Source organism: Chlorogloeopsis fritschii PCC 6912 (assembly GCF_000317285.1).
In the GTDB taxonomy this organism is placed as follows: Bacteria; Cyanobacteriota; Cyanobacteriia; order Cyanobacteriales; family Nostocaceae; genus Chlorogloeopsis; species Chlorogloeopsis fritschii.
This window is the reverse complement of record NZ_AJLN01000081.1, coordinates 1-57671: the sequence shown is the minus strand read 5'-3', so window position 1 is coordinate 57671 and position 57671 is coordinate 1. Positions and strand designations below refer to the sequence as shown.

Below are 57671 nucleotides of genomic sequence, written 5' to 3'. Positions count from 1 at the left end.
GATTGCCCGCTATGATTTTTTAGCAAAAATGTGCTTTAATGAAGCAAATATAGCTTGCGTAAATAGATTTTTGCAAAATCCTAATCAACTAAAGTTTCCTAACTTAACAGGTTCAGATTTGTCTGGATTAGATTTGAATAATTCTAACTTCATCCGTGGTAATTTTACAAGTGCAAATTTAAGCGGAAGTAGTTTATTAAATGCAGACCTAATGTTTGCTAATTTTACAAGGGCAGACTTGAGAAATGCAAATTTAAGTGGTGCAACTCTGAATGAAACTATTTGGTTAGATGCTTTAGTAGATGGGTGTGAATTTGGTAAAGGAATTGGATTGTCTAAAGAGCAATACCAAAATTTAAAATCTCGCGGTGCTCAGTTTAATTTTAGATAAAATAGTTAAGTGAAATAATAAAACACATGAACGTCCGAGAGATAGGCGTAGGCATAAAAGTGTCTTTTCACAAGAGCAGCCTAACTTATGGTAAAGATAGCACAAAAAGTACACTAAAGGATTAAGAAAAAGTTTGAGTTAGGAAGAAAAAGATTAATGAATAATTCGATTCAGCTACCAAAAAAATTAATGTTACTAGGTTCAGGAGAACTTGGTAAAGAATTTGTAATCGCGGCTCAACGTCTTGGAAATTATATAATAGCCGTTGACCGTTACCCTTATGCTCCGGCAATGCAAGTTGCAGACTGCTCAGAAGTTATTTCCATGTTAAGTGCAGAAGACTTGGAAAGAATTGTAAGCAAGTATCAGCCAGATTTTATCATTCCAGAAATTGAAGCAATTAGAACAGAAAAGTTGTTGGAATTTGAACAACGAGGAATTACAGTTATCCCAACAGCGGCAGCAACTAACTATACAATGAATCGGGATAGAATTAGAGAGTTGGCACATCAAAAATTAGGCATTAGAACTGCTAAATATGGTTATGCCTCTACTCTAGAAGAGTTAATCGCTGTTTCTGATAAGATTGGGTTTCCTAATGTTGTCAAACCTGTAATGTCATCTTCTGGAAAAGGTCAATCTGTAGTTAAAGATAACACAGAAGTTAAGAGAGCTTGGGACTATGCTATAGCAGGTTCGCGAGGTGACAGTCAAAAAGTAATTGTTGAAGAATTTATAGATTTTGAAATTGAGATTACTTTACTGACTATTAAGCAGTGGAACGCACCGACTGTTTTCTGTTCTCCCATAGGACATCGTCAAGAAAGAGGAGATTATCAGGAATCTTGGCAGCCAGCAGCTATTTCGGAAGACATGATTTTACAAGCGCAAGCAATAGCTACAAAAGTTACGGATGCTTTAGGAGGAGCCGGAATTTTTGGAGTTGAGTTTTTTATTACTAAAGATGAAGTGATTTTTTCTGAACTTTCACCCCGTCCCCACGATACAGGAATGGTAACTTTAATCTCACAAAATTTGAACGAATTTGAATTACATTTAAGAGCTATTTTAGGTTTGCCTATTCCTCATATAGAACAATTGGGATTTTCAGCGAGTGCTGTAATACTCGCTTCGGAAAAATCAGATTCAATAGTTTATACAGGTGTGGCTGAGGCTTTATCAGAAAAAGATGTAGATATCAGGTTATTTGGTAAACCTAGTGCTCATCCTTATCGACGGATGGGAGTAGCTTTGGCTAAGGGAAGCAGTGTGAAAGAAGCGAGAGAAAAGGCTAAAAGAGCGGCCGATAAAATCAAATTGCTATAAAATATCTATTTGTTCACATCTTGCACTATTTGCTTAATTGCAATTTGTGTAGGGTGGGCACTGCTTAACTTTCCTCAAGCCCTTATTTTTAAGTTATGGAAAGTGCCCACCTTACGGTTTCAGTTATGGAAAGTAATTTTTGTAGGGTGGGCACTGCTTAACTTTCCTCAAGCCCTTATTTTTACGTTATGGAAAGTACCCACCTTACGGTTTCAGTTTGGCTATGATGTGTGCGATCGCCATTTTGTACTAAGAGTTAGCGATCGCGAAAACTAAATTTTTAAATATCCCTGAGGATAGAGTCGTTTGGTTGTGAGAACTGTTTCATGGTAACAGTGGAAAGCAAGAGTAATCGATTCATACAGCCACAAAGGTAACGATTAGGTTGCAAATGGTAGTGGAATATGCTTCCCTCACTTCAAGGAGGAAACTTTACATTGATGAACCACTCATTTTGGTTCTATTTGTTTGTCTTATTCGGGTTGATTGTTGCCCGATACTTTCTCATCGCTGGGGGAGCCTATTTGCTCTTCTATTCACTTCTGGGGAAGTCACTCGCCAAACGGAGCTTACGTCGAAAGCCTCCGATGATTCAGTCAATTCTCAAGGATATTGAATTATCGGTTTTATCGGCAGTGGTTTTTGCTGTTTGTGCAGCGCTGATCCTGTGTGAGTATGATTTGGGAGTAACGCTCTTGTACACTGACTGGCGTGAGTACGGGCTGTGGTATTTAGGAGTTAGTTTTATTTTGGTGCTCATCCTTCAGGATACGTACTTTTACTTTATCCATCGAATGTTTCACCACCCGTCACTTTTCAAATGGATGCATTATGGGCATCACCGTTCAGGAGACTCAACACCGTGGACATCCTTTGCTTTCGATTTCCCAGAGGCGATCATACAGGCACTCTTCTTTGTCGGTGTAGTCTTCATAGTTCCACTCCATTTCATCACCTTAGTTGCTGTACTGGTGACGATGACGGTATGGGCAGTGTTGAATCATCTTGGATTTGAGGTATTTTCCTCGTCATTTAAAAGCCACTGGTTTGGCAAGTGGTTGATTGGCCCGATGCATCACTCAATACATCATCGTAAGTATACCGTGCATTATGGATTGTACTTCACTTTTTGGGACAAGTTATTCGGTACGCAGATCCCTGACTATGAGGACATTGCTGAAAGTGTAATTACAAATACTACGGGGATTGAGAATGAAATTTTTTAACAATGGTTGTTGTAGCAGACAATGCTATAAATGCAAGCAATGCGATCGCCAGTTTTTAGAATCCTACAGACGGTAGCGCTAATCCAAAGCAATTTCCTACCGTCAAGAATCTATTAAATTAATTAAGTAATGGGCTTTTTATCAATCTGGCTTTAGCTTTATGCAGCAAGCATTTTTTGCTGATTTGTGAATGTGACTGTATGTTTTTGTAAGGGTTGATAAACTGGCATTTCTTGGTAACAGTGACTACAACGCCAGTAGATTCCTTTCAAGTCAATATGACGTAGCAAAGTATATGAGCAGCAAGGGCAAGTATGCTTGATTCTCATTAGATGCCAAGTATATATAGCTGTATTTTCTTCCCTTCTTCCAGTTAAAGAAGGAGTCAATGCTTGAAGAGATTTATTTAATAAAACTTGCATTATTTTACCTGGTTATTGTTAATATATTTAACTTAGATTGTTATGCTTAACTGTGGCAAGTTATAGTTGAATCTATAGTTATTATTTGTACTTCTCTCTATTCAAAGGATTAGGAATTTGCTTAAGAAAGAAATCTTTGTCTATAGAGGTCAAATTTTTGATTTCATACCTCTATTCATGAAAAGCTATACTAAATATGGAAGTTATCTAAAATTCCGACTTGATGTTGGAGAGCTTGTCATTATATATTGCCCATTTATGGCTGCAATATTGCAAAATAATTAGCAGTTGAAAATATCAACAATCAAGTTTTTCAGCTTCCAAGTAAGTACTATAAATGGCACGAGTAAACTTCTTCTAATTCAGTCCTAGCTCTATTCACTTTGAGGATACGACCCATCCACTTAGCGCCTCTGAGCATTTGTATTGCCGATATTTCTTCGGCAGATGTCTCCATTTCTACAACAGCAAATCCTTTGTTCTTACCAGTTTTCTTGCTCGTAGGTACTTGAACTTTCTTAACAGTTCCGTATTCTTCAAATATACGCTTGAGGTCGTCTTCTTCAACCTCATAAGATATATTACTTATATAAATTGACATATAGCACCTCTCGAACCAAATAGGTTGTAGAGATTTAGATCCGGGAAGGCGTCTATGACAATATTTTTATGGCGTAGTTACATAGCCGAAAATAATTCTCTTTAGTTTAACCCTAGCATGGAATAAGCGATCGCGCTTTCTTTCCGTGTAATTCTTAGTAGAACGTTACTCCTAACAATTGGTGATCAAGCTACTCACGCTGCATCACAAGTTGTTAACTAAATTACAATCCCAAATCCACTGCTATTCTATGAGCGCAGGCAAATCCCGAAAAAGCTACGGCATTCAATCCCTGCCCTGGAAATGTACTATCTCCCACACAGTACAATCCACTAATAGCAGTTCTATTAAACGGCATTGCTAGTAACCCCCGCAATTTGCGCCGAGGAATTGCTCCGTAAGTACCATCTTCGCGCCCTAAAAAGCGACGGTGACTGCGTGGCGTTCCTACTTCCAGATAATCCAGCCCTGCATCTAACCCCGGAAAAATTTTCTCTAGTCGCTCAATTATTCGCCAAGCAGCTTCTTCTTTCTTCGCTTCATAATCCTTCACAGAAAGTCCTTGCCAATCATCTATCCAATGTGGCGTAAACGTGTGAATGATATGCTGTCCAGCAGGTGCTAAATCCCGATCTAGCAGCGTGGGAATCGAGACGAAAATAGTACCTTCTGGATCTGCCATTTTTTTCCAGTCTTCTAACAAAATGTGATGACATTCCGTCTTTGCAGGTAATACAGAAGCTTTCACACCCATATGCAAGCTCAAAAAACTGGGTGATTTTTGATAATTTTTCTGCCATTTTTTCTCATTAAGAGGCATTTTCTTTAATGGCAGTAATTTACGGAAAGTATCCCATCGTGTAGCGTTTGATACTATACGTCTAGCATAAAAAGTTTGACCATTAGTTAGTTTAACACCGATCGCTCGCCCATTGTTTACGAGAATTTGCGTGACTTTTGCTCGGTACTTAATTTCACCTCCAGCCAGCACAAGTCCCTCTACAAGTTTTTGAGCTATTTGTCCTACGCCACCCTTGGGATAATTTACTCCACCATAGTGCCGATCTGAAAATACCATTCCAGCATTAATCATGGGTGTCATATCCGCTGGTACTACTGACCAGCAATAGCACTCCATATCAATAAATTGCAATAACAAAGGGTCTTTTATATATCGTCGTGCAACATCTCCAGCATTTTGCGGAAAATACTGTAGTAATCTCAGACAAGCTAAAGGATGCTCCCAAAACATCCGCATCAGATAGCCTGGTTCTTCCAGAGATAATAAGTCCATACTATTTAGGCAATTAAAGACTTTCCAGCATTCGCCATAAAATCGACGAATGCCTTTAGCTTCATGAGGAAAATATGCAATTAGATTTTGCAAAAACTTTTCATAATTCCGTTCAACCTTGAGATTTAGACCATTGGGCAAATGATAGTGAATCTGCACAGGATCGGGAATTACTTCTAAACTGACATTAACGGCATTCAAAGCACGGGTAAGTAAGTTGGTTGTACCACGTTGTCCAAACCCAAAAATCATTGACGCACCAACATCAAAGCGATAGCCTTGCCGTTCAAAGTAACCAGCACTACCACCAGGAATCAAATAGCTTTCCAAGACAAGTACCTTAGCACCTTTTGCTGCTAATTGAGTCGCTGTTACCAAACCACCAATTCCTGAACCAATGACGATCGCATCATAATAGGGATTGGGAATTGGGGATTGTGGGCTGGGGAAGGGGATCGGAGGCATGAAATCAGTCATTTCAAATGATTATGTTGTGATATTTTTAACGGTTATCTTATAAAATACACACATTTTTACTTCTCTAGCCTCTAGTCCCTAACCCCTAGCCCCTACCCCCTCCAAAAAAAAGAGGGACAAGCCTGCAAAGCTGGCTAATCCCGTCTGCCGATCCTTAAAGAGAGGAGAACACTGACTGTTAATATAACTTTGATTGAGAAAATCTGTCAACTATTAATGAAAAAGTTTTTCAATAATTTTTTAAAGAATGAATTTTGAGTTGATAGCCGGACAATCAGAAAGAGTATTATGATGTTTCAGTTGTGATCCGATATGTAAAACGCCTGTTTCTGGCTATGACGCTACAATTGCGTGTTTACGTTCCACCCCATCCCCTTATTAAACATTGGTTGGCAGTTGCTCGCGATGCTGCCACACCTTCAGTATTATTTCGTACTGCCATGACGGAATTGGGACGCTGGCTCACTTATGAAGCAGCTAGAGAGTGGTTGCCAACCCAAGAGACAACAGTAGACACTCCCTTAGCTTCTTGTCCGGCAACTTTGATCGATCCAAGCGTGCCAGTGGCTGTGGTGCCGATTCTGAGGGCAGGGCTAGGATTGTTAGAAGGAGCGCAAACACTGCTGCCCTTGGCTTCAATTTACCATTTGGGCTTGGAACGAAATGAAGAAACACTACAACCTTCTTGTTATTTAAACAAATTGCCAGAAAAATTTCCCCCCCAAACACGGGTATTGATTACCGATCCGATGTTAGCTACGGGAGGTTCTATGCTCAAAACACTAGAAGAATTGACACAGCGGGGTGTCGATCCAAGTCTAATCCGGATTGTATGTGTAGTAGCTGCTCATCCGGCTTTGCAAAAGTTAAATACAGCTTATCCTGGTCTAATAGTTTACACAGCTACTATAGATGGGGAGGTCAACAGCCAAGGATTTATTGTACCGGGTTTAGGAGATGCAGGCGATCGCACCTTTGGGACTTAAGCTAGTATGCAGCTAGAACAAAAAAGTAACTAAACAATCCAGACGTGCAGCGTTTCTTATTGGCGGTAAAAATATGAGTCAGCGTGATGGTTTTGCAAGTGGTTTTTTCCTCGGAGCGATTTTCGGTAGTGTAGTAGGTGGGATTGTAGGTGCGGTAGTTGCTTCTCGCACTGATAGCGAATTAGTAGCCGAAGAGGAGCGTCAAATCACTACCGAACCAGAAACTAAAAAAGCATCTTTGAGGCGACGTTCCATGAAAGCTTTAGAAACCGATAGCATGGAAATGGAAACAGCGCGGCGATCGCTAGAAGATAAAATTGCCCAATTGAATGCAACAATCGATGAAGTGCGGCAGCAACTAGGCAACGTGAATAGCAATTCTAGTCAGGGCAGCCACGAAAAGCCACTTACCAAAGATGCCTAAATCGAAGATTACAGGAGCAAAACAACTTCGTTGTGGGAAATAGCAGCGATAAACTGCATACACCACAGCGTCAGCTACCTTAAAATCAAAATATAAGACCGCTGTTTACACTTACGCTAGAAAGGAAACTGACCCATCCATGGATTTACTGATTGCCACACTGGCTACTTTTATCCAAATTTACAGCACATTACTGATTATCAGAGTGCTGTTGTCGTGGTTCCCCAATATCAACTGGTACAACCAACCATTTGCTGCTTTAAGCCAAATTACCGACCCTTATCTGAATATCTTCCGTAATATAATTCCCCCACTGGGTGGTATCGATTTTTCCCCCATCTTGGCATTTCTGCTACTTAACATAGTTGGCAATTTACTCTATTCTTTAAGAGGTTTGCCATTGCTTGGTTAGATTCAGAACAAAAAAATACGTAAAATTATGATTGTAGAGACGCCTATATGGAAAGTCTCTACAATTTATTTTTTTGTCTTTACAACTCAGGATGCAACCAATTAAATAGCCCTAAAGCAGCAGCTGTGCCAACGTAATGAGCAGTGATGCCCGTCATACTTGCCATTGCGACAAAGATATCCAACGAGCGAATAATCCGAGTCGGATCGTAAATTGCTACCCCTTGTGGTTGAGCAATAGATTTTGAGAGTAAAACACCCAAACCCGATCCTCCTCCTAAAATAGTCAACAGCATTCCAACAAAACCTGCAATTACAGCAATTCGCAGCACTTTCATGACATCTGCTTTCTTTGGATGCAAGCTCGAATCGGGATGACGGAGTCGTTTGGCAAAGCGAGTAATTCTAAAAGCTAAATAGCTAGTAAATAATAAGGCTATAATTCCACACACTCCCCAAAAGATACTAATGTTAACTCCAGGGATTGTTTCTTGATTGTAGTTCACACCTGGTACTACACCTGGTACTACACCTGGTGCTCCAGGAGTAGGTGTTACTGCTTGATTGAAGCTACGACCGGAAATTGCGAAGATCAACATTAAAACAGAAGCTGCTCCCAATCCAAGTTGTAACCACAAGCTCACCCAACTCACAAGGCGCAAAATGTTGGCGATTCTTTCCAGTTTAGGATTAACAGTGTGTACTTCCGATTGGGCTTGCATAGTCGTTAAATATAATGTGAGGATAATCTTTTTCGATCTCAACCATAGGTATTTCGGCAGGAAATTACGACCTTCTCTAGTAAGAATGTCTTGGGCTGAAACTAATACTTAAGTAGCGCTAGTTAACGGTTTATGTGGAGGTGGGCAGCTATCACACAGAAAAAGTGAATCTTTCCCTTGTGCCTACTGCCCTCTGCCTTTCCAGACAGATATCAGCTACCAAACCCTACAATTGTATTTGCTAGTCTAGTTATATAGTTATTCATGCTTTTCCAAGAAATGTCTAGCTAAAAAAGGTTTAATAAAATGGCTCATTTAAATCTGCGTCGCCCCGAAAATGTTAGCGGCGACTTTTATGTAGATACCACCTGTATAGACTGCGATACTTGCCGTTGGATGGCTCCCGAAGTTTTTACTGAAGCCGAGGGAATGTCAGCTGTTTATCACCAACCAGTTAATGAAAAGGAAAGATTGAAAGCACTGCAAGCACTGTTAGCTTGCCCAACCAGTTCTATTGGTACAGTTGAGAAGCCCGAAGATATCAAAACAGTTCAGCTAAGTTTTCCAATTCCTGTAGAAGATAACGTTTACGATTGTGGCTACCATTCAGAAAAATCTTATGGTGGGGCAGGATACTTTATTCAGCTACCAGAAGGTAATGTTTTGGTAGATTCCCCTCGCTTTACGCCGCCTTTAGTTAAGCGTTTAGAAGAGATGGGAGGAATACGCTATATGTTTCTGACTCACATGGATGATGTGGCAGATCATCAAAAGTATGCACAGCATTTTGGATGTCAGCGCATCCTCCACAAAGACGACATCACTGCCGATACTCGTAATGTAGAAATTCAGCTGGCAGGTGCGGAGCCGATTCAATTAGCTCCCGATTTATTAATTATTCCAGTTCCCGGTCACAGTAAAGGACATACTGTTTTGTTGTACAAAAACAAATTTCTCTTTGCTGGCGATCATCTGGCTTGGAGTGATGAACTTGGGCATTTATTTGCTTTTCGTCAATATTGCTTTTACTCTTGGACAGAATTAATTAAGTCAATGCGTAAATTGGCTAATTACACTTTTGAATGGGTTTTACCTGGTCATGGACGGAGGTATCATGCAGATGCAGAAACTATGAAAGAGCAAATGCAAAAGTGTATTCAGTGGATGGAAGCTAATTGAAAATAGGAGCTAGAATTCGTTGAGGAATCATCCAAACTTTGGGGAGGATATTTCTTGAGCGTGCCAGTCTTGGGCTTGTTGGCGGATGCTTTGTAATTCTTCTTGAGACATTTTATCTAAATTTTTCATAATAAAGCTCATCCGCCCTTGGAGATGGAGTTGCTCGCGGTGTCGATCTAAAAAATCCCAGTAGAAAAAGTTGAACGGACAAGCATTTTTGCCGACACGTTCTTTGTGGTTGTAAACACAACTTTTGCAATAGTCACTCATCCTATTTATGTAGTTAGCAGATGCGGCATAGGGTTTAGATGCCAAAACCCCTCCATCCGCAAATAAACCCATACCAATGACATTTGTTTGCATTACCCAGTCATAAGCATCAATAAACGTTGCATGAAACCAATTTTCTACTGATTGTGGCGAAATTCCGGCAATGAGAGCAAAATTACTCAACACCATCAATCGTTGGATATGATGAGCATAACCAGTGCGCTGTACTTGCGTGAGAATTTGGTGCAAACAATTCATTTTAGTTCTACCTGTCCAAAAAAATTCTGGTAGTGGTTGTGTGTGGTTAAACCAATTTTTTTCTGGATAGTCTGCATCTACATAGTGATAGATACCATGCATATATTCTCGCCAACCTAGCACCTGACGAATGAAACCTTCTACGCTATTTAAAGGTAGTTGGTGTTGCTCATATGCTTGTTGAACTGCTTGAATTATCTCCAAAGGTTGAAGCAAACCGATATTCATGTAAGGAGAAAGCAGCGCGTGCCACATTGTCTCTTCTCCCGTTACCATCGCATCTTGGTAGGAACCAAAATTTTTGAGACGATGTTGAATAAACCAATATAATACTTGAAGTGCTTGTTTGCGAGTTACTGCCCAGCGAAACGGCTCCACTTCTCCGTAGGTTGGCACAGAAAGAGAATTAACTTTGGCGATCGCCTCGCGAGTAATTTCATCTGGTTCAAACCAATGTGCAGGTGGTGTATTTAGCTTTCCTTTTGGTGGTTGGCGATTTTCTTGATCAAAATTCCACTTTCCCCCCACTGGTTTATCTTTCTCAATTAAAATTTGGAAACGTCGCCTTCCTTCCCGATAGAAATCTTCCATAACTAAGCGTTTTCTACCTCTTGCCCAATTGTTGAATTCTTCTGTACTCCACAAAAAATGATTGTTAGGAATCAAAAGCTGATGGCAAGAAAGTTTTAAACTTTGAATCATTTGGGAGAATGGGCGATCGCTCGGCATCATTACCCGTAATTGGGTAATTTGATTTGCCTCGATCCACTCTTGAAGTGGTGTTTCAAAATCTTCCGCGATTTTATATGTGACTGAGTATCCGAGTTGGCACAATTCTTCAGCAAAATGCCGCATTGCCGACCAAATCAAAACTAGCTTTTGTTTATGATAAGGTCTGACTCGGACATGATGCAGCGACTCAATCAAAATTACAGGCACATTCTCTTGATGAGAACAACTTTGCAAAGCTGCTTGTTTTTCCCAAAGCTGATCGCCTAAGATCCAAACCCCAATCGTCATTGTCAGTACCAAAACTACCCAGAACTACAGATAAACATAGCGCAGTTGGCGTTGCTGAATCGCGGTATGAATTTGATGTGTAGAGACGCGATATATCGCGTCTGGGCAGGGGTTTTGGCATTACGAAAAATTATTTTCATAGCCTAAATCAGCAACGCCGCGCAGTTAGTTTCCTCAACACGTCTGTTTTTACCAAGGTTACGGAGAAATAATGTCCATAACGCACGCTACTGGCTGCGGTTTTTTGATTCGATGGACTGTCAATAATTTTTATTACACTGTGAGCTACTTAGTAATAACTACTTTATTTTAAAGATTTAGAATAAAAGTCTTAATTGACAAGGGTTAAACATTACATAGCTTTCAAGGTATTATTAAAGTAAGCAAAAAAATATACATTAACAACCACCAGGAAATTTATTTTCTGCTCGCGCAGCTAGTACTTGAGTTGACAATAAACTCCATCAGCCCTAACTCTCTCTTACCTGAATGAGAGAGAAACAATTCTTTCAACCTTAATGCATTGACTAGTTTAGGATCTGTCCATGTCAAACCGTCCTTTCAATCCCACTTTCTTAGGCAATCTCAAAGCTAAATTATGGAACCTAAGCCAACCAAGTTTTTGGGGAACAGCAATTTTTTTATCTGTTGTAGGGCTGGTAATTAGAGAATATTGGACACATCCAGATTTTTTAACTTCTGGACAAAAACAGCAAGTGTCTTCACAAAAATCTACTGACTCTTCTTTATCGGTAGAAGATAGGGCGATCGCTGCGGATATTGATAACTTGCCAGTTCTTTTTTATGACTTTGATCGTGCAGATATAACTTCAACAGCTAGTACGCCAAAGAAAAATACCAAAAACAACAATAGCAAGGATGTATTAAATGATTTAGGCAATAACAATTCCAATTCAGGCTTAAAGCTAGCTAATCCTGCCCACGTTCCAATACTAGAAAATCCATTTGTGGTACAAGCCGAAAATTTATTGCAGTTAAAGAGTTTTCCAAGCGATCGCCAAATCTCAGGAGTAAATGGGATGGTGCCAACTCCAATAGGAGCGGGAGAAATTTCTACTCCCAGTCAAGGTACTTCTCCAGTTAGCGCTTTACAAACAGCACTCAACCAATCGACAAACCAGAATTTACCAACTGGCAATAGCACAAGTTTAACTCAGATGAATTCCTTTGAGCGATCGCTGCCTACCCCCAGTCAAACTTTCTTACCAAATATGGGGTTAACGACACAAGTAGGAACTCCTGTGATTCATGGCAGTAATTATAATGCGGTAACAGTAACAAATCAGCTACAAAATTCTATTTCCGTCCCTAATAGTAATTTAGATTCCCGCTTTACTAATATTCAAAATCAATTTCCCAATCACTCTGTTAATTTAAATAGTAATCAGTCATCATCCAGCGTTATACCGAACAATCTCCAAACGTTAAATCAAGATGTGGTTACTCCAAACAACACGATGAAAAGTAACTATAATTCTGGATTTCCTAATCAATAGTATTTGGTTTCATCACAGATATCAGTAAGTCAAAATAAATAAACTAAAAACATAGATCCCTAGATCCCCGACTTCTCTAAGAAGTCGGGGATCTTAATAATAAAAAACCAGTGATTTTAACACCACTGGTATCTCTTAGATTTAAATGGTTGAATTCTATGACAACAAAAATCTCGAAACTGATGATGTCAGTAAATTCTTACTTCGTAAAGTCATATGCAACTTTCATGCAACATTAAAATTTTTAACTAGCAGAGAAAACATAATTTTTCTGGTAATAAGCTTGATATTCCTCTGACAGTAGAGGTTGCCACCAATCGTGGTGGGTAAGATACCATTTCACAGTCAATCGTAAACCTTCTGCAACCGTAACAGAAGGTGTCCAGCCAAGCTGAGTTTTAATTTTAGTAGCATTAATTGCGTATCTGCGATCGTGCCCTGGTCTATCCTTAACAAAAGTAATCAAATTCTGGGCAGGATGTACAGGTAACTCTGGTGCTAATTCATCCATTAACTCACATAACATCTGCACTAGGTTAATATTTTCCACCTCATTGTTACCGCCGATATTATAGGTTTCTCCGGGTGCCCCGCGATTAATCACTACATCTAAAGCACTACAATGATCGCCCACATAAAGCCAATCGCGAACATTTTTGCCATCGCCATATACTGGTAATGGTTTACCCATTAAAGTGTTAATACACATCAGAGGAATGAGTTTTTCAGGAAACTGATAGGGGCCGTAATTATTAGAGCAATTTGTAATAATGGTTGGTAGCTCGTAGGTATGGTAGTAGGCACGAACTAAGTGATCGCTGCCAGCTTTCGAGGCTGAATAAGGACTATTGGGAGCATAGGGAGTAGTTTCGCTAAAAGCAGGATCGTCAGCACCAAGACTGCCGTAAACTTCATCAGTGGAAACGTGCAGAAAACGGTAATTAGCAGGTTGCGAATTTGCTTGCCAGTGTTGGCGAAAAGCTTCGAGTAGGGTGTATGTACCCACTACATTGGTTTGTACAAAAGCACCAGGCCCCAATATAGATCTATCTACATGAGATTCAGCAGCAAAATGGGTGATCGTATCAATATTTTCGGTTTGGAGTAGCCGATCCACCAACGAGCGATCGCATATATCTCCCTGCACAAAGCGAAAATTTTCTCGCTCTTCCAGCCCTGCCAAATTTGCCCGATTTCCTGCATAAGTTAAAGCATCCAATACCACCACTCGATCATTAGGATAATGCTGACACCAATGATGAACAAAATTTGAGCCAATAAAACCCGCACCACCGGTTACTAACAAACGACGACTCATGCAACTCGCTCCTGTTTGTTTTTAGCACTACAATACTAGCTGCTAAGTAGGTATTGGGGACAGGTGATAGGGTACAGGTTACAGGTTATAGGGAACAGGGGACAGGAGATGCGGATAATTGTGATTCACATTCTTGCTCTTGGTGCTCCTTGTCTCCTTGTCCCCTTGTCTCCCCCTCCTCTTCCTAGCCCCTAATCACTGTCGCTGGGACGATGTTTTTAATTGCAGGTGGTTGAGAAAATACTCAAAAAATCACAAGTCTTGCAATGACCGATCTAACTTTACCAAAAGCAATTAGAAATATTCTCGACACCCACACTGAACCGAATTCTGTCTTTTCTGCCTTACTTCCGATACTGGGGGAAATATTGCAGTGCGATCGCTGTTTTCTTTATATGCGAAATCCTCAAACTAAGCTGGGCAAGGTTCCCTATTGCTGGCGGCGAAGTCTGGAGATTCCAGAGGTTATAGACTCTGAGTGGAAATTAGAACCAGACTCGTTACTAAAAGAAGATCCGATGTTTGCTGCTGCAATTAGAACCGATCCTTCAATTTATGTTGAAGATGTAGAAACCGCAAGTCCAGAGGTAGTGAATAAAGAATTTGAGCGCAAGCAATTTGGACATCGGGCGCTAATTCACGCTCATTTGTGTCAAGACGGGCAACTGTGGGGTATTTTACAACCAGCTGTCTTCGGTCAAAAGCGAATTTGGTCAAAATGCGATCGGGCTATTATCACTGAACTTGAAAGTGAATTAGCACCTTTGGTGGTTAGGTACGTTAAAGAAGCTAATTGTTAAAACATAAATTGCGTTGATAGATAAAGTAATAAACCGTAAAGACGCAGAGAACACAAAGGTAAGAAAAAGAGGCAGAATCAGGACTTACGTAAAAACTCCCTCAAACTCTTATTTCTTTGTGTCCTTTGTGTTCTTTGTGGTTCGTTTTTTTACTATTTAACTTTGCGCGATCGCCTCACCGGATTCATCCACACTTCTAACTTACTAAAAGCTTGTGAAGAAAGTAGTGTCAAGCATAAGTAAACTACAGCCACAGCAGCATAAATTTCAAAGGCGCGATAATTTTCTGACACAATTAATTGTCCTTTACGGAACAATTCTTCAAAACCAATAACTGCAACTAAGCTAGTATCTTTGAGCAAACTAATAAACTCATTACCTAATGGCGGTATCATCCGCCGAAAAGCTTGGGGAAAAATCACATAGCGCATTGTTTGCACAGAATCTAAACCTAATGATTGTGCAGCCTCTGCTTGTCCTGTTTCTATAGATTGAATACCAGCGCGGACTATTTCTGCAATGTAAGCGGCGCTATTCAAACTTAATGCTATTACTGCTGCTGCAAAACGATTAAAGGTAAATGTTAAACCTAACTCTTGGATGATGGCGGGTATACCAAAATAAATCATAAAAATTTGTACCAGCAAGGGCGTTCCTCTGAAAAAATCTACATATGCTCTTGCTAGCCAACGTACAGGTTTGAGATTGGAAAGGCGTAAAATCCCAATTAGGGAACCACCGATTAAACCAAAAACTACAGAGACTATGGTTATTTGCAGTGTTACTAATGCTCCCTGCAACAAAATTGGAATAGACTGGAAAATCAAATTAATGGAAGTGATAAATGTAGATGCTCCAGTAGGAGTTGCAGTTGTAAAGGGTAATTTTTCTGGTAATTTGGGTGGCGTAGTTTTGAACCATTTTTGATAAATTTTGGCATAGGTGCCATCTTTTAGCACTCCTGTCAAACCTTGGTTGATTGATATTAAATTTGGCGAATTTTTCGATGTAGCAATGCCGTAATACTCTTCAGTTAGTAGTTGTTGTACAACTTTAATTCCCTGGAGATTACCAGTATTAATTGCGTACAAAGTTACTGGAGCATCGTTGATTACCGCATCTACATTGCCGTTGAGTAACTCTTGAAGTGCTAAAGGCGCAGAATCAAAGCTGCGAATTTGTGCGCCAGAAATGCTCTTAGATTTATCTGCACCAGTAGTACCAATTTGTACGGCAATCTTTTTATTTTTGAGACTATCAAAATTAGTAATATCTTGATTATTTGCACGGACAGCTATTGCTAAACCTGCTTTAAAGTAAGGACGCGAAAAAGAAATAGTTTTTGCACGTTCTTCTGTAATAGTGATGGAACTGATTGCTGCATCCACTGTTTTTGCTTGCAAAGCCGGAATAATGCCATCAAAAGGCAAACTTTGAAACTCGACTTTAAAATCACCCTCGTTGGCGATCGCTTTCATCAAATCAATATCAAAACCCTGCAACTCACCCCCCTGCCCTTGGAACTCCATTGGGGGAAATGCAGGTTCTGTCGCCACCCTCAAAATTTTACCCGCGCCATTGACACTCGAATTGAAACTGCAACCACCAAGCAGCAAACAACTCAACCCAATAACTAAACTCAAGCGCAACCAGCGTACAATACCCAACCTAGCCATACTTCCTCATCTGAAGCGGTTTGGAAATCAAGTCAACTTTAGCACCAACCGTCCTGATGGCAGCCAGATTACAATCAACTGTAATGCAGCTGAAATTGGTTATGAACAACTCCACTCCCGCGATCGCATTTGAAAACATCGAAAAAAACTTTAGTTCGCTCAAGGTTCTTAAAGGTATCAGCGGCAAAATCTATCGCACAGAAGTAGTGGCAATCATTGGCCCCTCTGGTTGTGGTAAAAGTACTCTGTTGCGCTGCCTGAATCGTTTGGAAACTATTGATGGCGGGCATTTAGTAGTCAATGGTATCGATTTATCCCATCCTCATTTCAACCACAGGCAACTGCGACAACTGCGGACACAAGTGGGCATGGTTTTCCAGCAATTTAACTTGTTTCCTCATTTGACTGTTCTAGAAAATTTAATACTAGCTCCCTGCAAAGTGCTAGGGAAAACCCGTAAAGAAAGCGCCCAATTAGCAGGGCTTTATCTCGAAAAAGTGGGGCTTTTTGACAAAGCATCAGCCTATCCAGAGCAGCTTTCTGGCGGACAAAAACAACGGGTAGCGATCGCTCGTAGTTTATGCATGAATCCCCAAATCATGCTCTTCGATGAACCAACTAGCGCCCTAGATCCGGAATTGGTAGGCGAGGTTTTGCAAGTTATGCAGCAGTTAGCAGCAGAGGGCATGACAATGGTAGTTGTCACCCATGAAATGCAATTTGCTCGTGAAGTTGCCAATCAGGTGATATTTATGGATAAAGGTGTAGTGGCAGAACAAGGCTCCGCTCATGAAGTTCTGACAAATCCTCAAAGCGATCGCCTGCGTCTTTTCCTCAGTCGCCTCAATCGAGATTGGCAGGCAAATGCAAACTAAGTAAAGTATTTATCATTACTAGGGCATTTCTTTAGACAGAGGTTTTAACCCAGTAGAAAATTTATCTTTAAATCACCAGTTTCTAAGAACATTTTGAAACTCCCGCCACGAACCAATTGGATTTTGTGGCAGAAATTTTTTGCAGACAGCAAACACCCAATGCAGTGCGGGAGTAGGATATATGGCAATGATAGAAATTTTACAAAGAATTTCTGATACTATCTGGGAAATTCCAGTTTCCTACAAACAGGGAATGCGCGTTCCTGCTCGTATCTACGGAACAGAAAAGATTATTCAGGAATTAGACGAAGCAGTATACGATCAAGTGACAAATGTAGCTACACTGCCGGGGATAACTAAGTATGCTTTGTGTATGCCAGATGGACACTTTGGTTATGGTTTTCCTATTGGTGGTGTGGCAGCGATGGATGTAGAGCAAGGAGGCGTAATTTCTCCTGGCGGTATCGGTTTTGATATTAATTGCGGTATGCGCTTGGTAGTCACCAATCTGACTTACGATGAAGTAAAGCCCCACATAAAAAAGTTGGTAGATAGACTCTACGAAAGGGTTCCTGCTGGAGTAGGAAGCACCGGCTTTGTAAAACTTTCACGCCATGAGTTTCGCAAAGTGGTAGAAGAAGGTGCACAATGGTGTATTCGCAATGGCTACGGTTGGGAAGAAGACTTGCAGTTGATCGAAGAAAATGGGTGTATTGCAGGTGCTGACTCTGCAAAAATCAGTGAAAAGGCAATTGATCGAGGTGTCAATCAAATCGGTACTCTAGGATCTGGCAACCATTATCTAGAAATTCAAATTGCTCGCCCGGAAAATATTTTTGATCGGGAATTAGCCAAAAGTTTAGGAATTACTATCCCCAATCAAGTCGTTGTGATGTTCCACTGTGGTAGTAGAGGTTTTGGGCATCAAGTAGCTACTGATTACCTGCAAATTTTTCTAAAGGTAATGGAAAGTAAGTACGGCATTAAAATCCTGGATCGAGAACTAGCCTGTGCACCTTTCCACTCTCCTGAAGGGCAAGCCTATTTTGCTGCCATGAAATGCGGCATTAATATGTCGTTTGCTAATCGTCAAGTAATTCTGCATCGCATCCGAGAAGTATTTTCAGAGATTCTCAAAAAGTCGCCAGAAGATTTAGATATGCATATGGTCTATGATGTAGCCCATAACACTGCTAAATTAGAGCGTCACATTGTTGATGGTAAAGAGCGATCGCTCCTTGTTCATCGTAAAGGTGCTACTCGCGCTTTCGCCCCTGGTATGGAAGATTTGCCCAAACAGTATAAGAATATTGGGCAGCCGATAATTATTGGCGGCAGTATGGAAACTGGCTCTTATTTATTAGTGGGTGTCAACAGTGGTGAGCAAACTTTTTTCAGCACCGCTCATGGTAGCGGACGTACAATGAGTAGGGCAAAAGCACGAAAAATTTATCGTGGCGATAAACTCCAAAAAGAAATGGAAAGCCGGGGTATTTACGTTCGCAGTACCTCTTACTCAGGGTTGGCAGAAGAGGCTGGTGGTGCTTACAAAAATATCGATGATGTCATCGAAGCTGCTGAGTTAGCAGGAATTAGCAAACGGGTAGTAAAGTTGACACCGATTGGAAATATCAAAGGATAAGTAATCCTTGCTGAAATGCTTACACCAGAAGCTATGAAAAAGGTTTTTTCCCTACATCCACATCCTCTTTCAGTATGAAAATACGCACACCATTAACAGTAATTACCGGGCCGTTGGGAAGCGGTAAAACAACATTATTGCGTCATATTCTCGAAAAATTCCCCAAAAAAATTGCCATTTTAATGAACGAATTTGGTGAAATTGCTATTGATGCCAAAATCATTCAAGGTAAAAATGTCCAAATGGCAGATTTAGGCGGTGGTTGTGTTTGCTGTTCTTTACTGGGGGAATTTGAAGCCGCTGTTAATGAAATCATTGATACCGTCGATCCAGACAGGATTGTGGTAGAAACAACTGGAGTTGCAGAACCAGATGCTTTAGTTTTTGATATTCAAGAGAGTTTAACTAAAGTAAGGCTAGATGGGGTAATTACAGTCATCGATGCGGATGCAATGGTAAAATATCCGTCTTTAGGACACACAACTCGATTACAAATTGAAGCTGCAGACATTATTCTTTTGAATAAAACTGATTTGGTTTCTAAAAGCGAGTTGCTAGCTATCGAAAAAAAACTACTTGCCATTAATGAAATTGCTTCGATTGTTTATGCCGTAAGAGGACAGGTAGATCCAGAGCTATTGTTTGGCATAGGTAGAGAGCGAGTACAAGCACCACCACAACATATTCATCAGCCAGAGTTTGAATCGTTTAGCTATAAATCACCTGCTACTTTTAATCGCCAATGTTTTGAAGAATTTGTAAATAGTTTGCAAACAGATATCTATCGAGCCAAAGGATTTGTTCGTTTTCCTGAAGGTATTTATTTGTTTAATTTTGTATCTGGGCGTTGGGACTTAGAGCCATTTGTACAAGAGGCAACAGAACTAGTTTTTATTGGTAAAAATTTGAGTGAAATTAAAGTAGAAATTATTAACAAATTAAAATTATGTGAACAATAATTTATTAGATATTTGCTAAACTTATAACTTTTGACTCTTGAATTTTAAATTTTAACTGATTTATTATGCCCTACGAATTTCTTGAAGATATTGCCACTGCTGATATTGCCTTTCGAGCTACCGGAAAGGACTTAGCAGAGCTATTTAAGGCAGCTGGTGATGCCACAATCAATACTATGATTGAGAATTTAGACGCGATAGAACCCAAAGAAACGCGAAATATTAGCTTAGAAAATGACGCATTAGATTTATTACTCTTCAATTTTCTTCAAGAACTTATTTATTATAAAGACAGCGAACAAATATTGTTGCGAACAAAAGAAATTCAATTTGATGACAAAGATAGCAATCACTATCTTACTGCTGTACTTCAAGGAGAAAAACTAGACAGCGATCGCCATCATCAACGAGTAGATGTCAAAGCTGTGACTTTACATCTTTTTCAATTAGAAAAAACACAAGACGGTTGGATGAGTATGATTATTCTTGACATTTAGGAGCGGATTTAATCAGAAAATTAGGATGTTGAGATAGGTTTACTAGCTGTAACAAAAAAAATAGGCGCATCACACCAAGCTCCTTGTGTCGTAGTCGGTAATGCCTGAATTTCTGCTACGTACTCAGCCTTGCATTTTTCTAATTGATTAGGTGAAAGCTGAAATACTTGATAACCAAAAACATTTTTGGAGTTAATTACCCATAACTCTTCAGCAGTATGAGTATCAGGTATAAAGTACCAACCGAACTGCTCAGTTTGTACATTAATATCTTGAAAACCTGCCTCTTGTAAAAACTGATGGCATTTTTCAAGTTTACCTAGTGGTTCATTAGGATTAGGAATTTTAATGCCATACCTTGCAGCAACTTCTCGAAATATCCTCGATGGAGGAAATGCATTTTCTGACCAAGCATTAAAACCTACTATTCCATTTGATTTCAACAAGTTATACCACTGATATAAAACATTAGGAATATTAGTTAAATAACAGATGGCTAAAGAGCATAAAATAGCATCAAAATAGTTGTCGCTAAAGTTTAAATCATCTGCATCTGCTTCGATAAATTCAACATTCTGCAATCCAGACATTACAAGTTTTTGTTTAGCATTATTGAGCATTCCTGTGGAGATATCAACACCAATAACTTTACCAGAAGAACCAACTATTGTGACTGCATCCAGCGCAACTATACCTGTACCTGTTGCAACATCCAGTATTTTCTGACCTTTGCCCAGTTTGACAAGTGAAAGTAATTTCTTCGCTACAGGTGTGTAAAATTTACCTTGGTCGTAATTAGTTCTAGAATTAAAATCGGTAAGTAATTGCCGTTTGTATATTTGCTTTTCCGCTGCCTCAAGCATTATAAAACTCCTCTAAAATACCGCTTAAATAGCCCTGAAATTACGATCGGCTTGGCATGGTATTAAGCTCATAATACTGAAAATATTATGTAATCCCTATCATGCTATTTTGGACACCCAGTGGTGTTTTGGTGATAAACTGAATAATAAAAGATTTAAAAGTAAAACCTTAGTAAATTGAAAAACACTGTGGATAAACCCCAAATAGGCACTCAAATAAATTAAAAACAGCACTATGTCTGAATTTGTCAACTAAATTTGAAAAATTCAGTAACTTAAATAGTTATATTCTAACAAAATTATCAATTTATCAAGCAACTAGTCAGTCGAAATACAATGCAACTTGTTTCCCACAGCAATAAAAGCGGTTATTTAGCAATCAAATAATGGATATGATGCGTGAAGGTCAATCTCAATGAATCCAGCTTAAATGAAATGCATGATTTTATTGTGTAGCGTAGCTGCATAAACAAAACTCAATTCATCTTATCACCTTAAGGATTTTTGTAATTGCACTCATTGCTTAACCAGTTGAGAAGTTGATATTGAAAGAGCAACGGATATTTTTCCTCAATAATTTCTTGCAGCGCAACCAAATTTATTTTATGAGTGATTCTTATTCTCAAAAGCAAGCCAAACAAAACATAAATCAGCAACAGAGCTATTATCAAGATATAGAGAATCTAGATATATACACTTCGGAGCAGACAGAAATCTGGCTTCCAGAGTCTCCTCAACCACAAAAGCTGGAACAGCAGGCATGGAGGCTCAAGGCTAAAGCTATAGTTTGGGCGATCGCTCTCAGCGTATTACCTGTTTTAGCAGTTGGAACAGCCATCCACTATCACGGCACCCAGTTAATTACAAAGCAAATTCCTCAGCTTAAACAAGAGAGTGCACAAGGTTCAGCAGCAACCGAACTAGCCATTCACAGACAATTATCACTCTTGTTAACTGGAGCAGGAATTACAGCTGTTTTAGGAGGAGCGATCGCTGCTTTGATCGCTAATCGTGCTATTCGTCCAATTCAGAACGCAGCTGCAATCTCCACTACTATCATAAATAGACTACGTCCGGAGAGCGAGGAAAATCATAGTCTCATTGCCAGTAAAGATGAATTATTAATCTTAGAAACAAACATCAATTTAATCAAAGAACTGCTTTCAGGTTTGCTATGGGAACAAAAAGCTGAAGCAGAGTACTCTCAATTGTTAATCAAAATTAGTCGCTACATTCGGGAATCGTTCAATGAAGAAAATATCTTCAGAATTACTGTTGAAGAAGTTCGCGAAGCTTTAAATCTGGATCGTGTGGCTATATTTCGGTTTAATGCTAACTGGAATGGAACCTTTATCCAAGAATCAGTGACACCCGGCTTACCAAAAATTTTGTCAGTTACAGTCTCAAATCCAGGTTTTGAAGCAGGGTATATCGAACAATACCGTAATAGTTGCATCCGCGCGATCGACGATATTTATCAAGCCGACCTTACAGACTATCATATTCAGTTACTAGAGCAATTTGGTGTCAAGTCAAGTCTTGTGGCACCAATTCTTAAAGGTAAGCAACTATTCGGTTTATTGATTGCCCATCAGTGCTCCAGAACACGTTTTTGGCAGCAGTCTGAGATTAATTTGTTTGCTCAGATCGCCATGCAAGTCGGATTTGCTCTCGATTACGCCAGGCTCATAGAGCAGGCAGATACAAAAATCAATATAGCCCAAGTATTTATAGACACAACCCGTCGGATTCGGGCATCGCTCAACGAAGAAGATGTCCTCAAAAATACTGTTGAAGAAGTTCGTAAAGCACTCAGTACTGACCGAGTTATTGTCTATGGCTTTGATGCTAACTGGTACGGCACAGTCATTGCAGAATCAGTAGTTCCAGGTTTCCCCAAAGTATTGCGAGCCGAAATCAAAGATCCGTGCTTTGCTCAAGGCTATGTCGAAAAATATCAAGCTGGTCGAGTTCAAGCTACAAATAATATCTACGAAGCCGAGTTAACAGATTGTCACATTAATCAACTCGAATCCTTTGCTGTCAAAGCAAATTTAGTCGCACCGATTCTTAAAGACGAGCAGCTATTCGGTTTGTTAATTGCCCATCAGTGTTCTAGGGCGCGTGATTGGCAGCAGTCCGAGATAGATTTATTTGCCCAGATTGCCATGCAAGTTGGATTTGCTCTCGACCATGCTAGGCTTTTAGATCAATTTGAGCAGGAGTACCAATCTTCCAATAGAATTTTTGACTTATGGCAGGAGTGATCAAGCCAACAATAAACTGCCCAGTGTTGCATGAAAGTTGTATATAACTTTACAAATATTTGATTTTCTGGAATTCTTAGTTTTACACATCTTGATACTATCTTTCGCCAGTGGCTGAGGGAAACCACTGGCTTTTTATTGTTATTTTTCTACTTCCCAATAATTCCTGGCACCAGAAAATGTTAATCGTAATAACTGAGTATTCCCCAATTCCAGAAATTTTTGTGGGGCAAAAGGCACAATTTCCAAAGCTGTAATCAATTTTTCCCCTATGGCTTGTGCTAATAATGGTGGCACTGCATTTCCTACTTGTCGGAAACCATGCCACTTAGTTTGGTGAAATCTGAACCAATCCGGGAAGGAATGCAATCGTGCCGCTTCTCGAACAGAGATTACCCGTGCTAACACCGGATGAATTGGACGGGGAGATGTATGGCTACCACGGCTGTAGTCCGTACCAGCACGTAAAGTATGGCATAAACCATTAATATCCAGCCGTCGTAGGCGGCTAATTGCTTCTAATTCTCCAGGCAGGGTTTTTGCAAAGCGGATTTTAGAACTGTCTAGATGCTGAGTTTGCATCGAACTAGTTAGCAATTGAGGGTTCCACAAACGGGGGTAAGAAAAATTCTGTATGGGTGATTGGGGATTAGTGTCCAAGTACTGAGTCCCTAGTATCGAGTCCCCAATATTGGGGTGAAAGCGTAACATTTGCACATAAGGACTGGATTTTTCATTCAGACTTAGTAACTGCGATCGCGAAAGTAATACTTCATCGCTAGTTTTTAAGTCTGGGAAATCGTCTATATCCGGCAAGTCAGCTATTGCATCCCTGACAGTAGGGGCTGGGTATTGGGTACTAGGTATTAGGGAGTGGGAATGAGAAACCCTACTCCCAACTAGAAATAATCGTCGCCGCTTTTGAGGCACACCAAAATTTGCCGCATTCAAAATTTCTTTTTGTACGTGGTACCCTGCTGCTTCAAACTTACCAATCAGTTGTGACAGCAAATTTTTATGCTCTCCTGCTGTCATTCCCGGCACATTTTCCATCACAAAGTAACGGGGATGCAACTCTATTACCAAACGGTAAAAGTGAAAAATCAAATTATTGCGATCGTCATCTAAGTTTCTCTTACCCATGATTGAGAAACCTTGACAAGGAGGCCCGCCAAATACTAAATCTATTTGACCATCCCAACTTTCCGATGCGGAGAAACTTTCATTTAAACTCCCCTTGTCACCGTGTCTCCTTGTCTCCTTGTCGACGGACACTTTGCTCAACGGAGGGAACCTCCGCACGCAAGTGTCCTCCCCTTGTCTCCTTGTCCCCCAGTCCTCTGTCCCCGCCTCCTTTTCCCGGTGAGCAAACCAACTGCGGCCAGCTGCCCGTTGAATTATCTCACCTGTTACATTTGAGATATCCGCACACAATACCTGAGTGAGGGGAAAGTTGAAAGAGTAGGTACAAGCATGAATAGGGTCATATTCTACCGCTACTAAGACATCAAACCCGGCTTGTTCAATACCCAAAGAAAATCCACCAGCGCCAGCAAATAAATCCACTGCTACTGGACGCCGTACTTTTAGACTTTGGATTGCCGATTTTAACTCTACCAATGGTGGATTATTCTCTAAAAAACGCAAATAGACGCTGCAAATAGCGCCTTGGTTTTTAATTATTGACTTTAAGCTTAATCTAAAATTTCAAATCTACAATCTAAATACAATCTAAAAATTGGGAAGCATTTGCAAAATTTCTTGAGCAGCGCGATCGCATACTCCTAGTTCTCCTATACATTGCTGCATTTGTTGGTAATCTCCCTGAATTTCCTGTTTGCGTTCTTTGTTCAGCAAAAATTCCACTGCTGTTTGAACTATATTCTCTTTAGTCGCTTGTTCTTGAATAAATTCCGGCACGATTTGTTTCATCACCATCAAGTTTACTGGTGAAGCAAAGGGGAAAGAAATTTTAAGGATTTTCCTACCTACCCAGTAAGTGAAGGGATTGAGACGGTAAAGTACTACCTGCGGCACATTCAACAGGGCAAGCTCTAAATTTACAGTACCGCACTTAGTAATTGCCAAATCTGCCGCGGCAAGTACCTCTTGTTGCTGGCTAGAAACTACAGTAGCTCGTAAGCAGTACCGTTGTATCTCTTTTTCTATTTTCTCACGGTATATTTCCAGAGATAGCGGAATCCAGAAATGCACTAGAGGCAGTTTGGCTTGAATTTCTTGTGCCGCTTCAAACATCACTGGTAAGAGGTACTTGAGTTCTTGGTGACGAGAGGCAGGCAAAAGCGCTACAGCGATCGCATCATCTTCAATTCCCAACTTGGCACGCGCCGCATCTCGACTGGGAAAATTTTCCATTCTATCTACCAGTGGATGCCCTACCCAAGTAACATTCACACCCCTTTCTTTAAAGTAACGAGTTTCTTCAGGGAAAATAGCTAAGAGCTTATCGCTAACATTAGCAATTCGAGATGTATTCCCAAGATTGATAGAAGAAACCCACACTTGTGGAGCAATATAATATACAATCGGTATTTTTGGGAAATAGCGGCGAATGGAATTGCCTATACCTAAATTTGGCCCCATGTAGTCAATTAACACCACCAAATCTGGTGGATTTTGTTTGAGATAGGCGATCGCTCGCCGCTGAATTTGCAGAGTTGGCAACACAAAAGGTAGAGCTTCCAAAAGACCAAAAGAGCCAATTCCACTAGTATTTGCCAGTAAATTAGCTCCTGCTGCTGCCATTTTATCCCCACCCAGCGCGACAATTTCTATTTCCAACCCAGCGGCAAGCGCTTGTCGTTGCAGCGCGGTAACCAATAGCGATCCCTGTAAATCGCCGGATACTTCACCAGTACTGATAAATATTCGCATTTAAAAATAGGGATTAGGGATTAGGGACTAGGGACTAGGGACTAGGGACTAGGGACTAGGGATTAGGGACTAGGGACTAGGGATTAGGGACTAGGGATTAGGAATTATAAGGATTTCAGATTTATTCAAAATTCAATATTTCTAGCCTCTAGCCTCTAGCCTCTAGCCTCTAGCCCCTAATTTCTGGTCCCTTATTCTTAAGACTCATCACTGCTGTTGGCTGCTTTCCCTTTTCCGGGAATCAAGCCGCGTCTGCCCGGCATTTGAGAAAGTAGGAGAAAGCGACGCAAGTGTTGCAAATGTTCTCCATCTCCCAGGAGTTCCAGTTCTTCCAAAGCATCTTTAAAAGTGAGTTCAGAACGATAGAGAAAGCGAAAGGCTTTCTTGAGGTCTTGTAAATCAGCAGTGGAAAAACCAGCACGTTTGAGTCCCACAAGATTAAGTGTTCGCACTCGCGCCGGATTTCCTTCTACAGTCATAAAAGGTGGCACATCGCGGTCAATACGTGCCATACCTCCTACCATTGCGTGTCTGCCAATATGCACGAATTGATGAACGCCCAAAACTCCACTTAACCTAGCACGAGATTCTATGTGAACATGACCAGCAAGGGCGACCGAGTTAGCAATTACTACAGAGTCTTCTATGATGCAGTTATGCCCCACATGAGCATAAGCCATTAACAGGTTACCATTACCAATTCTCGTTTCTTCGCCTGTGCCGGTAGCTCGATTAATTGTGACGTATTCCCTAATCCGGTTATCATCGCCAATCTTAACCCAGCTAAATTCGCCATTGTACTTCAAATCTTGAGGTTCCATGCCAATCACGGCACCTGGAAAGATTTGATTTCGCGCCCCTATTTCTAGAGGCCCCTCTAGCACTGCATGAGCACCAATTGTGGTTTCGGAACCGACTTTTACATGCCCTCCAATCACAGCATAGGCACCGACTTGCACTGTAGGGTGGAGTTCCGCATTAGGATGAATTACAGCAGTTGGATGAATAAGCGTCTTCAAGGGTGCATCTCCAGAAGATTAAGAGTGCAAAGTATTTTCAAAATTTAGTAGCCGTAGACACCCGTAATACGACTTCCCGTTAGGGTAAGCGTCGGGTAGCAACATTAAGTGTGAGGGCGGCGAAAATTAACAGATTATACCATACTTGTTATGGCTTTTTGCTCTTACTGAGGCCTTGTTAAGTAGTCAGTAAAGGCACTTCACGGTTGTGCCTCTACTACAAGAAAAGATTTTTAGCTCACAAGAGAAAACATCAGTTCGCCTTCGGCAGCGAGCTGACCGTCTACTTCGGCCTTAGCTTGCATCTTTCCGAAACGACGTTGTTTCACCCACAACAGTTCCACGGTCATTACAAGTTGGTCTCCGGGAACAACCTGGCGGCGAAAGCGGACTTTGTCTATACCAGCAAAGAGAAAAAGCCCACCCTCTAATTCTGGCACTTGTGTCATTACGACACCGCCAACTTGTGCCATTGCTTCTACAATCAATACACCTGGCATAATTGGACGCCCTGGAAAATGACCTTGAAAATGAGGTTCGTTAACCGTGACGTTTTTAATTCCTACAGCTCGCTTCCCAGGTGTATAATCAATGATTCTATCTACCAGTGCAAAGGGGTAGCGGTGCGGTAGAATTTTCTGAATTTCTTCTGCTGACAGAATGGTTTTTGTTTCCGATTTGCTAGTAGCGGAATGATCTGACTGCTCCTGAGTAGGTGCTGGTGTAGGCAGATTGGTTGTGTTTACTTCAGTGACAGTTGACATTGACTGTATATTTAATTTCAGTGTTGATTTGGTTTGCAGGTAACTCTTTGAACGTAATGCTTAGTAAGTTATTGATTGTCAGTGATCAAAAAGTACCATTAACCGCGAACCACTAACTAGTCCCTTGTCGCAGATCCCAAATTTTCTGCGCTAGTTGAATATGTAAATTGTGGCTAGCTTTATATGCCAAGTAATGAGCGCAGGGTATTTTTCCTAATAAGCTCAAATCTCCTACTAAATCCAAAATTTTATGACGCACTGGTTCATTTGCAAATCTTAATGGTGGATTGAGCCAGCCTTGCGGCCCGCAAACTAGAGCATTTTCCAAGCTTCCACCTTTGATTAACCCGGATTTTTGTAGATATTCTATTTGATGCAGTAAACCAAATGTGCGGGCAGGGGCAATTTCAACGGCAAAACTAGCATGATTGGCAGAATCAGAAGTTGGTGACCAACTATACCATTGATTGCCAATAGCAGGCAGATCGAAGTCAATGCCATAGGTAAAGCGGGGTGCTGATGCAGGCAAAGCACACACGAAAGCATCATTCTCACGTACCCAAATTGGCTCGTTTATGGGTAGGTAGCTCTCTTGCTCTACGGTAGATTGTGAAACTAAGCCTACCTGAGCGATACTTTCTGCCCATATCTTTGCCGAACCGTCTAAAAGCGGTACTTCCGGGCCATTAATTTCGATCCGAGCATTATCCACACTCATACCAGCTAAACTTGCCAATAAATGTTCTACAGTCCGAACACTTGCCTCGCCTTTACCTAGCTGAGTAGAAAGAACCGTCTGACTTACCGCTGCTACTTGTGCTGGAATGATCGGAGTATCCGGTAAATCTACCCTGACAAAGTATCGTCCGCTGCCTGGCTCTGCTGGTAGTACTTGCACTTGGGTACTGATACCACTATGCAGTCCCACTCCTATATGGATGATTTCAGCTGCTAATGTATGTTGTTGCATATTGCCATGTATCTTGTATCATTAGTCATTTGTCTTATGCTAATGACAAATGACCGATGATAAATGACCAATTAAAATCTTTCACCAATACCAAAATTGATGCGGCTATCTCCTTCATCGTTAATACCGTAGTCAACACGAATTGGCCCTAGTGGAGACTGTACCCTCACGCCAATACCGTAGCCATAGCCAGTACCGTTTTTATCTAGCAACTCACCCGCTCTAGTCTCCGAGCCGAAGTCTGTGCCAACATCAAAAAATAGTGCGCCACTGACTACGGAGAACACTGGGAAACGATACTCAACGGAGGCTTGCGCGAAGCTACGAGAACTGCCTAATGCACCTTCTTCATAACCCCGGACAGAGTTACTACCACCCAAAGTAAATGCTTCGTAAGGAGGCAAGTCACCAAGTACAGTTCCTCCTTGAAGATTAAAAGCGATAGTTTGCGGCCCTTTGGCGAAATTCAAAAATCTGACGGGGAAATATTGACTGTAGCTGCCTCGCAATCTAGTCATAAAAATACTGCCCAGCCCTACTGGTACAGATTGATCTACTCCTAGACGGAAGAAAGAGCCACTTGTTGGTTGCAGTGGATTATTGCGGCGATCGCGTACTGCTCCGAGTTGTACCAGCAACAAATCATCTTGTCCTTCTCCAGATTGAGTTAAATCAAGACAATTGCTTGGATCTTGCTCACACGGCACTGTTACGTCTTCAAGCCTACCTCTTCTTCTCAAATCGCCATCGCGATCGCGGCTAGAAACTCTTTGATACTGCAAACCAGCTGAAGCTGTCCATTCTGCACGTTCGTAAGGATTTCTAGACAAGGGACGGCTAAAGGTTACACCACCACCTAAACGTAAAATACGGGGGCGATCGCCATCATCTCCCGGATCGTCAGGATCGTAGGTTTCTATATTTTCATCCGGGCCATCAAAAATCAACGAGATTGAGCGACGGCGAAAACCATTAATAGTATAGGAGGTTCGGTATGGATCGCCTGCTATCCAAGGATCTGTAAACCGGACATCGAACAGAAATTCTCGCTGTCCGATCTGTAATTCTGTTCCCAGTTTTTGGTTTCTGCCATTCAGGTTTTGCTCTTGATAACTAATGGTACCAAATAGTCCACTTGCAGAACTAATACCTGCCCCTGCTGCGATCGATCCAGTGTTGCGCTCAACCACATTCACCACTACATCTACCCTACTGGGGTCTGTGCCTGGATCGAGGGAAACATTCACATCTTCAAACAAACCTAGTCCAAATACCCGCTGCAAGTCTCTTTGCACGATGTTACGGTTGAAAACCGTTCCTGGTTTCAACTGTAATTCTCGTGTTATAATATAGGGTTGCGTTTTTCCTCGAATTGGTTCTCCCTTTTCGGTTGTCTCTTGCCCTTCTTTAGTGCGGAAGCGGACACGAATATCTTCTACAACCCCTTCTGCTACTTGTAAAGTGACAACCCCATTTTCCGTTACTTGCGGCGCTCCAACTACCTGCGCCAATACGTAGCCTTGATCTTGATAACGCTTGGTTAACTGCTTGATGCCTTCTTGGAGATCGCGTAAATTCAGAATTTGACCGTATTGATTGCGAAAGATTTCATCCACAGCCTTGGGATCTAATACTGAAGGAACGCCAGTACCGGGATTGGCTTGGATATTTACGTCACGCAAGACAGGGTTAGGTTGAACTATAAAGCTTACCCGTACTCCCAACGGTGTATCTTCTGGCACTGCTTGTACATTAGAGAAAAAGCCAGTTGAAAAGACGGCGTTAATATCCTCTTGCAGTTGCGATCGCGTTGTTGTTCGTCCTGGTTGGGTACGAATAGCTCGGTAAACTTCGTCTTCTAGTTGAGGTGGTAGCGCTTGCCCAGTTTGAGATCTCACCAGCACCTCCGACACTAGCACGCGGGGTTCTGTCTCGGTTTGTTCTTGATTCTGTTGATTTCCTGGAGTTGTTGGTAATCCAGGTTCAGCCCCAGGAGGAGTTGTATTTTGCTGATTAGGAGTTGGAGCGGGAGTTTGAAAAGGTGATTGTTGAGTGCCTGGAGTTGGGGCGGGAGTTTGAAAAGGAGATTGTTGAGTGCCTGGAGTTGGAGCGGGAGTTGGAGAAGGTGATTGTTGAGTTTCTGGAGTCGGGGCGGGAGTTTGAAAAGGAGATTGTTGAGTGCCTGGAGCTGGAGAAGCAGGATTTTGTGCAATGGTTTGATTTGTCCAGTTTGTGCCTATCCTCCTTGGTGTCGTCTTTAGTGCTGCTGCACCTGACAACATAGCTTGATTTGTCCAGTTTGTGCTTATACTCCTTGGTGACGTCTTCAGTGCTGCTGCACCTGATGGATTTGTTGATAGTTTAGCTGCTGTAGTTGTTTGGTTTAAGTTTTTAGGAGTTTGTGTAGTGGTTGGTAGCTGAGAAGTTGATGCTACTGCCTGGGAAGTTGTCTTCACCACTGATGCGGTTGGAAACACAGTACCAACTTCACGCTCCTGATTGTTTGTTGGTGGTGTATTTGCCTTAGATTGGGAAGTTTGAGAAATTTTTGTAGTCGTTGATATTGCAAAACTTGGTACAGATACTTGGGGAGTTGTCTTCAGTGCTGATGCTGTTGGAAATACAGCTTGCCCCTGAGTTTCTGCTAGAGTAACAACTGTTTTCTGTTGGGAATTTTGAGAAGTTTGTGCAGTTGTTGGGTTTGGTAAGATAGGCGCGATCGCCTCTGAAGTTCCTGCTAGCGCATCAGGTGCAGGGAATGAAGTGTCAACTTCCTGCTCGCGATCGGCGGTTGATGTAAAAACTTCTGCTGTTTCTTTTGAATTATTTGTGGTTTGTGCTTCTGCACTCAGCGAGCCGCTTAAAGGGGCTGCGATCGCCACCACTGTCATAAACACGGGAGATAAGCGCATTTTATTTTGATTCCTCTTCACGTCCACACACCATCAAAAGGCAATTAAACTTTCAGTTAAAAGTAAAAGTAAAAACATAATTATCACTTTCGCTTTTCTACTTTATCAGGCAAAATGCCGAAGGCAGAAGTGAAAGACGTTTGTTGTTTTTCTTTTACTCAAGCGACTGAGGATTGATGGGTGGTAAGACGCGACTCATCACTTCTATACAGTTGTTAGTTGTTTATTATTAGTTGTTTGTTCCAACCAACTACCAACAATCCTCCGTCGATTTTATTATTCCCTTTCTACTGCTTTTAACACTCGTCGCAGCACCTCCTGATAGGCATCTTCTACATTCCCTAAGTCACGGCGAAAGCGATCTTTATCCAGAACACGGCGATTGGGATCGTTTCCCGCAGCAATATCCCATAAACGGCAGGTATCCGGGCTAATTTCATCCGCCAGCAGCAGTTCTTGTTGTGAATTCAAACCAAATTCTAGTTTGAAGTCTACAAGGGTAATGTCGCACTGCTGGAAAAATTCCTTCAGAAATTCGTTGATTTGCAGTGCTAGATGGGTAATTTTGTTAACTTGTTCCACAGTAGCCAGCTCCATTAGGAACAGGCGATCGCGTGTTAGTAAAGGATCTCCTAATTGATCGTTTTTGTAATAAAACTCCACTAGGGGCTGTTTTAACACAGTTCCCAGAGCTAATCCCGTTTGCTGACAAAGACTACCGGCAGCAATATTTCTCACAACCACTTCTAGTGGCAAAATTTTCACTGCCTCAATCCGCATTTGATTGGGAGCAGGACTGTCAATAAAGTGGGTTTTTATGCCCCGTGCTTCCAATTCTTGAAATAATTTACTAGAAATACTACAGTTTATTGCTCCTTTTCCTTGGATACTGCCGCGTTTTTGTGCATTAAACGCTGTAGCATCATCTTTGAAAACAGCTAAAAATATTTGCGGGTCATCCGTAGGATAGATAATTTTGGCTTTGCCTTCGTATAATTTAGTGTGGGCAGACATAGTGGCAGGTAAAATTTTAGGCTGTGTGCAGCTTTTATGCGTTCAAGCTTAACCATTTTATCTTTTGTCGCTATTTATTATCACTAATCCCTGACACCGTAACTTTTGACAAAAGATATGGGTGCAGAAACACAAGCCTAATCCCTAAAGATAGCTGTTGGAACTTTTGGAATATTTTCTATTTGTATAAATAATTCTTTGTAAATTCAGGAAAATTACGTCACTGGGTATAAAAAAATAAATATTTTTCAGTGTTTCTCATGAAGCTAAACAGCACATACATGTAGGCACAATGTCTAGTAAATAAAATAAATTTCCAGAAACTAAACTTCTTTTCCAATCAGAACTAAGCTTGTAATAAAAAACCTCGCATTGTCAAAGTGAGAAGATGACAAACAAAGATAATTTTCTCTACCCTAAAGGTCGTTACTACGGTCAAGTCAAACCTGAGAACTTAGTGTTCAATGCTAATTTGCAAGAGTTTGCTCAAAAAGTAAGCTATATTTGCAATCTAGAAACTTCTGGTAAAATTCCTCCAGAAGAGGCCTACGAACAAATCAAGGCTCTTTGGAAAGATTTGAAAAGGAGTAAGAAGCAATTAGGAATTGGCGAAGATCCTTTCCGACCTGATGATAACACTGGGAGTAATGGTGAAAACTAGAGGAATCAAATAAACACGAGTCTAAGTTAGAAAATGTGTTTACCGTGTATGCTAAGATTCACTTTTAAGCCCAAGTTTTGAAATTGAGGCGAATGAAACAAGTTTGAAGTTAGTAAAATATATTTAAAGTAGCCAAAGTCTGTTACAGCAAAGGAGTTGTGCCAAACTCTTTTTTCGCTTCATAAATGTTGAGAGAGGCTCTGGTGCTCGTTACCAGGTTCAACCTGGTAAGCTGAAAAACATCTAGTTTGCATATTGACATGAGACTAAACTCTTGTGGGGTGGACATCTTGTCCGCCTATTTTATGTAAGTTAAACGCGGAACAGCTTACAATACCTTTGCCAAAATCCAACACCTTAGAAGGGTGTCGCTATACGTACCATAGCTGCCTCCGCAGCCTATAAGGATTTCAAGCCCACGGAGAGGAGCTACCCTTAGGGAAGCCGCCTACGGCGTCTTTGTTTGTTTAGCCCCAGGCTTCCAGCCTGTGGGCGTTTCAGAAAATTATGCCGCTTTCGGTAACGCAGAATAAATTATCTTTTGATAATAATCTTGTAATTGGCGAGTAGCAGCCGCCCACCCCCAACGTTCTGCTTCTTGGCGTGCATTTTGACGGATAATTTCTCGTTCTTGTTTCTCCTCTAACAGGCGAATTGCCGCTGCGATCGCGCCCTCATCACCAGCTTGTGGATCGAACAAGTATCCATTGACGCCATCTGTAACAATATCGGGAATCCCGCCAGAATGAGCTGCTACTACAGGGCAGCCAGCTGCCATTGCTTCTAGCAATACTAATCCCAGTGTTTCTGTACGAGAAGGAAAGACAAAAGCATCAGCGCTAGCAAATGCAGAAGCTAATTCTTTTCCAACCAAATATCCAACAAAATGAGTGTTTGTATCGGCAAAGTATTTTTCTAAGTTTGCCCTATGGGGACCATCTCCTACAAGTGCCAATCTTGCTTCAGGGATAGCTTCTAATATTGGTTTAATGCGCTCAATTTCTTTTTCAGCAGAAAGACGCCCAACATAAAGTAACAAAGGGCTATTTGGATGATTTTGCGACAGACGCGATCGCATTTGCTCGCAAGCTAAACTGGGATGAAATGTTTCTGTATCCACTCCCCGCTGCCACAAATTTACTCGTTCAATACCATGTGCTGTTAATTCCTCCATCATAGCTGTGGAGGTACATAGATTTAAAGCTGCTTGGTTGTGGGCAGATTTCAGTAGTTCCCACAACAATCCTTCTAGCATTCCCAAACCATAATGCTGTAAATATTGGGGCAGATGGGTATGATAAGACGCTACTAGCGGAATACCCAAAACTTTGCTATAAAATATACCTGCTAATCCCAGAACAGCAGGATTTACCACGTGTACAATATCTGGCTGAAACTTTTCCAAAGTATGACCAATTGCAGGGCGCGGTAATGCCATTTTTAACTCTGGATACAGTGGTAGTGGAAAACCAGAGACACCATATATTTGCGCTCCTTTATATTCAGTCATACCACCATCAGGACAAATTACCAGTACTTGGTCTCCCCTGCGTTGTAGGTGTTCAACGGTGTGGCGCAAGCGCGTGACGATGCCGTCAACCTTGGGCAGAAAGGTTTCGGTAAATAGAGCAATCCTCATAAAATACTATTGATTACAGGCAGAGCGTTTAGTTAATCCCAACTTCTGAGCAATTACACCATTAATTCCAGAGTAAATTTTCTGTTGGACTAGGAGCTATTGTGTGCAGTCATTTAGTCCTTCATGATCTTTACTGTCTTCAGAATAGCCGTTATTAGCTGCAAAATCACTAATAACTTAGACTATACAACTGATAACTAGCGATCGCTGGTCGTCATTTGATCGGAACATATAACGACCAATTTTAGACCAGCGACTAACTTGATTTCAGTAAGTTTTTTTAGCTAGCCTCATTCTGGTTTGCAGTTCTTAAATTGCTTGCTGTTAGTTTTAGTTACCAGCATTTAGTACTGCCCATTCAGGAATGAAGTGGTAGATGCTGATACTAATAATTCCCAGCCCAGGCAGTACTACAAATAAAACGAGAATAAGCGATCGCCTATTCATCCTTTGTTGTTACGATGCCAAGTAACCTTTGGCAAAATTTGATATTTGTCAACTCGATTTTGATATTTGATGGCAAAGTTGAGTAGAGAATCGAGCAAAGAATCAGAGAGATAATGAGGATGCAAACCTAAATCCAGCAGTTTAGTGTTTTTAGCGTTAAAGTAATGTTCTTCTTTCTCGATTCTGGGATTATCCAAATTATTAATTTCTACATTCAATCCCATCGCATTCCCGGCTTTTTTCACCATCAGCGCCAAGTCACCGACACTAAATTGTTCGGTAAATTGGTTAAAGACGCGGAATTCACCGGATTCAGCAGGGTTAGCAATTGCTATCTCTATACATCGCACGGTATCGCGAATATCCAAAAATCCGCGCGTTTGCCCACCTTTACCGTAAACAGTCAAGGGATGTCCAATGGCAGCTTGAATACAGAAGCGGTTCAACGCAGTTCCAAACACACCATCATAATCAAGGCGATTAATTAACAGTTCGTCCATTCCAGTTTCTTCTGTTAAGACGCCGTAAACAACACCTTGATTTAAATCCGTTGCCCGTAGTCCCCAAATGCGGCAAGCAAAGTGGATATTGTGGCTGTCATGCACTTTGCTTAAGTGATACATTGAACCAGGTTGTTTGGGGTAGGGCAAAGTGTCTTTGCGCCCATTGTGTTCAATGGTGATGTAGCCTTCTTCTATATCTATATTGGGTGTGCCATATTCACCCATTGTTCCCAACTTCACTAAGTGACAGTCTGGGAAATCAGCTTTCATCGCGTACAGTAAATTGAGCGTACCGACAACATTATTAACCTGCGTCAGCACGGCATGTTCGCGATCAATCATCGAAAATGGAGCTGAACGTTGTTCGCCAAAATGCACGATCGCATTTGGCTCAAATTGCTGCAGCGCCTTTTGGAGAAAATCGTAATTTGTAATATCGCCAACAAACAGGTCAATAGATTTACCTGTTAAATCTTTCCAACGTTGGATACGTTGCTGAATTGGTGCGATCGGGGTAAGAGTTTGCACACCCAGCTCATTATCCCAGTGCCGCCGCACCAGACTATCTAAAATACCAACTTCATAACCGCGATTAGAAAGGTAAAGTGCGGTTGCCCAACCGCAATAACCATCGCCACCAATAACCAGGACTTTCATTTTCACCAGTTTTTACTCGCTGATAGCTAAATCTACCAGGTTTGTGTCCCCTCTAAACCATCTGATGGAGAGATGAAGTGGAAGCAGGGGGCAGAGGAGAGGGGGAGACAAGGGGACACGGGGACACGGGGACAAGAAAGCATCACGAGCAGAGGGGCTTCAGGGACACCAGGAGAACAACCAACTACTAACTACTGTACGAGCGGGTTTAGAAGATAAATTATCTGTTTGAACGTCAAGACGATCGGCAAAACCCGCCCCTACTATCTATCTAACAAATGACCAATGACCAATGACTAAATACAAATCTACAAAAACCCTAACAATCATTCTAGTGTAAATAAATGTTACAAACATGCCGTCAAAACGTTTTGCTGTCTTGACAACGACAAATAGACTCGATATCGTAAGATACATACCCGGGTAAGACCGTTTAAAGAGTTATGCAAGCTAAGCAAAAGGTTACTTTGTATTTATCGCCGGAGTTGCATAGAAAACTGAAGATACGTTCAGCAGTTGATTCTGAACCAATGTCGGAGCTTGCCGAACGCGCTCTTGTTTTCTACCTGGCACATTCAGAACTAGTAGATGAAGAAACTTCTTACGGAAGTACTCATAAAGTCTATAGTTGTCCGAACTGCGAAAGTTCATTAGTCTTACGGGATGGAGAATTAGTTGCCTTAGGGCAACAGCCGGGATTAATCGGTCAAGAACACCTTCCAATGGAAGAGATGGAAAAAGAATTAACCCATCCTAAGGGTGAGGAAGAATTAGTTCCTTGCTAGATAGGAATTAGGAATACAATTTTTGATTCATGATTCCGCCGTTTTCGCCAGCAGCGATGTCTGGAGTGTCTGTAAAAGGTCTCAAGTAGGTCGATGTATGAAAGAAGAGCTCAATATTCTCATTCAGGCTCAATACCCTCTAATCTACCTTGTGACCTCCGAGGAAGAGCGGGCTGAGCAGGCAATTTTTACAATCGCTCAATCATCAAAGCCACAGCGCCGAGTATACGTTTGGACAGTAACTCACGGCATCGTGGAGTATGGTCAACCCCGGAATGTCACTCAACATAACACCGTATCTCCGGAAGCGGCGATTGAGTGGATTATTCGGCAGAGAGAGCCAGGTATATTTATTCTTAAAGATTTACATCCTTTTATTGATGCGCCTGCGACAACAAGATCTTTACGGGATGCGATCGCCGGTTTTAAGGGCACGCAAAAAACAATTCTTTTGATGTCGCCGATGCAGCAAGTACCCATTGAACTGGAAAAGGAAGTTGTTGTTCTGGATTTTCCGCTTCCAGACATGGGTGAATTAAATAAAGTTTTAACCAATCACATAGATCACCATCGTGGGCGGCGGTTAACAACAGAGGCACGAGAAAAACTTCTCAGAGCAGCTTTAGGATTAACTAAAGATGAAGCTGAAAAAGTTTATCGCAAAGCACAAGTAACAACCGGACGCTTAACAGAAGAAGAAGTAGATATAGTTCTATCTGAGAAAAAGCAGCTAATTCGACGCAATGGTATATTAGAGTACATCGAGGAAGATGCAACCATTGACGCTGTTGGTGGCTTGGAAGAATTGAAGAAGTGGCTCAAACAACGCTCCAATGCTTTTACAGAAAGAGCACGGGAGTATGGTTTGCCCCAACCAAAAGGAATGTTAATTTTAGGTGTTCCAGGTTGCGGAAAATCCTTAATTGCCAAAACTACCTCTCGGCTTTGGGGTTTACCATTGCTGCGATTAGATATGGGACGAGTCTACGACGGCTCGATGGTGGGACGCTCGGAAGCTAATTTGCGGAATGCCCTGAAAACAGCAGAGTCGATTTCCCCAGCAATTTTGTTTATTGATGAATTAGATAAATCATTTGCTGGTAGCACAGGTTCTTCAGATTCTGATGGTGGTACTTCTAGCAGGATTTTTGGCTCTTTCTTAACCTGGATGCAAGAGAAAAAATCCCCAGTGTTTGTAATGGCAACAGCCAACAGAGTGGAAAGATTGCCAGGGGAATTTTTGAGGAAGGGGCGTTTTGATGAGATTTTCTTTGTGGATCTGCCAACACCAGAAGAACGGCAGGATATCTTCACCATCCACTTAAGTAAGCGCCGTACTGACATCTCTAGATTTGACCTTGAACAATTATCTAAGATGTCGGAAGGCTTTTCTGGGGCTGAGATTGAACAGGCGATCGTGGCGGCGATGTACGAAGCTTTCGCCCAAGATCGAGAGTTCACCCAGTTAGATATTATTGCTGCAATTAAAGCTACACTGCCGCTGTCTCGGACGATGCAAGAACAGGTAACGGCTTTGAGAGATTGGGCAAGACAGCGTGCTCGACCGGCAGCATCCTCCGTTGCTGAATATCAGCGAATGGAGTTCTAAAAGCTTTCCCTGCTTAAAACAGGGGGAAAGGCTAGCACCAAACGCTAGCAGTTTAAAAAAAACCGCGTCTAGTTAACGCGGCTTCTTCTAAGACAAATCGTTGTCCTTTTTCTCACTTCTCTTTGGAGGAAACCCAAATGTCTCATTTTAGCACTCTGCGTACCAAGATCACCGATGCTGAAATCCTTAAGCAATCCCTGCGTGACCTCGGCATCACAGTGAAAACTGAAGCAGATGTTCGTGGTTACAATGGTCAGCGTGTTCGTTCTGACATCGTAGCAGTATTAGAAGGCGAATACGATCTCGGTTGGTCTCGCAACAGCGATGGTTCTTTTGACCTGATCGCAGACCTGTGGGGCGTTGCTAAGAAGCACAATCAGACCGAATTGATTAACTCCATCAATCAGAAGTATGCTGTTAACAAGACCTTGACTGAAGTTAAACAACGCGGTCTGCAAAATGCCAACGTTAAGTTGGTGTTGCAATAAGAATTTCTCTGCGCGTTCCCAAAGCTGTACGGGTTAACCAGGTCAAGAGCGGTTAGCCCGCTTTTTTTCCGGACTGGGTTTTTTCCCAGTCCTTATCAGTTTACAGCTTTTACGCCCCACTTTTAAATTTAGCATTTTTTAATATTTACTTCATAAGTTTTTGATTGTGATTAAGCTCTGGCAACAGGAAACTGTATCTCTGTTACATAAGATTCATTATTTTGTTCGTTACCACCAATGATATAAACCTCGCGGTTAGAGCCAATAATTTTATAACCGTTGGCTTCAATCCAAGATATTAAGGCTGCGTAGGCTTGGTTGCTGGTGTCATAACTGCCGTGATGAACTGCGCAAGCCATTTTCTCAAAACCCAGTAATTCATATACCTTCACACGCTTGTTGCTGGATACGAAACTTTCCGCTGATGCAACAGCTTCCCAATCGACATCAGACTCTTTATATGTCGAGTCGTGCCAAATGCCCGCGCAATAGCTGGGTTCTTGAATTCCTTGCTGCTGAAGAGTGTCAAACAACTGATCATAAAGTCGCGGCACAGCAGCGAAATTTGGGATCACCTCTCGTATTGATGCAACTTTGATTGGTTCCACTTTTTTAAGCACGATTTCGTATTTTGGTATGCTTTCCTCCTCGATTTGCTTAAGTCGTGCTTCTACTCGCAATAAGCGTGCCTGTTCTTCCTCTACTAAACGCTGAAGTTCTGCTTGCTTAAGTCGCAGCATACCGCGAATTTCTGCTGATGGTACATTTTCATCTAGCAGTTTGGCAATTTGTTCTAAGGAAAAGCCCAAATCTTTAAGTGCCAAAATACGATTGAGTCGTGGTAACTGCTCGGCACAGTAGTAGCGATAACTTGTAAATTCGTCTACATAAATAGGTTTGAGCAATCCCAGTTGATCGTAGAGGCGCAGTGCTTTTACAGTTACCTGACTAAGCTTGGAAAAATCACCTATTTTCAGCATTTTCCACCTTTTGTTTAACTAAAATTCAGGTGGCCAATTAGGAATGTGTGTTAGCTCTAGTTTGATACCATCTGGATCTAGAAAATATACAGCATAATAGCCAGGCATATAATCATACTCAAAAGGAGGATCGAGAATTTCTACGCCCATCTCGATTAGCTTTTGGTAAAGTTTATCTACGTCTTCTCGACTATCCGCACTAAAAGCTAGATGATGCAGCCCCGGAGAATAGCGATCGTGCTTTTGATTGAGTGATTTGGGGTTAGATGGAGAAATGGTGATTACACCATTAGGGCTTGCCCAGAGAATAATTTGCTCTGTTTTTTCTGCTTGTTCATAACCTAGAAATCCTAAAAGCAGATTGTAAAAAACTTCTGAACGCTCTAAGTTAGAGACTGTCAAGGCTATGTGATTAATTGCTCCCAATTTCATTGTTTATTAACTCTTACTTGTGGCTATTTCTAGTGCACACCCTTCCCTAAGGGCAAAGTCAAGAGCTATTGCGAGGAAATTTTTATGAGTTCACACGAACCCATGCAACGACTCTTAGCGCTGGAAGGTTGCTACAACACCCGCGATATCGGTGGCTATGAAACTTTAGATGGCAAAAAGACGCGCTGGCGTACTGTGTTGCGCTCAGATAGCCTACATCGTCTCACCCCAGCAAGTCAGCAGTTATTGTTAAATTACGGTTATGTTTAAGTCTCCACCGGAAACAGTTCTAGAAACTTTCAGTTATTTGGAACAACAGTATGGCGGAGTAGTTGATTATTTAAAGACAATTGGCATGACTGATGAGCAAATCAACCATTTACATGAGATGCTGGTTGATTGATTAGTTAGTTTTTTCAATGACTGTTGTTTCTTCTGTATCTGTTACTGTTCCAGCCACAACTGCAAATTTGGGGCCAGGATTTGATTGTATCGGTGCCGCTCTCACGCTGTATAACGAGTTTAAGTTCGCTAACCACAATCAAGCTGGAGTCACAATTACTGTGACGGGTTTAGAGGCGGAACAAGTTAAAACTGATGAAAGCAATCTGCTTTACCAGGCTTTTGTAAAGTTATATCAACACTTAGGACAGACTCCCCCACCCGTGCAAATTGATATCAAGCTAGCTGTACCTTTAGCACGGGGTTTGGGTAGTTCAGCGACGGCAATTGTCGGTGGTTTGGTTGGTGCTAATTTGTTAGCAGGCGAACCTCTGACTCAGTCGGAGATAATGGAGTTAGCGATCGCAATGGAAGGACATCCAGATAATGTTGTCCCTGCCCTGATTGGAGGCTGCCGTCTTGCTGCCAGCAGTGACGAGGGTTGGGAGATTTGTGATGTTCCTTGGCATGAAGATATTGTGCCAGTAGTGGCAATTCCTAATTTTGAGCTTTCTACCCAGGAGGCGCGACGGGTGCTGCCAACTCAAGTGAGCCGTGCAGATGCAATTTTTAATACAGCTCATCTAGGACTGTTGTTACGCGGTTTGGAAACTGGTAGGAAAGATTGGTTGCGGGCTGCTTTGCAAGATAAACTACATCAACCTTACCGAGAATCACTTATTCAGGGTTATGAGGCTGTCAAAGAAGCCGCCCTTGCTGCCGGTGCTTGCGGTATGGTAATTAGTGGTGCTGGCCCTACACTATTGGCATTAACAGATACAGCCCATTCAGAAACTGTAGTGGCGGCAATGTCGTTTGCTTGGCAGCAACAGGGAATTTCACCAGTGGTGCGATCGCTTGCTATTGATACTCAAGGAGCAAGAAGCTTTTGTTAATCATCAGTCATTTATTCACAGATAAGTAACAATGGAGCAATATCAGGCAGAAATAGCAGCAATTCAATCTCAAATTCAGGCTTTGCGTCAAGAACGTGCCGCTCTTGCTGTCAATGTAACGCCTCCAGAGAATGATTCACCCCAAGCAATAGCACAAGTGTACCGTCGGCAAGCGAAAGAAAATCCTGAGTTGTTTGCAGAACTGAAGGGGATAGATGATGCTATTGCTGCCCTAGAAGCTCAATTGAAACAAAAACAAGCCCAGTTAACGCGTCGGCAGACACAATCAATCCAACAGCAGCAGCTAGAGGAGGCAAAAAAACAGGCTCAAATTCATGCTGAACGTATCAATGAACTAGCAGCCGAACTTGCAACAGAAATACGCAGTCTCAAGGCTTGCGCCGATCAACTCAGCCCTCTTTACTGGCAAGTTTATTACAAACCCTTTATCACTGGTTTCAAGACTATTTCCGTTCCCCATGTCCGTTCTGATGGGGAAGTATGGACGATTGTTAATCGGATTGTTTAAAGTCCATGAAAAATTGAGATGCCCGACTTCTCGCCAGAAGTCGGGCATCTATTAGTATTTGAGGAATTGTCATAACAAATATCCTCCTGAAGACAGTTATATTAAGATATGTAACGGTAGTGCAAACCACCGTTCTTTGTTGACGTTGTAATTCTTAACATTTAGAATGAGTCTAGAGAGCTTTATAAGTATTTATTACTATTTATGCCTAATATTTAATCTTCTAGAGATAAATAACGTTTACAAAAGTATGAACTGCTTAATATAATGTAATTAAAAGCAAAAACGAAAAACGATTGTCAGTGATGATTGCTCAAATACCCTGGTTAACAACCATAATCCTCTTGCCGCTGGTGGCTGGTTTAGCCATCCCGCTCGTCCCAGATAAAGAAGGTAAAACAGCTCGTTGGTACGGTTTGGGAGTAGCGATCGCCGACTTTGCCTTAATGATTTATGCTTTTTGGCATAACTACGACTTTCAAAACACCACCTACCAACTGGTTGAAAAATATGCCTGGGTGCCGCAAATAGGCCTAAATTGGTCAGTAGCAGTAGATGGTTTGTCAATGCCGCTAGTACTGCTAACAGGCTTAATCAACACACTCGCAATCTTCGCGGCTTGGAAAGTAACCAACAAGCCGCGTTTGTTTTATGGTTTGATGTTGGTGTTGTATAGTGCCCAGATTGGGGTGTTTGTCGCTCAGGATCTGCTGTTGTTCTTCTTGATGTGGGAAATTGAATTGGTGCCTGTGTACCTGTTGATTTCCATCTGGGGAGGGCAAAAGCGCCGTTATGCCGCTACTAAATTCATTCTCTACACCGCAGCCGCTTCAATATTTATCTTGGTAGCAGCTTTTGCGCTGGCATTCTATGGAGATACCGTTAGCTTTGACATCACAACCTTGGGAATGAAGCAATATCCCAAAGCACTGGAACTCCTAGCTTATGCAGGTTTCTTGATTGCGTTTGGCGTGAAGATGCCAATTTTCCCTCTCCACACTTGGTTGCCCGATGCTCACGGTGAAGCTTCTGCACCCGGTTCGATGATTTTAGCTGGTGTGTTGTTGAAGATGGGTGGTTATGCCCTGATCCGCATCAACATGGAAATGCTGACTAATGCTCATGTTTACTTTGCCCCGGTGTTAGCAATTTTGGGTGTAGTCAACATTGTTTACGGTGCTTGCTGTGCCTTCGCTCAAACTAATCTCAAGCGTCGCTTGGCTTATTCTTCGATCGCCCACATGGGTTTTGTTCTGATTGGTATCGCTTCTTATACAGAAGTAGGTATGAGCGGTGCCGTACTGCAAATGATTTCCCACGGTTTGATTGCCGCTACCTTATTCTTCCTCTCTGGCGTGACTTACGAGCGTACTCACACCTTGATGATGGATCAAATGGGCGGTATTGCCAAGGTAATGCCGAGAACCTTTGCTCTGTTTACTGCTGGTGCGATGGCTTCTCTAGCGCTACCGGGAATGAGTGGTTTTGTTGGTGAATTGATGGTATTTTTGGGAATTGCTAACAGCGACGTTTACAGTTCCAACTTCAAAGTCGTAGTTGTGCTGCTATCTGCTGTAGGCGTGATTATGACTCCGATTTATTTACTGTCGATGTTACGCCAAGTGTTCTACGGCAAGCAAAACACCGAACTACATTTGGATGCGATTGTACCTGATGTTAAACCCCGCGAACTATTTATAACCGCTTGTTTAATGATTCCCATCATCGGTATCGGTTTGTATCCAAAATTGGCAACACAAACTTATGATGTCAAAACTGTAGAAGTAGCAGCCCATGCCCGTCAATTTCTACCAGTTGTAGCCAGACAGCAACCATCAAGTTTATATTCCAGCGTTTTTACAGCGCCGACGTTGGCTACTTCCCAAGCTTCAAGTTTAATTAATATAGCTGATTAGATATTTCTTCCACAGGCTGGTGCTATTAAATAATTTTAGAAACAAAAGATGGGGGTGATTGTGCGATCACCCCCATACTTTTTACCAAAAATATTTATTTTCTATCACTGTTGTTTGGCGAGTGGATGAGTCGTATTTAAGGAGGTATTCGCGAGCGATCGCTTCGTTATCTCGCAGAGTTTGAACTTCTTTTTTTCCGATTTCTGTGTCCGTGGAAAGTAAAATCACTTGATGGCTGGCTGAGGGAAAGTAACGTTCAACTAAGTTACTGCGATGCGAAGAATCTAATCTGCCCAAGGGTGTGTCAATCGCCACTGGTAAGCGACGCCCGGAGACTCGCGCCAAGCCCCACAAAAAGGCGATCGCTAAAAGTTGTTTTTCTCCTGCCGAAAGACGATGTTTAGGAACCGATTTACCTTGTGAGTTATACAAAGATAAGCTAAAGGTGTTGGTATCGATAGCTATGCGATGCACCAAATCAGATTTGTGCAGTAGATAGCGGAAGCACTCAGTGACTTCATTTTCTAATTTATTTAATTTTCTTAAAGTCAAACGTTCTCGAAAAAGTTTAAGTGTTTCTTGAACTCTAGCAGAAGCAACAATAATATGTTCTATATTCTTACGGTCTAAGGTTTGCTTAGTATATTCTTGTAAGTCCTTTTTTAGCTTTTCAATTGCAGTTTCTAATTCAACTAGACGGCGGCGTGTTGTTTCGCAATCAGCTTTAACTTCAGCAACTTTCTTTTGTGCTGCTTGCATTGCATCACGTAATTTATTGTATTCTTCTGGCGATGCTGCTGTCTGCACCTGTCTTTCCAAACCGATAATTTCTTCTTCTTTAGTTTTCAGAATAGCAAGTTGTTGCTTTGCGGATATTTTGGCATTCTGCAAATAATAAATAACATTACCTAACTGACTGAGAGCTTCATCATCAGCTAATAACCAAAGTTCTTCTTTTAGAGAAGAGGAGTTTTGCATCTGCTCATCTTCTGCTAGAAAAGCTTTGATTTTATCAACTTGTTCTTTTGCAATATTTAAATTACTAATCAATTCGAGTAAGCGCTTATCTCGCTCCAATAATATATCTCGTGCCATTCGCGCTTGCCGGAGACGAAATTCTTTTTCTCCTTGGGCTTGCACTTGCGAGAGTAATGGTTGAATTAACACCAGTGTTAAAACATCACCAGCTAATTCACACATTGCCTTACGAATTTGTTCGGCTTCTGTGGTTCTTTCTTCCTTCAATTTGTCTAACTGACTGCGTTCTGCTGCAATTTTGCCACCTTCAGAAATAAATTTATCAATAGCTATAGCTTGTGATTTTTCAGCTAATTGTAATTCTTTTTGTAGAAACACAAATTTTTGCGTTTCTATTTTATGCTCATCTTGTAATTGCTTTAGTTTCTGCTCAATTTCTTCTAAATTTTCTAATTCCTGCTTATCAGCTATTTCTTTACGTTTGCGATTAACTAAAATATCTATATCACCAGCCAAACGTTCAGCCAATTCTAATCCTAATAAAGCGCGAATTGCATCTACAACCATTGGTGGTGGTATTTCTTGTTCTGCTAACTCCTTCACTTGTTCTCCATCAAAAAGAAACAAGTTAGAAATTCCTAAAGGCAATAAATTTTCGATATACTCATCCCAAATATTAACTAAAGCTTCAACAGGCCATGTGTCATCATCACCCAAAATGCCTAAATTATCTTTACCATCTTTAGGATTTCTTTCCCACGTTCGTACAATTCTGTATTTAACTGGCTGGTCATTTTCAATGTGTTCAAATACTAATTCAATGCGAGTTTTATCATTGGCAGGTGTATGACTGTTAACGCATTGAGTGAGAAAATCGCCATAGCTCAAATTTCCACGCGTAGAGCATTGGGCGCGATGTCCATAAAGTGCAAGACGAATCGCATCCATGAGCGTTGTTTTTCCTCCTCCATTCATCCCACCCAAAAGAAGAATCGGGCAAGCATTATCTTTAATTTTTGGATCTAGATTTATTACCTGACGCCCATTGTAGGGGCCAAAATTTTGGAGTACAAGTTCAAGAAAAATCATTGATATTTAGTTAATAGTTAATAGTTAATGGTTAATGGTTAATAGCAACTAACAATTAACAATTAACCATGAACAATGTTTTGTTTACTTATTGGGGAATTTCATACTTGCCCAAGTCTTAGGTTTAGCAGCCGAGGGTTTATCTGTGGAATCAACAGATGGCTCGCTCTTTGCGTCCACTTGTTCACTTGTTACATTCGTTGCTGCATCTGTGACTACAAAATCTCCTAAAGTTAGCTGCTTTACCTTTTCCACATCACCTTGAGCAACCGCTGTTTTCAAATCTCTTTTCAAATAAGCATTTTTAATTGCTTCTTCTTGGGAACGGGAGCTAGTATCAAAACATTTCTCTAGGGCGTCATATATGCCCACACGCCGCGCCATCTTACGAAACTGGCGTTCTGTGTCCAATAGCTTTGCCATTAATTCCAAGTGCATGGCATCACCTTCACAAATTTCTTCTAGCACTGCCCACTCGTCGCTACCCAAGAGACTATAGTCAGCACCAGGGCGGGGATCTTGGAATTCTTCACCAGTCACTTCTTTATATATGCGGGGTAAACTATCATCAAACTCGTGTTTTTCTTCTAGCCAAATGCGGCGAATTTCACTTAGTTCTTCAGGAGCGAGCAGGGTAATATCGCGCATACTTTCTGGTGCTGTATGGCGGATTTGTGTTTGCGCTTCTAATACTCGTCTTAGCCAATGTTCGCGCCAATATTTAGTATAAGGGCCTGGGATTGGTTCTACTGATTTTTCTCCATCTTTGTTGCGCTCAAAAAGTTGAACATTCCCCCAAATTCTTCGGAAATCTCTTCTGTCGCGATCGTCTTCTGCATCTAATTCATTGCGGATATCTAATAAAGGCTGCATCCATTCTTTTTCTTCATCATTTTGGATCATTGCCTGCATCGATTTATCCTGACTCACCAGCGTGCAAACCCAGCACCCAAATCGGGAATCACCACAACTAGGAGTGGAAGTATCAACAACTAAGGGGCATTCGTTATCTGCGGTTGCACCTCTATATATATTGAATAATTCTTTGTTGCTCCCTCCCCAAGGATTTTCACACTGATTGAGATAAATCCAAACATCATTATTACTCCAATCTTCAATCGGGGTGTAAATTAAAGAATTGAGCAGGCTACCATTAGGACTGAGGCGATCGCGAACTCTCCGCATTTGATGCTTTTCCATTGTGGCTGCACGTTTTGAACTTTCGGCTTTGCGAGTACCCAAAACCAGAATTGTTTCACCATTGGCTCGAACCATCTGGCGGATAAAATGGTTAGCCGGATTAATTTTCAGACGTTCGGTACACCAACGAAATTGATTGCGTGGTGCGGGGTAGCCTTTACCAATTAGATTTACCCAAAATGTGTCTTGAACCACAGGCTGTAGCAGATGAGGTTCAACAGGCATTTGTTGTTTCTGTGCCGCAGACTTTAGCTGTTGCAAAGATTTACGTACCCAAGCAGAAACAATCGGGTTTTCTACTTTAGTATCTGTTGTAATTACATGAATTGTTTTAGTTCGTTTTTCTTTTGGGAGGGCAGCGATCGCATTCCAAACTAGCTGCAACACCGTACTAGAATCTTTTCCCCACGATACCCCTATAATCCAAGGTATTTCGTCCAAACAATATAACTCTTGGATCTCAGCAGTGAGAACTGGTATCTCATCCAGCACAGTAGTACGCACTTTTCCATCTTGATTTTCTGCTTTTTGTGCTGTAGCCATTTCTCCCTACCTATGTAAATACAGGTAACTCCATCCCTAAATTCTTCCTGTCAGCTAGAAAGACAGAAGATGGTGCAATATTTATCACCCTTTATATATGTACTGGAAGTACAACCATAGTATTGTAATCCTTAAAGGTTTTTAAAAACTTTGCTCGCTGAATCAATTTTCTTAGAGAATTATCCTGATTTATAATTAAAGATTTTAAAAATTAACATGGATGAAAGTGCTGCCTACCCAACTGCTGATATTGCCAGTGAGTACCTAGAAAGGGAAAACAAGGATAAACAGGTGCTGGCTATTTTACTAGAAAAGTTCATGAACCAGAAAGATCGGATTTTGGTTCAAAAGACAGAAATGGGTGGTACTGAGGCCTATGTTGGCTCTGTTACCTTAGAATGGCTTGCGGGTAGAGTTCGCTTTGCATCTGCCTTACCCCTACTTCAGCAAAAATATAATCCGCAGACTGATAATGTTGAGATTGACGCCGAGAGTATTGACGAAATTCAGCAGCGCCCCCTTGATTGGTCGCGTCAACTACCACTAGCTCAGTATTTGATAAGTCGCAAAAATCACAAATTTCCACCAGTGCTGGTAGCGATAAATCAACCGTGGGTGGACAATTCCCAAGCTTCTGAGTGGAATAGCCAAGGAATAGCTTTAAAATCTACCACAAACTTTATACCTCTGGATAAAGAAGGCAAGGTCGGTTTATTAAACGTTTCTGAGGAGGATGTAACCATTTATGCACTGGATGGACAACATCGCCTCATGGGTGTACAAGGGTTGATGGAATTGCTGAAAACTGGCAAACTCCAGCGTTATAAAAAGGATAAATCTCCTGACAACACATTTATTACAGAGGCGGACTTGATTGAGCAGTATAATCTTCAACCAGCCTACCTGCAAAATTTACCGAAAGAAAAAATTGGTATTGAGTTCATTTGTGCAGTAGAGAAAGGAGAAACCCGCGAACAGGCAAGACGACGCGTAAGATCCATATTTGTGCACGTCAACCTGATGGCTGCACCTTTAACAAAAGGTCAGTTAGCCCAGCTCAACGAAGATGATGGTTTTTCTATTGTTGCTAGAAAAATCGCTGTAACCCATCCACTATTGGAACAGCAAGAAAGCCGAAATCCTCGCGTCAATTGGAATAGTGCCACAGTTGCAGCCAAGTCAACAGTTTTGACGACACTGCAAGCGCTGAAAGATATGTCTGAGCGATACCTGGGGCAAAAATTTCCTCACTGGAAACCCTTAGATAAAGGTCTAATTCCCATGCGCCCAGAGGATGAAGAACTGGAGGAGGGAATACGGGAGTTTCACAAGCTTTTTGATTATTTGGCAAGTCTTCCTAGTTATAAACTTTTAGAAGATGAGGATACACCAGCCTTACGGCGATTCAGTTTTGAGAAAGATGGGGGCGAAGGGAATATGCTTTTCCGCCCTGTCGGTCAAGTAGCTGTAGCGCAAGCTTTAGGAATCTTGGTTTTCCGCAAAGGATTTAATCTAGACAACATTTTTAAGAAACTGCGGAAGTTCGATCAACAAGGTGGTTTTAGTAGCATGGAGTTCCCCCAGTCTATTTGGTATGGCATTTTGTACGATCCAAATAAAAAACGGGTGCAGGTTGCTGGGCGAGATTTAGCAGCTAAGTTACTTATTTATATGTTGGGTGGAATTGAGGATCAGATGGAACGTGCAGAACTTCGTAAAGCTTTGGCTGATGCTAGAAGAGTAGAAAATAAAACTATCGGTTTTGATGGTAATTTTGTTGAACCAAAGCAGGTAGGGCTTCCGACTATTTTGTAGTTACTATCAAAGAGTTGGCGATCGCTCAATTTTAAGGAATAATCACGGCGATAGCGATCGCTATGAGTTTTCCTCAATCTTTCCCAATTTGCAACTAACAGCACAACAAGTCTTTGTGCCAGGGTGCTAATCGCCCTTCAAGCCTGAACTAGGCAAAATTTCACTAAGGGTGTAGATATCTCACCTACCCAGACATCTTCTATCTTGACAATGTTACTTCTGGGGTTATTGTAAATTTGCTCCTTCCACACTGGCTTTAAATCTATGGGAACACTCCAATCGCCCCTCTGCTCCCATGCTGAATATTGATTTTCATAAGTAAACTGAACCCCCAGTATGTGCCGGGTTTGAAATCACTAAATATCCAACAGCAACCGCCTTTTTCAATAAATACAAACTTCAGTTTATGGCTCTCCCATTGAAAATATCCTTTTAACGCAAGAGTTAGGCTTTTTCCAGGTATCAATAATTGAAAATCAGATAATAGAGGATTGTAGCTTCCATTTACATTAGGGCCGAATTTTGGAACCTTTTGTTGATTTAATTGTAGGAATTGTGGACGCGCAAAAAAGAGTAGGAAACTACGAGTAATTGCTGTGTTATTAGTAATCCGAATACCAAACTGAACTTGGAATTTAGCATTAAGTAGCTTTGGTGGAATTTGCACGACACGCTCAGGCATCAATGTTTCAAATTGAATGCCGTCTACTTCAATAATATTGCTGTTGCTGGATTCACTTGATGACATTTTGACTGCCCTCTCATACCGTTTCACTTTTTTAGGCGCTAGTTGACGTTAGAGGGTAAATTCATCTCCAAACAAGTTTACTGCCTCGCCTGAATCATCTGTTTTACCACAGCAAGAAAGCGTTCCATATCTGCATGAGCGATCGCTCCCATTGTCGAGACTCGAAAAATAGATTTGGCTAAATCTCCTTGCCCAGCATAAATCACAAAGCCTTGTGCTTTCAGTTCGTCGTGAAATTCCTCATAGCTAAATCCTTCTGGCAAGTAATAAGCATTAAGGACAACTGACGAACTTTCTGCGGTAAGTAGGGGTTTAATTCCCATTGCCACTAATCCATACCTTACTAAGCTAGCAAGTTCGCGGTAATAAGTATGTCTAGCACGCCAACCTCCTGCTTCTTCGAGTTCGTCCAAAGCTTCTGCTAAAGCATAAAATGCTTGAACTGATTGAGTAAAGGGAGTAGCGCCTTTATCTTGTTCGCGGCAATATGTTCCCAAATCTAAATATAAAGTACGTGGCATAGTATCTGTTGAAGGTAGTGCATCTCGCCGCACAATAACAAAAGATGTTCCAGGAATACCGTGCAGACATTTGTTGGCTGTGGCAGCACAAGCCGTAATTCCCCAATTAGCAAAATTTATTTCTTCACCACCAAAACTGCTCACCGCATCTACCAAAAGTTGGATGTTGCGTTCCTGGCAAATAGGGGCAAGTTCAGCTAAATTATTCAAACGACCTGTGGTAGTTTCGTGATGGACGACGGCAAGGTGAGTAATATCGGCATTTTCATCTAGAAGTTTGACTAAACCTTGGAGATTAATTTCAGCACCCCAAGGATGATGGAGTGTTAGGCAATCAATGCCGTGAATCGTGGCTATTTTCGATAATCTTTCGCCATATACACCGTTTTCAATCACTAGTAACTTTCCGTCCCTTGGTACTAAACTTGCAATCATTGCTTCCATTGCTGCCGTACCAGAGCCAGTGAGCAAAACTGCTGCAAAGCGATCGCTCTCTAGGTTATATACTTTTAGTAGCTTTTCTCGAATTTTGGTTTGCAGCTGAGAAAATTCAACTTCACGGTGACACAAATCGGGACGCAATAAAGCATTTCTCGTGCGATCGCTCAGATTGACAGGGCCGGGATTAAGTAAAATCATCATTGAGTATTGGATACTGGGGATATAGGACAGGAGCCAGGTTTTGAACTAGAAGTTTCTAGTTTTAAGCCTGAAGGTTCTCTTTTTAAACTAGAAGTTTCTCATTTTGAACTAGAAGTTTCTAATTTCAAGCCTGAAAGTTCTCGTTTTAAACTAGAAGTTTCTCATTTTGAACTCGAAGTTTCTGGTTTCAAGCCTGAAGGTTCTCGTTTTGAACTAGAAGTTTCTCATTTTGAACTCGAAGTTTCTAATTTCAAGCCTGAAGGTTCTCGTTTTAAACTAGAAGTTTCTCATTTTGAACTCGAAATTTCAAATTTCACTAAAACTTCCTATCTTCTCTTCCTTCTGCCTTCTCCTGAAAACTAATATGAGATATCAAACGTTGCAACACCGCTTCCGGGGATAGGTTAGGGCGTGGTAAATTTTCCAGCGTTCCCGCACGAATTTTCAAATGAGCGAATTTGGGACTAGAATTACTATCCGCAGCAAATAGGGCATCTAGTAGTAAGAGGTCGTCTCCTGCTAAGGTTGTACCATAACCGCAGGCTTGAGCAATTTTGGCAAAATCAACGCCAGCAGAAACTGTTGCTTGAGCGCCAGTAGAATCGTGGGCTTCATTATCTAAGAGAATGTGGAGTAAGTTAGAACCGCCATAAGTGCCGATGGTAGCAAAATTACCCATTCGCATAAGGGCAGCACCATCTCCGTCAATCACCACTACCTTTAGTTCCGGAAGCACTAAAGAAAGCCCCAAACCCAACGAGGAAGCGCAACCCATCGACCCTACCATGTAAAGGTGATTGCTGCGATCGCTACAAGCAAAAAGTTCTCGCCCCGTATATCCGGTGGTTGCAATTATTACTGTATTTGGCTGTTGAGTGAGTTCAACAATCTTCTCTAGTACTTGATAGCGGGAAACGCGTTGCTCTTTGTCGCCTGTAAAAAAACTTTTCTGCGTCGAACCGAGATTATTTCCTTCATTGATGGGAGAACGAGTGGGAATAGAAGCACGTTTCAGAGCATGGGGAGCCACAGTTCCCTTACGCATAATTAAAGCGTAGGGACGACGTTCTTGGTTCATGTAGGCATTGGCACGTTGTAAAACAGGTTCTATTTCTGCGGCTTCTGTAGGAAAGAATTCCCAAGGAACTGCGATCGTTTCCAACAATTTATCTGTGATTTGCCCCATCAGTTCGTGTTGCGGTTCATCTTTGAGTTGGCGATCGCCCCGCAGCGTACAAATTAACAGTAATGGAATCCGGAATGTATAAGCAAGAGAAGTCAGGGGGTTAACAGCATTGCCCAAACCAGAGTTTTGCATCATCACTACGGCTTTTTTACCACCAATTGTTGCTCCTGCCGCAGTTGCCAATGCATCTCCTTCGTTAGCTGAAGAGATATAAGTAAGTTGAGTGTCGTTAATAACGTAGTTGATAAAAGGGGTGAGAAAGGAACAGGGTACACCTGCGTAAAATTCAAAGCCAAGCCTACGGGCAGCTTCTACAAATTCCTCTGCCTGAATCATTATCTATAACAACTCCCGATCAAATCCAACCTTGAAGGCTGGTATTTCTCAAAAAAATCTTATCAAGGACTTCTCCCCTTTCTCGTTCCCAGTCTGGAGGCTGGAAACGCACTTCTAGAGGCAGAGCCTCTAGGGGTAAGCAGGTGGAGCCTCTCGGAACGCATTCCTTGCTAGAAGCAAGGAACGAGGAATGGAGTGAAATCCCCACGATACCCTCCCAAGTAGTGGCTGGAGCGATCGCCTTCGGTGGGTATTACGTGCGATCGCGCTAGACTTCTCTATACAAACACCGATCAACTTTCTCTGACCAATCTGGCTCTCCCTGTAACTGCAAAGATTTAGCAGTTTGAAGAAATGATTTAGGTTTTTGTTCGTTTGGTAAGATACTTTCAACGACAATTCGCACCCTCGTACCTACAGCTAAATTTAAGGGTGTTTCCAGTTGAAGGGCTGTGCCGTCAAATATGGCTTCGATCTCTTGAAGCATGATTTTTTTGGGTTGGGAACTGTGTTCAGTATAGCCTGACCATTACTATGGAGCTTGCAGGTAGTAGCTGGTGCGATCGCCATTTTCGCAACGATAAGACGGTGATTTGGAAATGCGATCGCACTGTTCACAGCAGCAGTGATTTATTCTAGAAACAAAAAGGAACAAAATTATGCGAGCCTACAAGTTGAATGCTACTAATGATTCTATGGGTGAGGTTCGCGTCAAAGTTAAACTGACAAATGCCATAGACGAAGCGCTTGTGAGCCGAGGAATACTCAATCCCAATATGCTGCGGGTGTGTGAAACCGAAGCACTGGTGGATACTGGGGCTGTGCGTACAGTACTACCGATGTCGATTGTACAGCAGTTAGGTTTGAGGATTCGAGGTCAGCAGGTTGCTCAATACGCTAACGGCATGGAGGAATCTGTCGGCTTGACGGAACCTGTGATTATAGAATTGGAAGGACGGGAAACTACTGAAGCGGTATTAGTGATAGGTGATACTGTGCTGATTGGGCAAACAGTACTTGAAACGCTAGATTTGTTGGTTGATTATAGAAATCAGCGACTTGTACCCAATCCAGAATAACCCTATTATCCCGTAATGAGGATATAGCATGAATCACATGACGGTATCATTTTTGTAATTGGAAAGCAAGGTCAAGGTCATCTAAGGAGTTAATATCTAGCCAGTGACCGCGAATATAAATCACCTTAATTGGTTTACCTTGGGCAATTAAATAATTACACAAATCTGCTAAACTCATACTGTTAAAATCTGCTTGTTTTTGTAACTCATTTAAAGCTTCTTCTAACCATTGTCTGCCCTGACTGCGAAAGCGCAACATTCCAACCCAGCGTCCACTAAATTCCTTACCTTGTGTCTGCATTGCTTTGGAGATTTGCAGGAGATCGACATTTTGTCCAAACAAGGACAGTTCATCTGGGGCTGAACAATAGGCATAGTCAGGAGAACCACTCACTGATTTACTGTGCTTAACCGAATCGACGATAGTAACGATTTCTCCTGGACAGTCTAATAAATCTCGGAGGATGTAGCTTCTAAAAAGCAAATCACCGTAGACTACCAGCATATCATCGCTGAATTTGCCTTGGGCGCAGGCTAAAGAAGCTAATTCTCCTGTGGTTTCATATTCTGGATTCTGTATAACTTTAGTCCCAGGTACATCAATAGTTTCCGGTTTATATCCTGCAATAACGGTGACATTATTAATAGCAAGTTTCTTAAATTTATCTACTAAATTTCTAAGCAAAGGTTTACCACCAATAGGTAACATGACTTTGGGCTTATCTAGTGTTAAACCGTGGAATTCCTCTCCCCTGGTAGCAGCGAGAACAAAAGCATGAGTGTGCTGGCGTCCATCAGAGAAGTAGCGTTTTTCCGCTGCTTGTAGTTCGTCTGCTCCCTGCAAGCGAAAAATTTCCTTGAGTGGAGCAATATGATCTTCAATGTTGACTAAGGTTTCGCTAGCTTGAACTTCTTTGGCGATCGCTTCCATGCTGGCAACGGCAGCACGAATCATGTGGTTTGCCCAAATTACCAAGCTAATTCCTGCTTGGCGAAAGACATCGGTTGGAGTGCTGTAATATTTGGTGGGGACAATTACTAAAGGAGAGCGCCCTGCCCACTCTTTAGCAAAGGCTAGCACTTGATCGGGACGAGATAATTTACTGTGAATTAGAATCGCGTCTGCTCCTGCTGCGTAATAAGCTTGTGCTCTACGCAGTGCTTCAGGTAGATCCCAACCTGCAATTAAAGCTTCGACACGGGCAATGATGCAGAAATCTGCGTCTATTTGGCTGTCTTTACCTGCTTTGATTTTGCCGCAAAATTCATCGATATCAGCCAATGGTTGACGGTTGCCGTTGATAAAACTGTTGGTTTTTGGGAAAAGCTTATCTTCGATACAGACTCCCGCTATACCTCGTTGTTCTAGCTTGCGCACGAGACGTCGCATATTATTAAAGTTGCCATAACCCGTATCTCCATCTAATAAAATCGGAATTTGGGTGATGTCGGACATAAACTCTAGCATTTCTACAATTTGCGTCCAACTAGCTTCATTGTTATCTCGAACACCAAATTGAGCAGACAAAGCTAACCCACTTGCCCAAATGCCTTTAAATCCAGCCTCTTCCACAATCCGAGCACTAATGCCATTGTGGGCTTCCATGATAAATTCGAGTTGAGGCGATTCTAGTAATGCTCGCAGGCGAGTGCACTTGCTTGGTTTTGAACTTGTAACAACAGGTGCGGATAGTTGGTTCATCATTCTCCTAACTGAGGTAAAATCTCGTTCTCGGCACGTTTAATATCCTCTGGAAAATCAATTTCGATCCAAGATAAGCCAGTGATATCTTCGTACCCAAAAGCTTTTGGAGTTTCTAAAAGCAGATCCCGAATTACTTCTTCATAAGGTTCTTCATGTCGCTGGTTCGCAACATAGTGTTCCGCACGCTCGGCAAGACGCAGGGCAACTTCACCCTCAAAACGAAAGAATCCTACTGATTCACCTGCAAAGTCATATGTTAAATCTGGAGCAACTTGTTTGCGAAACTCGACTAAATAACCATCTCGAACACAAAGCTTTACTGGTTCTTCTCCTTGTTCAAAATCTCGATCCAGCAAAAAAGAGTTGGAAATATTTGTTTTCACCAATCTTTCTAAAATGCGGCGATCGTACAAAACATCTGCATCCATCAATAACAGATGCTCGCCGGATTTAAGGTGTTCTCGTAACGCCCAAAGGCTGATAATACTTCCTTTAGTGTAATCAGGATTGTAAACAGTACTAACCCAACTCTCTACTCCTAGAGCTTGAATTTGATCCTGGATTTTTTCAGCCTGGTAACCCACAGCGATCGCTACTTCATCTACCTGCAAATCGCGCAGATAGTTCAAATGGCGTTCTAGTAGTGATTTGCCGTTAAAATTCAGCAAACACTTGGGTTGGTTTTGCCCGTTTTTACCCAGGCGTCGCCCAACACCGGCGGCTAAGATTACTGCCTTCATTTTATAAAGTTACCAAATGAGCTAGGAGACTGAGAATTTTAGAATTTTACAATGACAGTCTCTAGCTGAATACAAGGTTTATTAATATTTTATTAATTAGTTCTTAATCTA

General features: G+C 41.6%; 56 protein-coding genes (1 of these 56 running past the window's edge). 29 read left to right on the top strand and 27 right to left on the bottom strand.

Annotation, left to right across the window (positions count from 1 at the left end; translation table 11 throughout):
- From UYC_RS0114990 to UYC_RS0114975, 4 genes are all read left to right on the top strand, one after another.
- Positions 1 to 391, top strand: the 3' portion of a protein-coding gene (locus tag UYC_RS0114990; protein ID WP_026087318.1) for a pentapeptide repeat-containing protein. The gene continues 95 nt to the left of window position 1, outside the view; 391 of the gene's 486 nt are visible here — the last part of the coding sequence; its start codon lies beyond the left edge, outside the window; the stop codon is at positions 389 to 391.
- Positions 392 to 547: 156 nt separating this feature from the next.
- On the top strand, positions 548 to 1717 hold the full coding sequence (gene purT, locus UYC_RS0114985; protein WP_016872795.1) for a formate-dependent phosphoribosylglycinamide formyltransferase: 1170 nt from the start codon (positions 548 to 550) through the stop codon (positions 1715 to 1717).
- A gap of 102 nt (positions 1718 to 1819) precedes the next feature.
- A complete protein-coding gene (locus tag UYC_RS39515; RefSeq protein WP_235082857.1) occupies positions 1820 to 1993 on the top strand; it encodes a hypothetical protein in 174 nt (57 codons plus the stop codon).
- A gap of 311 nt (positions 1994 to 2304) precedes the next feature.
- Positions 2305 to 2943 (top strand): sterol desaturase family protein, encoded by a 639-nt coding sequence (locus UYC_RS0114975; RefSeq protein WP_340140775.1) that lies wholly within the window; start codon positions 2305 to 2307, stop codon positions 2941 to 2943.
- Between the two features lie 158 nt (positions 2944 to 3101).
- On the opposite strand, the gene UYC_RS0114970 is transcribed toward UYC_RS0114975, so the two are convergent.
- The 3 genes from UYC_RS0114970 to crtH all read right to left on the bottom strand — a co-directional run bounded on the left by UYC_RS0114970 (position 3102) and on the right by crtH (position 5725).
- The gene (locus tag UYC_RS0114970; protein WP_016872797.1) at positions 3102 to 3365 is read right to left on the bottom strand and encodes an eL43 family ribosomal protein; all 264 of its coding nucleotides are present in this window, start codon (positions 3363 to 3365) and stop codon (positions 3102 to 3104) included.
- A 331-nt stretch (positions 3366 to 3696) separates the two neighbouring features.
- The gene (locus UYC_RS0114965) at positions 3697 to 3966 is read right to left on the bottom strand and encodes an RNA recognition motif domain-containing protein (RefSeq protein ID WP_016872798.1); all 270 of its coding nucleotides are present in this window, start codon (positions 3964 to 3966) and stop codon (positions 3697 to 3699) included.
- A gap of 223 nt (positions 3967 to 4189) precedes the next feature.
- Positions 4190 to 5725, bottom strand: a complete 1536-nt coding sequence (gene crtH / locus UYC_RS0114960) for a carotenoid isomerase (protein ID WP_016872799.1) — start codon at positions 5723 to 5725, stop codon at positions 4190 to 4192.
- Between the two features lie 347 nt (positions 5726 to 6072).
- Between crtH and upp the strand changes: the two genes are divergently transcribed.
- From upp to UYC_RS0114945, 3 genes are all read left to right on the top strand, one after another.
- Positions 6073 to 6723, top strand: a complete 651-nt coding sequence (gene upp / locus UYC_RS0114955) for a uracil phosphoribosyltransferase (RefSeq protein ID WP_016872800.1) — start codon at positions 6073 to 6075, stop codon at positions 6721 to 6723.
- A gap of 73 nt (positions 6724 to 6796) precedes the next feature.
- Positions 6797 to 7147: a ssl2009 family thylakoid membrane protein gene (locus tag UYC_RS0114950; protein ID WP_016872801.1), complete on the top strand. Its 351-nt coding sequence runs from the start codon at positions 6797 to 6799 to the stop codon at positions 7145 to 7147.
- A 139-nt stretch (positions 7148 to 7286) separates the two neighbouring features.
- Positions 7287 to 7559, top strand: a complete 273-nt coding sequence (locus UYC_RS0114945) for a YggT family protein (protein ID WP_016872802.1) — start codon at positions 7287 to 7289, stop codon at positions 7557 to 7559.
- A gap of 79 nt (positions 7560 to 7638) precedes the next feature.
- Here UYC_RS0114945 and UYC_RS0114940 read toward each other — a convergent pair whose 3' ends face one another.
- Positions 7639 to 8280 carry a DUF3611 family protein gene (locus UYC_RS0114940; RefSeq protein ID WP_016872803.1) on the bottom strand — a complete coding sequence of 214 codons (642 nt, stop codon included), beginning with the start codon at positions 8278 to 8280 and terminating at the stop codon, positions 7639 to 7641.
- 306 nt (positions 8281 to 8586) lie between these two features.
- Here UYC_RS0114940 and UYC_RS0114935 point away from each other — a divergent pair, with 306 nt between their 5' ends.
- Positions 8587 to 9459, top strand: coding sequence for an MBL fold metallo-hydrolase (locus tag UYC_RS0114935; RefSeq protein ID WP_016872804.1), 873 nt, complete (start codon positions 8587 to 8589; stop codon positions 9457 to 9459).
- 27 nt (positions 9460 to 9486) lie between these two features.
- On the opposite strand, the gene UYC_RS0114930 is transcribed toward UYC_RS0114935, so the two are convergent.
- Entirely contained in the window at positions 9487 to 11007 is a 1521-nt protein-coding gene (locus UYC_RS0114930; RefSeq protein ID WP_016872805.1) for a cryptochrome/photolyase family protein, read from the bottom strand.
- Positions 11008 to 11552: 545 nt separating this feature from the next.
- Here UYC_RS0114930 and UYC_RS0114925 point away from each other — a divergent pair.
- Positions 11553 to 12524, top strand: coding sequence for a hypothetical protein (locus UYC_RS0114925; protein WP_016872806.1), 972 nt, complete (start codon positions 11553 to 11555; stop codon positions 12522 to 12524).
- 244 nt (positions 12525 to 12768) lie between these two features.
- Here the strand turns inward: UYC_RS0114925 and rfbB are convergent, their stop codons facing one another.
- Positions 12769 to 13842 carry a dTDP-glucose 4,6-dehydratase gene (gene rfbB, locus UYC_RS0114920; protein WP_016872807.1) on the bottom strand — a complete coding sequence of 358 codons (1074 nt, stop codon included), beginning with the start codon at positions 13840 to 13842 and terminating at the stop codon, positions 12769 to 12771.
- 266 nt (positions 13843 to 14108) lie between these two features.
- On the opposite strand from rfbB, the gene UYC_RS0114915 reads away from it, so the two are divergent.
- On the top strand, positions 14109 to 14642 hold the full coding sequence (locus UYC_RS0114915; RefSeq protein ID WP_016872808.1) for a GAF domain-containing protein: 534 nt from the start codon (positions 14109 to 14111) through the stop codon (positions 14640 to 14642).
- 152 nt (positions 14643 to 14794) lie between these two features.
- On the opposite strand, the gene UYC_RS0114910 is transcribed toward UYC_RS0114915, so the two are convergent.
- The gene (locus UYC_RS0114910; RefSeq protein WP_016872809.1) at positions 14795 to 16318 is read right to left on the bottom strand and encodes an ABC transporter permease subunit; all 1524 of its coding nucleotides are present in this window, start codon (positions 16316 to 16318) and stop codon (positions 14795 to 14797) included.
- Between UYC_RS0114910 and UYC_RS38590 the strand changes: the two genes are divergently transcribed.
- The 5 genes from UYC_RS38590 (at position 16221) to UYC_RS0114890 (ending at position 20291) form a co-directional block, all read left to right on the top strand.
- Positions 16221 to 16451: a hypothetical protein gene (locus UYC_RS38590; protein ID WP_162139005.1), complete on the top strand. Its 231-nt coding sequence runs from the start codon at positions 16221 to 16223 to the stop codon at positions 16449 to 16451. The genes UYC_RS0114910 and UYC_RS38590 overlap by 98 nt on opposite strands.
- Positions 16420 to 17193 (top strand): amino acid ABC transporter ATP-binding protein, encoded by a 774-nt coding sequence (locus UYC_RS0114905; protein WP_026087319.1) that lies wholly within the window; start codon positions 16420 to 16422, stop codon positions 17191 to 17193. The genes UYC_RS38590 and UYC_RS0114905 overlap by 32 nt, the downstream gene beginning before the upstream one ends.
- Positions 17194 to 17374: 181 nt before the next feature.
- On the top strand, positions 17375 to 18835 hold the full coding sequence (locus UYC_RS0114900) for an RtcB family protein (protein ID WP_016872811.1): 1461 nt from the start codon (positions 17375 to 17377) through the stop codon (positions 18833 to 18835).
- A 74-nt stretch (positions 18836 to 18909) separates the two neighbouring features.
- Positions 18910 to 19794 carry a CobW family GTP-binding protein gene (locus UYC_RS0114895; RefSeq protein WP_016872812.1) on the top strand — a complete coding sequence of 295 codons (885 nt, stop codon included), beginning with the start codon at positions 18910 to 18912 and terminating at the stop codon, positions 19792 to 19794.
- A gap of 65 nt (positions 19795 to 19859) precedes the next feature.
- Entirely contained in the window at positions 19860 to 20291 is a 432-nt protein-coding gene (locus tag UYC_RS0114890; protein WP_016872813.1) for an archease, read from the top strand.
- Between the two features lie 20 nt (positions 20292 to 20311).
- Here the strand turns inward: UYC_RS0114890 and UYC_RS0114885 are convergent, their stop codons facing one another.
- Positions 20312 to 21154, bottom strand: coding sequence for a class I SAM-dependent methyltransferase (locus tag UYC_RS0114885; protein WP_016872814.1), 843 nt, complete (start codon positions 21152 to 21154; stop codon positions 20312 to 20314).
- Positions 21155 to 21759: 605 nt separating this feature from the next.
- Between UYC_RS0114885 and UYC_RS0114880 the strand changes: the two genes are divergently transcribed.
- Positions 21760 to 23421, top strand: coding sequence for a GAF domain-containing protein (locus UYC_RS0114880; protein WP_016879562.1), 1662 nt, complete (start codon positions 21760 to 21762; stop codon positions 23419 to 23421).
- A 141-nt stretch (positions 23422 to 23562) separates the two neighbouring features.
- On the opposite strand, the gene UYC_RS0114875 is transcribed toward UYC_RS0114880, so the two are convergent.
- The 7 genes from UYC_RS0114875 to purC form a co-directional block, all read right to left on the bottom strand.
- A complete protein-coding gene (locus UYC_RS0114875) occupies positions 23563 to 25068 on the bottom strand; it encodes a DNA cytosine methyltransferase (RefSeq protein ID WP_016872816.1) in 1506 nt (501 codons plus the stop codon).
- 84 nt (positions 25069 to 25152) lie between these two features.
- On the bottom strand, positions 25153 to 26316 hold the full coding sequence (lpxB, locus tag UYC_RS0114870) for a lipid-A-disaccharide synthase (protein ID WP_016872817.1): 1164 nt from the start codon (positions 26314 to 26316) through the stop codon (positions 25153 to 25155).
- 197 nt (positions 26317 to 26513) lie between these two features.
- Entirely contained in the window at positions 26514 to 27335 is an 822-nt protein-coding gene (lpxA, locus tag UYC_RS0114865) for an acyl-ACP--UDP-N-acetylglucosamine O-acyltransferase (protein WP_016872818.1), read from the bottom strand.
- A 233-nt stretch (positions 27336 to 27568) separates the two neighbouring features.
- Positions 27569 to 28099, bottom strand: a complete 531-nt coding sequence (gene fabZ / locus UYC_RS0114860) for a 3-hydroxyacyl-ACP dehydratase FabZ (protein ID WP_016872819.1) — start codon at positions 28097 to 28099, stop codon at positions 27569 to 27571.
- Positions 28100 to 28211: 112 nt separating this feature from the next.
- Positions 28212 to 29069 (bottom strand): UDP-3-O-acyl-N-acetylglucosamine deacetylase, encoded by an 858-nt coding sequence (gene lpxC / locus UYC_RS0114855; protein ID WP_016872820.1) that lies wholly within the window; start codon positions 29067 to 29069, stop codon positions 28212 to 28214.
- Positions 29070 to 29140: 71 nt separating this feature from the next.
- Entirely contained in the window at positions 29141 to 31981 is a 2841-nt protein-coding gene (locus UYC_RS0114850) for a BamA/TamA family outer membrane protein (RefSeq protein WP_016872821.1), read from the bottom strand.
- Between the two features lie 276 nt (positions 31982 to 32257).
- Positions 32258 to 32995, bottom strand: coding sequence for a phosphoribosylaminoimidazolesuccinocarboxamide synthase (purC, locus tag UYC_RS0114845; protein WP_016872822.1), 738 nt, complete (start codon positions 32993 to 32995; stop codon positions 32258 to 32260).
- Between the two features lie 388 nt (positions 32996 to 33383).
- Between purC and UYC_RS0114840 the strand changes: the two genes are divergently transcribed.
- Entirely contained in the window at positions 33384 to 33656 is a 273-nt protein-coding gene (locus UYC_RS0114840; protein WP_016872823.1) for a DUF7219 family protein, read from the top strand.
- Positions 33657 to 34161: 505 nt separating this feature from the next.
- On the opposite strand, the gene UYC_RS0114835 is transcribed toward UYC_RS0114840, so the two are convergent.
- Both UYC_RS0114835 and UYC_RS0114830 read right to left on the bottom strand, forming a co-directional pair.
- Positions 34162 to 35295 (bottom strand): glycosyltransferase family 4 protein, encoded by a 1134-nt coding sequence (locus UYC_RS0114835; protein ID WP_016872824.1) that lies wholly within the window; start codon positions 35293 to 35295, stop codon positions 34162 to 34164.
- A gap of 443 nt (positions 35296 to 35738) precedes the next feature.
- The gene (locus UYC_RS0114830; protein WP_016872825.1) at positions 35739 to 36902 is read right to left on the bottom strand and encodes an NAD-dependent epimerase/dehydratase family protein; all 1164 of its coding nucleotides are present in this window, start codon (positions 36900 to 36902) and stop codon (positions 35739 to 35741) included.
- Between the two features lie 443 nt (positions 36903 to 37345).
- Between UYC_RS0114830 and UYC_RS0114825 the strand changes: the two genes are divergently transcribed.
- The 3 genes from UYC_RS0114825 (at position 37346) to UYC_RS0114815 (ending at position 39784) form a co-directional block, all read left to right on the top strand.
- Complete coding sequence (locus UYC_RS0114825) at positions 37346 to 37687, top strand: slr0373 family blue light stress response protein (protein ID WP_016872826.1); 342 nt, start codon at positions 37346 to 37348, stop codon at positions 37685 to 37687.
- Between the two features lie 97 nt (positions 37688 to 37784).
- Positions 37785 to 39296: a stress-responsive protein Ycf46 gene (ycf46, locus tag UYC_RS0114820; protein WP_016872827.1), complete on the top strand. Its 1512-nt coding sequence runs from the start codon at positions 37785 to 37787 to the stop codon at positions 39294 to 39296.
- Positions 39297 to 39433: 137 nt separating this feature from the next.
- Positions 39434 to 39784 (top strand): DUF1257 domain-containing protein, encoded by a 351-nt coding sequence (locus tag UYC_RS0114815; RefSeq protein WP_016872828.1) that lies wholly within the window; start codon positions 39434 to 39436, stop codon positions 39782 to 39784.
- A 170-nt stretch (positions 39785 to 39954) separates the two neighbouring features.
- On the opposite strand, the gene UYC_RS0114810 is transcribed toward UYC_RS0114815, so the two are convergent.
- Positions 39955 to 40764, bottom strand: a complete 810-nt coding sequence (locus UYC_RS0114810; RefSeq protein WP_016872829.1) for a MerR family transcriptional regulator — start codon at positions 40762 to 40764, stop codon at positions 39955 to 39957.
- Positions 40765 to 40782: 18 nt separating this feature from the next.
- Positions 40783 to 41196 (bottom strand): VOC family protein, encoded by a 414-nt coding sequence (locus tag UYC_RS0114805; protein WP_016872830.1) that lies wholly within the window; start codon positions 41194 to 41196, stop codon positions 40783 to 40785.
- A gap of 84 nt (positions 41197 to 41280) precedes the next feature.
- On the opposite strand from UYC_RS0114805, the gene UYC_RS0114800 reads away from it, so the two are divergent.
- The 5 genes from UYC_RS0114800 to UYC_RS0114780 all read left to right on the top strand — a co-directional run bounded on the left by UYC_RS0114800 (position 41281) and on the right by UYC_RS0114780 (position 44978).
- A complete protein-coding gene (locus UYC_RS0114800) occupies positions 41281 to 41466 on the top strand; it encodes a tyrosine-protein phosphatase (protein ID WP_016872831.1) in 186 nt (61 codons plus the stop codon).
- Positions 41459 to 41599, top strand: a complete 141-nt coding sequence (locus UYC_RS37840) for a tyrosine-protein phosphatase (protein ID WP_016872832.1) — start codon at positions 41459 to 41461, stop codon at positions 41597 to 41599. Before UYC_RS0114800 ends, UYC_RS37840 begins: the two co-directional genes overlap by 8 nt.
- 16 nt (positions 41600 to 41615) lie before the next feature.
- Positions 41616 to 42533, top strand: a complete 918-nt coding sequence (gene thrB / locus UYC_RS0114790; RefSeq protein ID WP_016872833.1) for a homoserine kinase — start codon at positions 41616 to 41618, stop codon at positions 42531 to 42533.
- A 31-nt stretch (positions 42534 to 42564) separates the two neighbouring features.
- Positions 42565 to 43062, top strand: coding sequence for a coiled-coil domain-containing protein (locus tag UYC_RS0114785; protein WP_016872834.1), 498 nt, complete (start codon positions 42565 to 42567; stop codon positions 43060 to 43062).
- Positions 43063 to 43367: 305 nt separating this feature from the next.
- Positions 43368 to 44978, top strand: a complete 1611-nt coding sequence (locus UYC_RS0114780) for an NAD(P)H-quinone oxidoreductase subunit 4 (protein ID WP_016872835.1) — start codon at positions 43368 to 43370, stop codon at positions 44976 to 44978.
- Positions 44979 to 45059: 81 nt separating this feature from the next.
- On the opposite strand, the gene dndD is transcribed toward UYC_RS0114780, so the two are convergent.
- Both dndD and dndC read right to left on the bottom strand, forming a co-directional pair.
- The gene (dndD, locus tag UYC_RS0114775; RefSeq protein ID WP_016872836.1) at positions 45060 to 47045 is read right to left on the bottom strand and encodes a DNA sulfur modification protein DndD; all 1986 of its coding nucleotides are present in this window, start codon (positions 47043 to 47045) and stop codon (positions 45060 to 45062) included.
- An 84-nt stretch (positions 47046 to 47129) separates the two neighbouring features.
- On the bottom strand, positions 47130 to 48788 hold the full coding sequence (gene dndC / locus UYC_RS0114770) for a DNA phosphorothioation system sulfurtransferase DndC (protein WP_016872837.1): 1659 nt from the start codon (positions 48786 to 48788) through the stop codon (positions 47130 to 47132).
- Positions 48789 to 49004: 216 nt separating this feature from the next.
- Between dndC and UYC_RS0114765 the strand changes: the two genes are divergently transcribed.
- Complete coding sequence (locus UYC_RS0114765; RefSeq protein ID WP_016872838.1) at positions 49005 to 50603, top strand: DGQHR domain-containing protein; 1599 nt, start codon at positions 49005 to 49007, stop codon at positions 50601 to 50603.
- 262 nt (positions 50604 to 50865) lie between these two features.
- Here UYC_RS0114765 and UYC_RS0114760 read toward each other — a convergent pair whose 3' ends face one another.
- Both UYC_RS0114760 and UYC_RS0114755 read right to left on the bottom strand, forming a co-directional pair.
- Positions 50866 to 51351, bottom strand: coding sequence for a hypothetical protein (locus tag UYC_RS0114760; protein ID WP_016872839.1), 486 nt, complete (start codon positions 51349 to 51351; stop codon positions 50866 to 50868).
- Between the two features lie 77 nt (positions 51352 to 51428).
- Complete coding sequence (locus UYC_RS0114755) at positions 51429 to 52514, bottom strand: 2-aminoethylphosphonate aminotransferase (protein ID WP_016872840.1); 1086 nt, start codon at positions 52512 to 52514, stop codon at positions 51429 to 51431.
- A gap of 6 nt (positions 52515 to 52520) precedes the next feature.
- Between UYC_RS0114755 and UYC_RS0114750 the strand changes: the two genes are divergently transcribed.
- Positions 52521 to 52877: a hypothetical protein gene (locus UYC_RS0114750; protein ID WP_016872841.1), complete on the top strand. Its 357-nt coding sequence runs from the start codon at positions 52521 to 52523 to the stop codon at positions 52875 to 52877.
- Here UYC_RS0114750 and aepY read toward each other — a convergent pair.
- On the bottom strand, positions 52831 to 54036 hold the full coding sequence (gene aepY, locus UYC_RS0114745) for a phosphonopyruvate decarboxylase (protein WP_016872842.1): 1206 nt from the start codon (positions 54034 to 54036) through the stop codon (positions 52831 to 52833). The genes UYC_RS0114750 and aepY overlap by 47 nt on opposite strands.
- Before the next feature lie 143 nt (positions 54037 to 54179).
- Here aepY and UYC_RS39920 point away from each other — a divergent pair, with 143 nt between their 5' ends.
- The gene (locus UYC_RS39920; RefSeq protein ID WP_268743977.1) at positions 54180 to 54308 is read left to right on the top strand and encodes a hypothetical protein; all 129 of its coding nucleotides are present in this window, start codon (positions 54180 to 54182) and stop codon (positions 54306 to 54308) included.
- Here the strand turns inward: UYC_RS39920 and UYC_RS0114740 are convergent.
- Entirely contained in the window at positions 54305 to 54523 is a 219-nt protein-coding gene (locus UYC_RS0114740; RefSeq protein WP_016872843.1) for a hypothetical protein, read from the bottom strand. The two genes, UYC_RS39920 and UYC_RS0114740, sit on opposite strands and share 4 nt — an antisense overlap.
- A 172-nt stretch (positions 54524 to 54695) precedes the next feature.
- Between UYC_RS0114740 and UYC_RS0114735 the strand changes: the two genes are divergently transcribed.
- Positions 54696 to 55115: a retroviral-like aspartic protease family protein gene (locus UYC_RS0114735; RefSeq protein WP_016872844.1), complete on the top strand. Its 420-nt coding sequence runs from the start codon at positions 54696 to 54698 to the stop codon at positions 55113 to 55115.
- A 46-nt stretch (positions 55116 to 55161) separates the two neighbouring features.
- Here UYC_RS0114735 and aepX read toward each other — a convergent pair whose 3' ends face one another.
- Positions 55162 to 56820: a phosphoenolpyruvate mutase gene (gene aepX, locus UYC_RS0114730; RefSeq protein ID WP_235082858.1), complete on the bottom strand. Its 1659-nt coding sequence runs from the start codon at positions 56818 to 56820 to the stop codon at positions 55162 to 55164.
- Positions 56817 to 57560 carry a phosphocholine cytidylyltransferase family protein gene (locus UYC_RS0114725; protein WP_016872846.1) on the bottom strand — a complete coding sequence of 248 codons (744 nt, stop codon included), beginning with the start codon at positions 57558 to 57560 and terminating at the stop codon, positions 56817 to 56819. The genes aepX and UYC_RS0114725 overlap by 4 nt, the downstream gene beginning before the upstream one ends.
- Positions 57561 to 57671: the final 111 nt, after the last annotated feature.

What these genes read in the sequence shown, in the direction of transcription:
- UYC_RS0114885 (WP_016872814.1), bottom strand. Translation starts at nt 21,154, where the DNA reads ATGCTTGAGGCAGCGGAAAAGCAAATATACAAACGGCAATTACTTACC.
- UYC_RS0114970 (WP_016872797.1), bottom strand. Translation starts at nt 3,365, where the DNA reads ATGCAAGTTTTATTAAATAAATCTCTTCAAGCATTGACTCCTTCTTTA.
- UYC_RS0114740 (WP_016872843.1), bottom strand. Translation starts at nt 54,523, where the DNA reads ATGCTTCAAGAGATCGAAGCCATATTTGACGGCACAGCCCTTCAACTG.
- UYC_RS0114830 (WP_016872825.1), bottom strand. Translation starts at nt 36,902, where the DNA reads ATGAAAGTCCTGGTTATTGGTGGCGATGGTTATTGCGGTTGGGCAACC.
- lpxB (WP_016872817.1), bottom strand. Translation starts at nt 26,316, where the DNA reads ATGCGAATATTTATCAGTACTGGTGAAGTATCCGGCGATTTACAGGGA.
- UYC_RS0114850 (WP_016872821.1), bottom strand. Translation starts at nt 31,981, where the DNA reads ATGCGCTTATCTCCCGTGTTTATGACAGTGGTGGCGATCGCAGCCCCT.
- UYC_RS37840 (WP_016872832.1), top strand. Translation starts at nt 41,459, where the DNA reads ATGTTTAAGTCTCCACCGGAAACAGTTCTAGAAACTTTCAGTTATTTG.
- UYC_RS0114785 (WP_016872834.1), top strand. Translation starts at nt 42,565, where the DNA reads ATGGAGCAATATCAGGCAGAAATAGCAGCAATTCAATCTCAAATTCAG.
- UYC_RS0114800 (WP_016872831.1), top strand. Translation starts at nt 41,281, where the DNA reads ATGAGTTCACACGAACCCATGCAACGACTCTTAGCGCTGGAAGGTTGC.
- dndD (WP_016872836.1), bottom strand. Translation starts at nt 47,045, where the DNA reads ATGATTTTTCTTGAACTTGTACTCCAAAATTTTGGCCCCTACAATGGG.
- UYC_RS0114945 (WP_016872802.1), top strand. Translation starts at nt 7,287, where the DNA reads ATGGATTTACTGATTGCCACACTGGCTACTTTTATCCAAATTTACAGC.
- purT (WP_016872795.1), top strand. Translation starts at nt 548, where the DNA reads ATGAATAATTCGATTCAGCTACCAAAAAAATTAATGTTACTAGGTTCA.
- lpxC (WP_016872820.1), bottom strand. Translation starts at nt 29,069, where the DNA reads ATGCAACAACATACATTAGCAGCTGAAATCATCCATATAGGAGTGGGA.
- ycf46 (WP_016872827.1), top strand. Translation starts at nt 37,785, where the DNA reads ATGAAAGAAGAGCTCAATATTCTCATTCAGGCTCAATACCCTCTAATC.
- aepX (WP_235082858.1), bottom strand. Translation starts at nt 56,820, where the DNA reads ATGATGAACCAACTATCCGCACCTGTTGTTACAAGTTCAAAACCAAGC.
- UYC_RS0114725 (WP_016872846.1), bottom strand. Translation starts at nt 57,560, where the DNA reads ATGAAGGCAGTAATCTTAGCCGCCGGTGTTGGGCGACGCCTGGGTAAA.
- UYC_RS0114930 (WP_016872805.1), bottom strand. Translation starts at nt 11,007, where the DNA reads ATGACGATTGGGGTTTGGATCTTAGGCGATCAGCTTTGGGAAAAACAA.
- UYC_RS0114915 (WP_016872808.1), top strand. Translation starts at nt 14,109, where the DNA reads ATGACCGATCTAACTTTACCAAAAGCAATTAGAAATATTCTCGACACC.
- fabZ (WP_016872819.1), bottom strand. Translation starts at nt 28,099, where the DNA reads ATGTCAACTGTCACTGAAGTAAACACAACCAATCTGCCTACACCAGCA.
- UYC_RS0114825 (WP_016872826.1), top strand. Translation starts at nt 37,346, where the DNA reads ATGCAAGCTAAGCAAAAGGTTACTTTGTATTTATCGCCGGAGTTGCAT.
- UYC_RS0114755 (WP_016872840.1), bottom strand. Translation starts at nt 52,514, where the DNA reads ATGATGATTTTACTTAATCCCGGCCCTGTCAATCTGAGCGATCGCACG.
- upp (WP_016872800.1), top strand. Translation starts at nt 6,073, where the DNA reads ATGACGCTACAATTGCGTGTTTACGTTCCACCCCATCCCCTTATTAAA.
- dndC (WP_016872837.1), bottom strand. Translation starts at nt 48,788, where the DNA reads ATGGCTACAGCACAAAAAGCAGAAAATCAAGATGGAAAAGTGCGTACT.
- UYC_RS0114965 (WP_016872798.1), bottom strand. Translation starts at nt 3,966, where the DNA reads ATGTCAATTTATATAAGTAATATATCTTATGAGGTTGAAGAAGACGAC.
- UYC_RS0114890 (WP_016872813.1), top strand. Translation starts at nt 19,860, where the DNA reads ATGCCCTACGAATTTCTTGAAGATATTGCCACTGCTGATATTGCCTTT.
- UYC_RS0114935 (WP_016872804.1), top strand. Translation starts at nt 8,587, where the DNA reads ATGGCTCATTTAAATCTGCGTCGCCCCGAAAATGTTAGCGGCGACTTT.
- UYC_RS0114780 (WP_016872835.1), top strand. Translation starts at nt 43,368, where the DNA reads ATGATTGCTCAAATACCCTGGTTAACAACCATAATCCTCTTGCCGCTG.
- rfbB (WP_016872807.1), bottom strand. Translation starts at nt 13,842, where the DNA reads ATGAGTCGTCGTTTGTTAGTAACCGGTGGTGCGGGTTTTATTGGCTCA.
- UYC_RS0114760 (WP_016872839.1), bottom strand. Translation starts at nt 51,351, where the DNA reads ATGTCATCAAGTGAATCCAGCAACAGCAATATTATTGAAGTAGACGGC.
- UYC_RS0114940 (WP_016872803.1), bottom strand. Translation starts at nt 8,280, where the DNA reads ATGCAAGCCCAATCGGAAGTACACACTGTTAATCCTAAACTGGAAAGA.
- UYC_RS0114900 (WP_016872811.1), top strand. Translation starts at nt 17,375, where the DNA reads ATGGCAATGATAGAAATTTTACAAAGAATTTCTGATACTATCTGGGAA.
- aepY (WP_016872842.1), bottom strand. Translation starts at nt 54,036, where the DNA reads ATGATTCAGGCAGAGGAATTTGTAGAAGCTGCCCGTAGGCTTGGCTTT.
- UYC_RS0114950 (WP_016872801.1), top strand. Translation starts at nt 6,797, where the DNA reads ATGAGTCAGCGTGATGGTTTTGCAAGTGGTTTTTTCCTCGGAGCGATT.
- UYC_RS0114805 (WP_016872830.1), bottom strand. Translation starts at nt 41,196, where the DNA reads ATGAAATTGGGAGCAATTAATCACATAGCCTTGACAGTCTCTAACTTA.
- thrB (WP_016872833.1), top strand. Translation starts at nt 41,616, where the DNA reads ATGACTGTTGTTTCTTCTGTATCTGTTACTGTTCCAGCCACAACTGCA.
- UYC_RS0114975 (WP_340140775.1), top strand. Translation starts at nt 2,305, where the DNA reads ATGATTCAGTCAATTCTCAAGGATATTGAATTATCGGTTTTATCGGCA.
- UYC_RS0114765 (WP_016872838.1), top strand. Translation starts at nt 49,005, where the DNA reads ATGGATGAAAGTGCTGCCTACCCAACTGCTGATATTGCCAGTGAGTAC.
- UYC_RS0114815 (WP_016872828.1), top strand. Translation starts at nt 39,434, where the DNA reads ATGTCTCATTTTAGCACTCTGCGTACCAAGATCACCGATGCTGAAATC.
- UYC_RS0114925 (WP_016872806.1), top strand. Translation starts at nt 11,553, where the DNA reads ATGTCAAACCGTCCTTTCAATCCCACTTTCTTAGGCAATCTCAAAGCT.
- UYC_RS0114840 (WP_016872823.1), top strand. Translation starts at nt 33,384, where the DNA reads ATGACAAACAAAGATAATTTTCTCTACCCTAAAGGTCGTTACTACGGT.
- UYC_RS0114895 (WP_016872812.1), top strand. Translation starts at nt 18,910, where the DNA reads ATGAAAATACGCACACCATTAACAGTAATTACCGGGCCGTTGGGAAGC.
- UYC_RS0114905 (WP_026087319.1), top strand. Translation starts at nt 16,420, where the DNA reads ATGAACAACTCCACTCCCGCGATCGCATTTGAAAACATCGAAAAAAAC.
- UYC_RS0114835 (WP_016872824.1), bottom strand. Translation starts at nt 35,295, where the DNA reads ATGAGGATTGCTCTATTTACCGAAACCTTTCTGCCCAAGGTTGACGGC.
- UYC_RS0114880 (WP_016879562.1), top strand. Translation starts at nt 21,760, where the DNA reads ATGAGTGATTCTTATTCTCAAAAGCAAGCCAAACAAAACATAAATCAG.
- crtH (WP_016872799.1), bottom strand. Translation starts at nt 5,725, where the DNA reads ATGCCTCCGATCCCCTTCCCCAGCCCACAATCCCCAATTCCCAATCCC.
- UYC_RS0114810 (WP_016872829.1), bottom strand. Translation starts at nt 40,764, where the DNA reads ATGCTGAAAATAGGTGATTTTTCCAAGCTTAGTCAGGTAACTGTAAAA.
- purC (WP_016872822.1), bottom strand. Translation starts at nt 32,995, where the DNA reads ATGTCTGCCCACACTAAATTATACGAAGGCAAAGCCAAAATTATCTAT.
- UYC_RS0114910 (WP_016872809.1), bottom strand. Translation starts at nt 16,318, where the DNA reads ATGGCTAGGTTGGGTATTGTACGCTGGTTGCGCTTGAGTTTAGTTATT.
- UYC_RS0114735 (WP_016872844.1), top strand. Translation starts at nt 54,696, where the DNA reads ATGCGAGCCTACAAGTTGAATGCTACTAATGATTCTATGGGTGAGGTT.